This window comes from Neobacillus pocheonensis (assembly GCF_050477905.1).
In the GTDB taxonomy this organism is placed as follows: Bacteria; Bacillota; Bacilli; order Bacillales; family Cytobacillaceae; genus Neobacillus; species Neobacillus pocheonensis_A.
On sequence record NZ_JBCNAD010000060.1, the window covers coordinates 1 to 46,227 of the forward strand.

The window sequence follows — 46,227 nt, forward strand, 5'->3', positions numbered from 1 at the left end:
AACTTAAGGGGTTCACTTCACAAAAATGAATTTTGAAGGCGTTTTATAATGAAAGCGTAAACTCTTAGTGTCCAGGAAGAAGCCAGGAAGTTCTTGATTTAACTAATTTTCAAAAGGATTTGATACAAAAACTTCTACCATTCAATATCTTCCGGATACTCCACAATTGATTTTATATTGGTTATTGAACAATTGTATTTTCTTGCCGCCTCCAGTACAGCAGTTTTAACTTCTTGATAATCCCTGCCCTCTTCGGCAATGCGTTTAGCCATTATCGTAATGTTTTTCAGACGTTTCTCCTTGTCCATGGCGATGAAATCACAATTGAGTTCATCTAAATATTGGGTTGCATAATTGGCGCACCAAGTATAATCTTTGTTCATTAGTTTCATAGTCCGGCTAAAGGATGCTTCAGAAATGGTTTCTTTTATACACTTCGCAATAGCTGCTTGAAACAATCTAACTTGAGCTATAGCAGGATCCCAGATATTCCGATACTCCAAAACTGGATTGTAGCTATTCTTTGCCTGTTTTTTGGCATAAAGTCTAACAAAATCATTGAGTGCCATTGTGACAAAAAGGAGTTCCGGCCACAATACGTTGAAGGCAAAATATACATTTTGGTCATTTGTAACGATGGATAAATGCTTCATCATATCTTGATGCAATCCGTTTCCAACAAACTCTACCTCACGGTTACCCATTAGTGAATGCCGTAAGTCGTAACAGACTGCCAGTACTCTTAGGCGGGCTCCCTCATAAGAAGGCAAATCGCCCTCCTCTCCTACAATCGTATGAAGTGCTTCATACAGCTCATCAAAATCCATATTGTCACCGAAAAAGGTAACACCAGTATAATTCGGAGTGTTTTTTAAATAAATCATTTTTAACCTCTACATTATTGATTTTCTTTTAATCAAACATAAATAACTGGAGCAGGCATTGTCAAACAACTATACAATGAAATTTTAACGTTTTAATGCATCTAAAATAAATAATTTATTTGATTTTCCCTAATTCATCTATAAAGTCCGATCTATTTTTATATAAACCCATTCGTTTATCTCTCAATCTATTTGTTAATGATTACTAGCAATTTTTTATATTTTTTTAGATTATGACATATCCCTTGATAATCTCTTCTAATCTCTTCGATTGGATGAAATGCTTACTGCAGATTTTATATATTGTAAAAAGGTTTACTTCTCGATCCCCCACTTTTGCATTTTGCGCATTAAGGTTGCATGGCTGATGTGTAATCGGACAGATGCTTTCCGAATGCTCCCCTCCATTTCAAGCGCCTGTCTAATCAGCCGGCTTTCAAACTCTCCCACTTGGGATTCCAATGATCCAGCCAACTCAGGCTTCGGTTGAATATTTATGGGTAGGTTACAGGGCATAATATATTCAGAAGTGGTACTTACACAAAGCCTTTCTACCAAATTCCTCAATTCTAGGATATTCCCAGGAAAAGGATAATTTTTTAAAATTTCTAACGTCTCATTTTTGAACCATTTCTTTATATTGGATATATACAACTACTGAACCGATGGATAAGCTTTTCTCAATCACGCCGATGTTTCCTATATCGCCCCTTATGACGAAACTGAACTTTCCACAAAGAAATTACAGGCAGCATTCCTTTATCCGTCCGGTGAAGTTGGTCGAGTTTGCGGCACTTTATTCAGAACCGAGTACCACAATTATTCTACCGACGCTTTCAATCGATAAGAACAACTGGAAAAAAGACCTGAAGAAAATGCCTGAGCTGAGGTTAGCGGAGCGACTTTTTTACATCGGAAGCAACAGTCGCGCTGGATTTCTATGGATGATTTACTAGGAATTAGAATGGATGGAGGAGCATACAGTTCGTACTCCACTGGCTTTGTATGATAACCAAAAAAAAATCACAGCGCTTCTTCCCTGTGAGAATCCAAATGTCAAGGTGACACCTGAGTTACGAGAAAAGGGAGACCCTGTATATAATCTTCACATAAAAGTTCATGCTACTGTGACGCAGTTGAATGTTCAGATGACAACAAAACAACTTAAAGCAGAAGCTACGGCAAAAATCGAGGATGAGATTCGCTCAACGTTTGCGACAGGGATGGAAAATAATGTTGACGTGTATCACTTAGAAGAGAAAATGTTTCGTAGTCGCTATGCAGACTGGAAGCAGTTGACACGGAAAAATGCATTTCCACTTACGAACAAGTCTCTTGGAAACATCCAAATGGAGGTTGAGATTAGAGATTAAGGGAAATAAAATTTAACTTTATTAAGGACGTTATTGTCTAACAGTTAACTTTCCCTCTAATGATCGGATTAACTCGATTTATCCATTCTTCTTTGTTCAGTGTCAGTGTCTTTCTAGTTTTCTCTTTGATTTTCAGTCGAAAGTCATTAATTGAGTCTTTCTTTGGTGTAACTTGAAAAACTGGTTTGTTATCCTTCTTTCCTGTTTCCCAGTGATGAAAAGTAAACCCAAGACAGTCGAAGTCATCAGTTTTAAAATTAACTACTCTAGTTTTCTCTTTTGAAATTTCTAAACCTAATTCTCTCAACTTATCCTTAGTTAGCATCGGATATTCGGAAATAGATCAACGAAATGTTGAATCCCAAAAATATAAAGCCGTTGGCGATTAGTACAATTAACCGTCGTCTCAATTCCTTAAGAAGTTATTATTCATGGGCACTAAAAAATAACGAGTTACATCAAAATCCCATGTTGGATATCCAGGATCTAAAATCGGCTGATGAGGATTCCGAAAAGATCATGTGTCTAACAAAAGAGGAATTCGAAAATTTACTCTATATAATAAGGAAGAAACTCGTCAAAAGTCTAGGAGTGAATCCAGAGGAAAAGTATCGTCGTGATCAAGCCATTATCTACATATGACATATGCAGGATTACGATTAAATGAATTATCTAATTTAAAATTAACGGCTTTGACCTGGAGTTAAAACGAATTCGTGTAGTCGGTAAAGGAAGTAAAGTAAGAACGATCCCCATTTCTAATACGCTGCTTGCTGAAATCAAGGATTGATTAACCTTTCGAGCATAAATGGCTAATCAGAAACCAAATGTGACGGACTCTCCATATGTATTTTACAGCCAAAAATCTCCTAAAATCACTGTCCGTGAGATTCAAACAATGATTGAAAGCTATAGCTTACCAAAGAAAAAGCTAACACCACATATGTTCCGGCATACGTTTTGTAAATGGATGTTAAAGGATACGAATAATGATATTGAAAAGGTAAGAAGGCTAGCCGGCCACAGTAATATAGCTACTACAAGTAAGTATTTGAAGGATTCATATAATGATTTAGCAGATGCTGTTGATGCTTTATCAAATTTTTAAAAAATGAAGGTTAATAAAAAAGGTCCCTTACTACCGTAAAGGACCCTCCTTAGCTTTTTGTTGAAACGCACTTTTCTTTTATCGGTCATATACAAAATTACTCTTTTTAAAAGCCTTATTTTAATAAATGCTCAAAAAAAGGTGAGCTTTAAATGATTAGTTAATAGAATATTACTCGTTATTTCATTACTTTAGAGAACTTTTTATTATCTACTACTGCCAATAAATTGCTAATGAGGCTCTTAACAAATGATAAAGTCATTTCGTCAGTCAATTGACCATTTTCATCAATTGTTAAATGAACCTGTGGAATTAGAACCTCTGGCCGATTAATCGGATCCATATTAATTTTTAGTAGTATATCGCGTAAATGTGATTGAGCACGAACTGTCCCTAATCTTCCCATCGATGCTCCCATGATAGCGACAGGTTTATAAGCCGATGGATAACCAACAACTGGACGAGATAACCAATCTAGAGCATTTTTTAATGCTCCTGGAATCGAGGAATTAAATTCCGGCGTAGCAATTATAAACCCATCCCCTGATCTGACTAAATTGGCAAGCTGAATAACAGTTTCCGGAGGATTTACTTCCAAATCCTCGTTATAATTTGGTATTCCAGAGATATCAGCAAATGTATATTGTATTTCGCTTGGTATCATATTTACTGCATGATCTAGTAGTATTTTATTGTAGGATGCCTTTCTTAAACTTCCGCAGAATCCGACAATATGTGCTTTTTGGGTTGACATGATAAACCTCCATGAAATATTTATCTATTAATTACATCTTAGTGCGTGCGGACCAAAGCTCAGGAAAAAGACGAATTGTCGCGTTTTGTTCCAACCAACTCGATGCTGGCTCCTTATAATAAGCAAGTTTTTGCCCATGTGTTCGCCGAGTTAACATGAGATGGAGATGTTGCCAGGTTTCATATTCCTGTGCCAGATCCATCATTACTTCCGCCAGGTCTCGTAAATCGAGATAAGTTTCGCTTCCACTGTATACACGAACCCAGCTATCTTCAACTTCCGGAATTGATTCGTTGGTGAAGTGAAATGACGAGATAATTGAAGTATCCGGAATTGCAAACCCACGTCGATTTAAAAGAGATAATACATCGTCATACAAGCTTGGTGCATGGAGCATCTGTTGTAGCTCACTATAAATCTCCGGGGTGTTTGCTAGTGGTTCCAACGACTTTTCAGATTTTTTGCCTAGAAGAAACATTAATGCACGAAACATAAACGAGTGCACTGAAGATGAACGGCCTCGTCCTAAATTCTGCTTTATCGGGATCCATTCTTGCGGCTGCATACCTCTTGTAATCTCATAAGAAGCGTTCATTGCTTTGAAAATCGCAATTGCCCTTCGTAACGTATGAGTAGCTGTATAAACATCATCATGTTGAAGGTGATGCTGCGCAAGACGGACCTCATGGCAGACAGCTCCTACATACAATTCACCGACTTGACAGGTAATCAAGAACGCCATCTCATATGGACTCTCACTAATTAATTCCTGTTGGGATAAAAGGATCTGTGGGCGAACGTATTCATTATAGCCATTACCCCCTTGCAAGGATTTAAGGACTCCAATAAAAGGCCTTAGATCTTTATGATTCCTACCCATGTTTAATCACCTTACCCTTAGCTTTTTCACGCAAAAATAGTATACAAACTGTCCCAAGTAATCCACTTATAGAAAAAATATAGAAGTACCAAGAAAGATCTACATTCCAGCTTATTAGCATTCCCCCAAGCAGAGGACCACAAACTGCCCCTATTCTGCCAAATCCGTGAGCCCATCCCAATGCGGTAGCATGATTATCTGCAGGATAAAATGTTTGAATGTAAGAATTCATCAAAATTACACCACCGTAACTCCCAAAACCTGCAATACCAACTAGGATGAATAATAATACGATTGAGAATTTAATACTTAACAGTATTATGCTTATACTTGCAAGGAAAAAAGAAATACTTATAACACGTTTAGCTCCCCATCGATCTGCAATAACACCAGCAAGAACCGGGCCAATCGCCGCAAAGGCGTTAAGAGCTACTAAAAATGCCAGGCTTGCCCCCATCGGGTAGCCAGATTCACGCATGATTTTTGGAAGCCATGTATTCAGGCCATAAATCATCAAAAAACCCATGAAAAAAGTAATCCAAAAAAGTAGCGTTGATCGAATATTTTCGCGTTTAAATAGATTTGTAACGGACTGCAATTTTCTCTTTTCTTTAATTTTTGAATATTCAGAATATTTATTGTGCCCAAATTCCTCCGTAGAAAGACCATAGCGTGCAATAATCTCCTCTGCTGCCGTATGTCTATTTTTGGACCTAAGGAAAATAATTGACTCAGGTAAAAATTTAATAATAATTGGCACTACCAAAATCGGTAAAAAACCGATATAGAACAGGAAACGCCATCCATGTTCTTGTAATAAAAAAATAGCAAGAAATGCCCCTGCAACCCCACCTATAGAATACCCAGAGTACATCAACGCATAAATAAATGATTTTCGCTTAGCTGGGGAATATTCTATGGTAATAGCTGTTGCCGTTGGAACCACTCCCCCTAATCCTATTCCACCGATAAAACGATAAAACCCAAATAATTCAGGATTAGGAGCCATGGCACACAAAATCATTGTAATGCAAAATAACGATATGCATATGATCAAAGACCATTTACGTCCAATAAGGTCGGTCAATGTGCCAATTATTACTGCGCCGAGTATCATGCCCACAAGTACGTAACTTCCAATCGCGCCGGCCTGGATAGCAGTCATTGACCACTGCTTATCTTCCAGTAATGCAGGTAGTACAGCCCCATATATCCCCAAATCATAACCTTCAGTAAAAATACTAAACCAACAAATGGCGAAAATAAGCCAAGTTATTCCTTTATTACTAGATGTTTTTAAGTCCCTCAATTCTTGGGTAGGGGCATCAATACTAGATTCCATTGTTGAAATGTATACCTTGTTACTCAATTTTAACCCTCCTTTATAGTCGGTATTTACAAGCTTTAATAAATACTTTCAAACTATAGAACACATACATTTAAGTTAGCCATTTCTAAACATACATCAGCCAATGAAAAATCCTCTTTTCTCAAGAGTCTGTTTCAGCTCATTCCTTAAACTGGCCGCAGGTGAGATGGTTTCAGGTCGGTTGCAACGGCGTGCTGTGTGCTCGCACCATCCATATAAAATTTGATCATCATCCACCACATTGCCTAGTATGCTAATACGCCGACCATCATACGTTCGGCGTGAAGCCATCAGTTCGTCATACTCCAAAAGTCCCTTTTCAAGGTGTCCTGTTGAATAGCGCTCATGGTGAACTAAAACATTCTCGGGGAGTCGGGGTTTTATTCCCCTCCTTGCACCTTCTTGCTCATAACCTACTGCTAAACCCGCAACTGCAAAAACTCTTTCTGGAAGCCCTAATAGGTTTGAAAATTCTTCTACATTATTTCTTACAGCACCAACAGGAACAGTTGCTAGTCCCAATGATTCTGCAGCAATCGTTGCATTTTGTAAAGCCAATGCTGAATCAACAACTGCTGTTATAAACATTTCGAGATTATCTCCAAGAAATTCATAATTCTGCCGTTCAGTTACATACTTAACTCGGTATAGATCTGCGCAAAATGCTAGGAATACTGGGGCTTCTCGAATAAAATTTTGATTACCTGCAAGACTCGCCAGTTTATCCTTCTGCTCTTTATTTGTTACTATAATGATACTATAGGTGTGCAGGTTGGATGAAGTTGATGCACTGCGTGCAGAAGTTAATATTGCTTTTAAAGTTCCCTCAGGAAGCTTATCTACTTTAAATCTTCGAATTGACTCGTGAGAATTTAAAATTCCGAGAGTCTGGTTATTGATGTCGGAAGGCAATTTTATACCTTCTAAATCGAATCTGCTTTTAATTTTTTTAGACAACAAACTAAATACCCCCTGAACCAACTCAATGTAAATCGATACATTATACATCGTTTGACAATATCGAACATTATGACAGCGTATTGTAGAAATTTTAATTAATTATTTACATGGTACAAAAACAAGGCAAATCAATTCTTTTACTTGTTCTACGGAACGACTATAGACTTTAATACTATTCTTTTGTTTGATTCATTTACTAATAAATTAAAACACCACCAAATAACTTTTATTTTTTAGTTTCTATATGAAAATATCTGTTTTTAACCTATAACAAAACAACTCCCTTCGATGTTATTTTTTCTGAAAATTTATAAATTTATAATATTTTGTCCATTTGCATTTTTAAGTTTATAATACGATATGAGATAAGTAAAATTGATTTAATTGATTTTAAAATTAACTTTTTTTATAGTAATAATTTATAGGATATATTGTCTTAGTTCGACTTTATATAGTGAGGTTAATTTCTAGAATTTAAAGGAACATAGTAGTTGAATGAGGTGTATGATATGGATATTGATCATCTAAAAACATTTGTTAGTGTTGTTGAACTAAAAAGTTATTCAAAAACCGCACTTGTTCAACATATCTCACAACCAACTGTAAGTGCCCGAATCCAGTCTTTAGAAGACGAAATTGAACAAAAGTTATTATATAGACATGGGAAAGAAATACAACTTACTCCGGCTGGAAATTACTTTTACAATAGTGTACAAAAAATTATACAAACCAGCGATGAAATAAAGATGGGCCTTAAAGAATATGTTTCAGATTATGAATATTCTATAGGTACAACCCTATTTCTATGCAATTATTACTTATCAGAATTTATTCCGGAACTCCGAGAAATTCATAATGACATTTCATTAAACATTCGGACCGTTACCCAATCGCACCAATTAATCGAATTATTTACTAAAGGCATTATAGATGTTGCAATTCTATCAGCTCATAGCTTTCCAAATTACAGTAACCAAAAATCACAAAGCGTAGAATTGCTTTGGAAAGAAAAAATTGCCCTTGTTGTATCACCAAACCATCCACTTGTTGGAAGTGTACTTGATTCATGCCACTGCCTATCCAAATATCCTTTAGCATTACTTAGGACAGATGCTAATCATTACTGCCATCAATTAATTGAATTATGCATGGAAGAGAATGTTATTCTTAAACCTGAAGTTGCAACTGATAGCTTTGAAGTAGCAAAAAGATTGGCTAAAAGTGGAGAACTAATTTCATTCTTGCCATATGGTTGTGTCGAACATGAAATTAAAAATGGCCAATTGGTTGAAATTCCATACAATTTTTCTAGAGATTTATCAGCTAATATTTATCTTTTTTACCGTACAGATAAAAACAACAAAATTTTTAATTCCTTATATACATTATTACAGAAGAGAAAGTGATTCCAGTAAATTGCTGTAATGTAATGTCAGCAATTTTACCGATTTTTAAGTGCGTCTATGCAGGGAACAGGTGCATGAGCAGAAAGACAGTGATCTTATACCTAGGGAGGTCTGTAAGAACCGCCATGAACACATGGTAAGAGAAACTGTCAGGAACCGTTGAACATGTGAATCGGCAAAGGTTATAGTGCCTATTTAAAGAACGCTCAAACTGGAAAGGACTGACCGATATATCAGGGATGAATCAACCTCTTTCGTTTATATGTATAAAAAGCAGAATTCCGAAAGGGACTGCTCTAGGCGAAAAAAGATGAAGCCCTGGGGGACTACTAAAGTGGGAGGAGCCGACAGTTGTTAGTTATGTTTGAAGGAGCCCCATTTATTAGCCCCTTAGAACATGGGGTCTGTGTAGCAATGGAACCAAATCACGCAATAAGCATTAGCGAACATTAGGAATCCTATATTTTAGAGCACACATAGGATTCCTTTTTAATTTATTCTGTTAAGTTATCTGGTTCATAAATTAAAGTACGTAATTGTCCATCTCTGATTTCCTCAGGAAGTATAAACGAATAACGCCCAACTATGTTGATATGTTCATGTCCAAGTGGGGCCACAAAATGAAAGTAAAGTACAAAGACGGCAGCATATACCACGGTTTAGTTGATTTCCCTTATCAAGAAGGCGACTACGTAACGATTGTTGTCAGGTATTGGACGGTTAAGGAAGAAGCAGAAGATATTTATTATCATGGCCATATAACACAATTAGAAGACGAAAGGGTAGGTTTTTGGGCCGTTTTAGATGATGACCATGATCAGGAAGAATTTTTTCACTTTGGAGATATAGAGGCAGTATTTGATGGAGATAAAATCCACTTTCTTGGTTGATGGACCAAACGAAGAGAATAGTTGCAAACGTAGAACAACACGAAACAGAATAATTTCACACCTTTTAGTGAAAATTATGTGAATTGTCAAGAATAATCTTGTTCGGTGTTACAATCCATCCTTGATAGCTTCAAGGATGGATATTTATATGACTGTATTTAAACTCTAAACCGTTTCAATTATGTTATCTAAGTCATCAATATCGACCTTACCAGGTCTTTTTGTATCTAGAAATTGAACTTTTTCAACAGGTGTATTTGCTAATTTAAATAGAGCCACCTCGATTACGAAATCGTGAGCCACTCAATTTCAAAACTGCCCATCTTTTTTGTCCTAAGTAGTTACTAACAATGTCCCAAGAGAATGGTTCTCTCGGGACATTAATATTTTTGATCGTAACATAAAATCCACTTATTTTATTTTTTCAATGTAATAGTCTTTGCTTCAGTATAAAAATCAAAGCTGTGACGGCCACCTTCACGTCCGATTCCACTTGCTTTTGCGCCGCCAAATGGTGTCCTAAGGTCACGGACGTACCAGCAATTCACCCATAATAAACCTGAGTGAATTTGTGAGGTCACACGATGGCCGCGTCTTAAATCATTTGTCCAAACGACACCAGCAAGGCCATAGATGGAATCATTGGCAATTTGGATCGCTTCTTCTTCCGTTTTAAATGGAATAACTACCGGAACAGGTCCGAAGATTTCTTCCTGGGCAACTCTCATTTTATTATTTACATCATATAGAACGGTCGGCTCATAGAAGTTTCCATCAGACAGTTCTGTAATTCTTTTACCACCATAAGCAAGTTTAGCACCTTCTGCAAGGCCGATTTGCACATATTCATCTACAGATTGCAAATGTCCTTTTGACACAAGTGCACCCATATCGGTTGCTTCATCGGTTGGATCGCCAACTTTAATTTTCTTAACGGCTGCTACAAACTTATCTAAAAAATGATCGTAGACACTTTCTTGAACAAGAATTCGGGAACCGGCTAAACAAATTTCGCCTTGGTTGCGGAAAATCGCTTCAATCGAACCGGCAACTGCTTCATCCAAATCGGCATCTTCAAAAACGATATTAGCGGATTTCCCCCCCAACTCCAATGAAACAGGGATTAAATTTTCAGATGCATTCCGCATAACGGTTTTACCTGTATTGGATTCTCCAACGAAAGAGATTCTCCGAACGGATGGATGAGAAGCCATAACGGTACCAACTGTACCGCCAGGGCCGGTGATGATATTCAACACGCCAGGAGGCAGTCCCGCTTCATTGGCAATCTCTCCAAGCAACACAGCACTTAATGGTGTATAGGATGCCGGTTTAATGACGACAGTATTTCCCGCTGCCAATGCGGCAGAAGCTTTCCATGTCATTTGCATAAACGGCAGATTCCATGGGATGATCAAACTGGTCACACCCGCTGGCGCATATTGTACATAAGACATATGGCCGCTCATGTCAAAGTGCTCATGAACCATATATTTCGCCATTTCGGCAAAGAAACGGAAATTTGATGCAGCGCGCGGAATATCGAACCCGCGGCTTTCCTTAATCGGCTTTCCGACGTCTAATGTTTCGACTAAAGCTAATCTATCAACATTTTCCATGATTAAATCGGCCATTCTGCAAAGGATTTTCGATCTTTCCTCAACAGGCATATTGCTCCAAACCCCGCTCGCAAAAGTGCGCTGTGCCACTTCTATCGCAAGATTGGCATCCTCCACTCCGCCATTGGCAACTGAAGCATGCTTTCTATTTGTCGCCGGATTATAGGAATCAAATGTTTCCCCTGAAAGTGCGTATCGGTATTCTCCATCTATAAAAAGTTTAGCATCTTGAATAATGATATTTTCTGCAGTTAACCCTTTCGACACATTTACTCCTCCTCTATCTCAATAACCATTTCAATTTCTATAGCTGTATTGTTTGGCAATTGTGCCATGCCAACTGCTGAGCGGCCGTGCTTCCCTTTTTCGCCAAACACCTTCATGATCAGGTCAGATGCGCCGTTCATGACCTTCGGCTGGTCGGTAAATTCTTCCGTACTGTTGACCATTCCGAGTACCTTGACGAACTGCTTTACTTTGCTTAGTTCACCAATTTCATTTTTCACAACACTTAAAAGGTTTAACATTGACTGTTGTGCAGCTAAATAGCCTTCTTCTACCGTTAAATCCCGGCCCAATTTCCCGTGGTACTGGTCGACACCTTGACCTGCGGTAAAAATTAGATTTCCCGTTCTAACACAACCCACATAGTCTCCGTGTGCAGGCCGTAATGCCGGTAATTCCAGCCCTAATTCAGCCAGCTTTTCTTCTGGTGTACTCATGATTTAACCTCTTCCTTTACTTTTACATTTAAAAAGGCAAGTGCATTTTTTCCTAAAATCGCCTGTTTTTGTTCTTCTGATAGTTCAAGAGTATCATCCACTACTTTTCCAGGAGGAATCTCTCTTAGTAAAAATGGATAATCGGATCCCATGACAATTTTTTCATGGCCGAAACGTTCTACTAAATATTTAATGTTTAATGGATCGTAGTTTAGTGAGTCAAAGTAAAAGTTTTTCGCATAATGGCTTGGCGGCTTGCTGATAACGCGCAAGTGCGGCCATACCTTCCAGCCTTGATCAAGACGCGGAAGGATATATGGGAAAGACCCTCCACCATGGGCGAAACAAACTTTTAGTTTAGGGAATTTCTCCATTACACCGCCGCAGATTAAGCTAGCGGCAGCAAGAGCTGTTTCACTAGGCATGCCTACCGTGTACATAAAATTATGGCGCGGCATCCGTTCTCTGCCTAATGTTTCCCATGGGTGAACAAACAACGGTACCTCCCATTTTTCAGCCGCTTCGAAAAACTTCGTAAATGCCGGATCATCGAGATTTTTCCCGTTCACATTTGTTCCGATTTCAATTCCTTTTAAGCCAAGCTCATGAATGCACCGATCCATTTCACGAATGGAGGTTTCCACATCCTGCAGTGGCACTGTACCCAGACCAATGAAGCGGTCTGGATACATATTCACGGTTTCTGCAATAAAATCATTTTGGATTTTTGACATTTCTTCCGCAGCTTTCGGATCCGCGCAATAAGAGAATGTAACCGGAATAGGTGACAATACCTGAATATCTACCCCTTCTTCATCCATATCCTTGATTCTCTTATCAGGATCCCATACCTGGTCCGTTACTTCACGGAACACCTTACCATCTACCATAATATTGGCACCACAGGAGCAGGTCTTCTCAAGTGTCGGCCAGCGTTCGCCTCCAAATTTTTCCTTAAAGTTTGGAATATCTTCTGGGATGATGTGTGTATGAAAATCTACTCTCATTTCCACAAACCTACTTCTTCGGACATTACATGACCGCATTTTTCACAAGTGCGAAGATCTTTGCTGCAGTTGAATTCTTCAATGGCTCCTTTTACTTGTATTTCAATATCTGTTAATTGAACAGTATTACGGTGCATTTCTTGATCACAGTTATCACAGAACCAAACGAAATCCTCTAGTTCTCCTTCTTCGCGCTTGCGTTCAATAACAAGGCCGTAAGTGTCTGCAACACGGTGCGGAGAATGTGGCACGTTTGCAGGAAGCATAAATACTTCTCCTTCTTTAACAGTTACAACTTCACGCTTTCCGTTATTAATAACCTCAACATAGCAATCACCTTTAATTTGGTAGAAGAATTCATCGGAAGGATCCACATGGAAATCTCGGCGTCTGTTCGGTCCGCCAAGAATCATACAGATAAACTCGGAATCTTCCCAAAGAACTTTATTATTTACAGGCGGCTTCAACTGATCCTTATTTTCTTCAATCCATTTTAATAAATTAAACGCTTTCAACTCGGTCAAAGTCGCTTTTGCCATTTTATTATTCCTCCATTTTTTTATTCTATTTTTTATTAGTAAACTGCAAGATAGGAATCTTGGAATTTACTAATTTCTAATATAAATAATAGTGAATAAGTAGGTTTTAAAAAATCGAGTTTTTTCACCATGTGAAATTCGTTGAATTTTTTAAAGATTTTTTATTAATAATTAATAACCAATTTATCAGAACGATTTTTAACTGCAATCTTACCTTTATTGAGCGCATAAAAAAAAGAGCTTAAGCTCTTCAGATTGTCGAGAAAGGGGTATTTTTTCTCGGCAATTTTTTATTATTCCGGATCTAGGGCCCGAAATTAATAGCTTTCTTCTGAATAAAAAAGATTGCCTTCCACTTAACCCATCTTGGCTAAGTGTGTGGCAATCTTTTTCATGGTCTGGCAAGCCGCAGTAAGAGCTTTAAATCCCCAAATTGATTTTCATTGCGGCCATAGGATATTCTTTTAACATCTCTTTCTTCTGAAATACTCATTATAATCTACCCCTTTCAATACCTCTTATACAACAAGCGTACGTTTATTGCTATAGTTCTCATAATCCTTATTAAACACTATTTCCTCGAGGATCTCCACGAGTCGATACACTTCCTCATATAAAACATAGAGTGGTTTTTCCATTCAAATTTCTTTATCCATATCTAAAAATACTCTTCTAGCCTCTAACACAACCCTTTGCCCTTCCGGAGTTTGGATTAGCTGTTTTTCCCTCTCTGTTAAAATTCCACAGAGAATATAGACGATTGTATCCCCGATAAATCTGACTTCCGTATTTCTTGGGCCCTTGTCGCTGCATTTTTTACATAATTATTGATAAAGCTGAGAAACTCTGCTTCACATGCTTTTGAGTCTTTATATTTCATCAATCATAACACCTCTTAATTTTCCCCCATTAAAAAATACCTCTTAAATTTCAATATATCCCAGCTCTTTTGAAATAGATTGTGCGGTGCTTTTTAAACTGCGGATAATCATATCACGATTGCTGTCCTGCATATAGGACGGAGGGCCGACTAAATTAACCGCTGCTATAATTTCGCCTGAATAGGAGAAGATTGGTGCTGCCACTCCATACATGTCATCTGAATTTTCACTATTACTGATCGAATAGCCTTTTTTGCGGATCTCAGAAAGCTCCTTTTTCAATTGATTAATATCTGTAATAGTATTAGGCCCCTCATATGACAAGCCCCTGTTTATCGTCTCCTGCAAATAAACAGAATTGTAAGCCAACAGGATTTTTCCGGAGCTAGTCGCATAAGCCGGTTTCCTAGACCCAATATAGGTCTGAATCGGAGTAGATTCCTCTGATGATACCCTTAACACAAAAACAACCGTCCCTTTGTCGAACATGGCAATATGGACAGTTCCTTTAAATCTAAGAATCAACTCTTTTACTATAGGCATTGCCTTTTCATACACATCCTGCTGAAACATCACATGATTATTCCATTCAAGGACTCTCCAGCCAAGCCGATATTTTTTCTTATTATCTTTCATCAATACACCTTCATCACACAATGTCGTGACGATATGGTGTGCCGTACTAACATGCAGCCCTAATTTTTCAGCGATTGTGCCAATCCCTAATACAGGTTCTTCATTAGAAAAACAGCTGATAATTTGGCATGCCTTTTTCACGGACTCAATCATAGTAGATTCGCCCCTTCAAAGAAGATCTTAAAGTGATAGAACAAATAACAAAATAGCTAGAATTATATTAAACTTATTATAAGAAACTCTCTTTGCATAAGCAAGGTAACCTTTATGTATGGAAATCAATAATTTTCAAAATTAACTAAAAATAAGTTGACTTTACCTATTGTGTTTACTTTATAATAGAAATATCAATATTTGAGAATGGCATTCGATATTATCGAACAAAGGAATATTCCTCGATTCCTCTTTATGATATGGGGTGAAAAAATGCCAGTTATTCAGATGACACTTGTGCAAGGCCGAGATAATGAAGCGATAGAAACCTGTATCAAAAATGTAGCCAGAACTGTAGCAGAGAGCCTAAATGCACCGATTGAATCAGTACGGGTTATAGTAAATGAAGTTCCTGCAAACCGCTTTGCCGTTGGTACCCTACTAAAAAGTGAAAAATGAAAAGGAGAGAATACATGTGACTGTTCAATCTAGTAAAAAAACGGAAGAATTAGCTTTCCTCCTCCGTAATGCGGAAAAAAAAAGAGAAGGAATATCCCCGCTGTCAGCTGACACTACTGATTTAACCATTGATGAAGCTTATAAAATCCAACTGATCAACATCCGGGAAAAGCTGAATCAAGGGCAAGTCATTACAGGGAAAAAAATCGGTCTTACCTCAAAGGCCATGCAGGATTTGCTTGGGGTAGACCAGCCTGATTACGGCCACCTTCTAAATAGCATGGAATATGAAAACGGTTCCGTTATTCCTGCAAATATCCTTTGTCAGCCTAAAATTGAGGCAGAAATTGCCTTTAAGCTGAAAAAGGATTTAACAGGCCCTAATATCACGTCCTTTGATGTGCTCTTGGCAACAGAATATATTGTCCCTGCTTTTGAAATTGTCGATAGCCGCGTCCAAGACTGGAAGATTACCATTGAGGACACTGTTGCCGATAATGCCTCTTCCGGCCTATATGTCCTTGGAGAGCAAAAATTTGAAGTTTCAGAGGCAGACCTTGCCCAATTAGGTATGGGCTTATATAAAAATGGAAAATTGGTCAATACCGGTGTGGGTTCAGCAGCCCTTGGACATCCTGCCAATTGTGTGGCATGGCTCGCAACAAAACTAGCAGAATATGATATTCCATTAAAGGCTGGGGAAATCATCCTTTCAGGTGCCCTATCCGCAGCAGTCGCCATCAACCCTGGAGACCAATTTACTGCCCGATTCGCAGGGTTAGGAGAGGTATCAGTTAGCTTTAAGTAAGACGTGTTCGGATAATGAAAACTATTAATGAGGTGAAAACAGTGGAAGCAACAAAAATACATTCCCTTGCTGAATTTCTGCATCAAGCAGAGCTGGATAAAAGAGAGGTAACTAGAATTACTGCAGAAAATCCAGAGCTGACGGTAGAGGATGCATATAAAATTCAAGATGAAATCATCAAAATCAAACTGGAAGCAGGCCAAAGCATTTTCGGTCCAAAAATGGGTCTGACAAGTGAAGCTAAAATGACCCAAATGAATGTTAAAGAGCCAATCTTCGGGTATGTGTTTGATTATATGAAAGTTCAAAACGGCGGCAGCATCTCTATCAGCCAATTGATTCATCCGAAAGTAGAGGCAGAACTGGCCTTTGTTTTAAAGAAAGACTTAGAAGGAGAAAATCTATCGGTTGAAGACGTCTTAGATGCAACCGAATACATTTTCCCTGCCTTAGAAATCATCGACAGCCGGTATGAAAACTTTAAGTTCACTCTTCCTGACGTGATTGCAGACAATACGTCCGCTTCAAGAGTTGTTCTCGGGGACAGCTTACGAAAACCTCATGATTTCCAGTCGGATTTAGTCGGGGCAACTATATATATTAACGGGGAAGCAAAGGCATTTGGAACCAGCTGTGCCATTCTAGGACATCCGGCACTATCAATTTCTACGCTGGCAGCCATGCTCAGCCGAAAAGGCAAATCCTTAAAAGCCGGTGACATTATCCTTGCAGGCGCCCTCACCGAAGCCATCAGATTTAACAAAGGCGACTTCATTTCCGTCAAATTTGACGGTATGAACGATGTAACCTTCCATGCTGTAGAGTAGTTTCTTCCTATAGACAGTATAACCAGCGAAACTTTTAAAACTGGGTATACTGTCTTTATTTTATTTGGAGATTTTACTCACGGCGCAGGACTTACTAAGGTTTTGAGATATTAATTTGTGAATATAGCAACAGTAAAAAGGCACAGCTAAGATCAATTGCTGGCTGTGCCTTTTTACGCTCAAAACATCCAATTGTCAGCTTTAGGATTCTTCCCTCCTGCATTATTTCTCCTTTAAAGCATCATTTTTTGCCCTTATGTCCAGCCGAGAAGCGGGGCCGCTTGTTCCCGTTTGCCCTGTAAAATAAGTTCTCTAATTCTAGTGGAAGAAATCTTATCTCCATCCATGCTGCAAATCGGATTGATAGACTGGACCGGGAAATGTTCTTTTAATAAATGAACATCTCCCACACGTTTATGGCCGAAGCGAAAATCATCACCAACGAAAATTCTTACAGGATTCAATAACGATAACTCTTCAATAAAATCCTCGGCTGTTCGCTGCAGGTATTTTTCATTAAACTTTGCAAGAACGATATGTTCTACCCCTAAATCACTAATCAGTTGAATCTTTTTCTCAGGAGTTGTCAATACTTGCGCCCCTTGAAAATAAGAACGTGGGGGTGGATAAAATGTATACACGACATTCTGTACACCTTCTAAATGGCTGTTTTTTACCATTTCACGGAGTACAGCCTGATGACCCCGATGTACTCCATCGAAGGCACCAATAGCAACAACTGATCTAGGTAATTGAAGACTGTCAGTTTGATGGACTTCCAATGGATTACTCCTCATCATGGTGTTTTTTTACACATTTTGCACTTTGGTCTTATATTCCTCGGACATAAGCAGAGATTCTTCCAATGCCCGTTCTACGCGGGGATAGGAAGGATTGTTTTTCTTATGCACATTATAGAACATTCCCATTTTACGGACAGGGTCGCCCGAATAATAACGTTCATATTGTAATAACCTTTGCCCAAATGCCTCTCCGCATAAATCCCATGCTAATTTGAATAAACGAACTCGTTTTTCCGAAGATACACCTGAACGGCCGACATAATATTTCTCCATGTTCTCCATTATTTCTGGGTTGACAAAATCTGCACCAGTTGGTGACATTAAAAGTCCGCCTGCGGCAACAGTCTGCAGAATTTCAATGGCTCTTGGGTACATTTTTGGAAGCAATCCGCGAATAGTTTCAAGTGGTACAATATTTGGTAAAACCTCACCATGGTCTGTAATTGTATATTCATACTCAGCAATTCGCGCCAAAGCTCGGATGGTCTCTACACCCTGAATCAGTTCAGATAATTGATTTTGTACATTCAAGAATCCATCTACACCAATGGCATCTGCTACAGAACAGGCCACATCTGTTACAAAGGAAAGCTTGCACAATCCTCTAACGGCAGACTGATGGGATGGCTGAAGGTTTACACCTGTTTTAGGATAAAGTAAATTTGCAGCTTCTACATTTTGATTAATAAACACTCGTTCCCATGGTACGAGGACATCATTAAATACTAAAATGGCATCCATTTCCTCAAAACGCGATGCTAATGGATGGTCCCAAGTAGAACGTTTTCCATCTTGCATCTCTTCGCGGCAATAAATACACAATCCAGGAGTGTCAAGTGGAAGTGCAAACGAAATCGCATACTTGTCATCGCCCGGCTTAAATCCCGGATAAGAATAAACGATTACTTCATCTGTAATAGGTGCAAGAGTTGCTAACATTTTAGCACCGCGTACAATTAAACCATCTTCCGTTTCTTTTACTACCCCAAGGTGAGTAAACTCATCATTTTGCTCAAACGAAGCCTTACTGCGGTCATTCTGTGGATTTACGATAGCATGCGTCAAGAACAAGTCATTATCTCTAATATAGCGGTAATAGTTAATGATATTATCGCCGTACTGTTCTCCATACTGACGGTAAAACCAATCGTTTGTTGCCATGGAGGTCACAACAATACTAAGGAAATCTGGTGTTCTGCCCATCAAGCCAAAAGTAGATTCAGCCCATACTTCAAACAGCTGCCGGCGTGCTTTAAGATCCTCCCCATTTCTTGGAATAAGATACCCATTATTCACCCGTTCGCCAGTCTCATCGCAAATATGTGTAATTTTATCTTGGTATTCAGGGTCATGCTGTAAATCAAACAACCTAGCAATTTCTTTAATTGGCTGTTCGAATACTGGATGGTTCACCACATCTGTGATTCTTTCGCCGCGAAGCCAGATCTCCGGTGTACGTGATTTTAATCCGTTAATATATTGTTCTCCTGTTCTGATACCCATTCGTTATTCCCTCCAAATTTCATAAAATTTCGCTAAATTTATTCTTCCTGTTTCGAAGTATTTGCGTTATAAAATTTCCTTAGACAGTTGGATCTGTTTCCTTTGTCACGAAACGGACAGAAAGCGCATTCATAAGACCTAAAAATAAATATTAACGTTTACAAACCTGTTAATCTTTAAGTCCTTCAATCCTCCAATCTTTACTATCTGTTTATCACAATACTAAAAAAAACAATTTACTTCGATCACAGGATTTAAAATAGTGAAATTTTTATGAAAATTTAGGGAATTTTTAAAAATCCAAACTTAAATAGAATTATCTTTTGGCATATTTCTTATTGGCACTTTTTAACTCAATATAGCCTAGCTCTCGGGAAATGGCTTTAGCAGTATTCACAACACTTCGAATAATGTGGTCACGATGAAGCCCATTCATATAGCTTATGGGGCCAACTAAATTAACGGAAGCAATCGTTTCCCCTGAATAAGAGAAAATTGGAGCGGCGATGGCATACGTGCGTGTATCATTTTCATTATCGCTTATGGCGTAACCTTGTTCGCGAACAGACTTCAAATCCCTCTCAAGCAGCTTAACATCGGTAATGGTATTCGGCCCTTGTCTTGTTAATCCTTTTTCGATTGTTTTTTGAAGATAAGCGTTATTGTAAGCAAGTAATGCTTTCCCTGCACTTGTACAATAGGCTGGCCTTCTTGCCCCGAGATACGTTGGAACAGAGTCTAAATCTTCGGAATTGATTCTTAACACATGGACTACATCTCCCTCATCAAACATGGAAATATGCGCTGTCCCTTTAAATCTCACTATTAATTCCTTTACTAATGGCATCGCTTTATCATAAAAATCTTGCTGAAACATCACATGATTATTCCATTCAAGTATCTTCCAGCCTAGTCTATACTTTTTGTCTACATCTCTCATTAAAACCCCCTCTTTGCAAAGGGTTGTAATAAGGTGATGTGTGGTACTTGTGCTTAATCCCAGCTTTTCTGCAATCTCTGCATTTCCTAACACAGGTTCATCCTGCGTAAAACAACTTAAAATTTGACATGCTCTACTTACTGAATTAATCAATATTAACTCACTCTCCTTAATTCAAACCTTCTTAAATAAATAGTAGGGAATCAACATTTCGTAAAATTCAAAAAAATCGCATTATAATCATAAAATAGAATATCTCTCATTACAAATATTAATATAGTAGAAACTTACATTTCTTTTTCCTTATCAAAAAAATTTCATGAAATTTCATAATGTTGAACGTGGAGGCTTAAATTTTCAAATATTCTGTTTATGATAGTAAACATACGATCCATTTTAAAAGAAAAGGAGAATGAATACATGCAAAAAGAAACGAATCAAGATTTATTCAAACAAATTATGGGAAACTACCCCACAGGAGTAACAATCGTAACAACCAAAAAAGAAGATGGAACACCAGTGGGGCTTACAGTAAATTCATTTGCTTCTGTTTCGCTTGATCCACTATTGGTTTTATGGTCTATAGATCACAGATCTTCCTTACTTGAGGAATTTAAAGAAAGTGGGAAATTTGCTATTCATGTATTGGCAGAAGAACAGGTAGAACTTTGTAAAACTTTTGCAACTAAACACTCTGACCGTTTTAGTACATGCGATTGGAAACTTTCGAGCAATGGATTGCCTATTATTGACGGTGTTCTTGGGGTATTTGAATGTAAAACATTTAAAGCCATTGAAGCAGGGGATCATACAGTAATCATTGGAGAAGTGACAGACCTTCAGATCAATAAAGAGAAAGATCCAATGTTGTATCACCATAGAACTTTCGGCCCTATCCCTAAAGAGTTTTATCGTCCAAAACAGTCTGTGTAGAGGATCTTTATTTAAGATCGCCCCCATACATGTATAATAGAAAAAAGCCAACGACCTTCATATAGGTGGTTGGCTTCCCTTGTTATCCATATAACACTCTAGTGTTAAAAAGGTTCCATATTTCCCATATAAAAAAACGCTTGGCATACGTATGTTTTTGTAAAATCTGATTTTATTCTTCTATTTATTATAGTAGCGCTTCAGCCTTTACTTTAGCAATTTCTGCGGCTACATCAACAATCATATCTTCCTGACCGCCGACTACCTTGCGTTTGCCTAATTCTACTAAAATATCGCGTGAATCGATGCCGAACTTGGCTGCTGCCCGTTTCGCGTGGAGCGCGAAGCTTGAATAGACACCTGCATACCCAAGAACAAGACCATCCCTAGTAATCTCCTGTGGTGTTTTTAGAATTGGCGCAACAATTTCTTCTGCTAAGTCCATCATTTTATAAACATCGATTCCTGTTTGTATTCCCATCCGGTCAAGCACAGCAGTAAGTACTTCTGTTTGGGTATTACCTGCTCCCGCACCTAGACAACGAACACTACCATCGATACGCGTTGCTCCCTCTTCAATCGCAACTAATGAATTGGCCATGGCAAGAGACAAATTATTATGGCCATGGAAGCCAATATTGATTCCTACACTTTGTTTCAAGGCACGGATCCGCTCACGGACTTGTTCAGGAAGCAATGCTCCAGCAGAATCCACGACATACACCGTATCCGCGCCATAGCTTTCCATTAATTTTGCTTGTTCTACAAGTTTTTCTACGGGCGCCATATGGGACATCATCAAAAATCCCACGGTTTCCATCCCCAGCTCTTTTGCAGCCACGATATGCTGCGGAGCCACATCCGCTTCCGTCACATGTGTAGCAATCCGCGCCATTTTCGCTCCTAATTTTGCCGCTTCTTTTAATTCCTTCACTGTACCAATTCCCGGAATCAAAAGCACAGCTATTTTGGCCTGATCGGCTACAGATACAGCTGCTTCAATTAACTCCATTTCATTGGTTCGAGAAAGACCATATTGTAAAGAGGATCCGGATAAGCCATCACCATGGGCAACCTCGATATAAGGAACTCCAGCATCATTTAACGCTTTTGCTACTTTTAGAACCTGATCAACCGTAAATTGATGGGCAATTGCATGACTTCCATCACGCAATGCCACTTCTGTGATATAAATATCCCGCGCATTTTTCATTTTATGTAAGACTCCTTTCTATTTAACTAGTTCTTTTGCTAATTGATTTTTCGCAAATTCTTCTGCTACTTTTACGCCTGCTGCTGTCATAATATCAAGATTGCCGGAGTATTTCGGCAAATAGTCTCCAACTCCTTCTACCTCGATAAAAATGGTTACTTTATTCCCATCGAAAATAGGTTCTGTACGAATTCGGTAGCCAGGCACATAAGATTGAACTGCTTTTTCCATTTCTTTAATGGATTTAGTGATTTTCGCTTCGTCCATCGTTCCATCTTCCACGAGGGCATAAACCGTATCACGCATCAAAATCGGAGGTTCAGCCGGGTTTAAAATAATGATGGCTTTTCCTTTCTTTGCCCCGCCTACTTCTACAATTCCTCTTGATGTGGTTTCCGTAAATTCATCAATATTTGCCCGTGTTCCGGGACCGGCACTGCGGCTGGAAATCGTAGCCACAATTTCAGCATATTCTACCGGACTAACGCGATTTACCGCATGAACCATCGGAATGGTTGCCTGACCACCGCAGGTAATCAAGTTAATATTTTCTTCCTCGATATTCGAACCCATATTTACGGATGGCACAACGAATGGCCCCCGAGCCGCTGGTGTCATATCTATTGCTTTAATTCCAGCTTCTTTTAACATTTTGGCATGACGGGCATGGGCCTTTGCTGAGGTAGCATCAAACACGATATCCGCTAAATCTGAATGATCTTCAAGGAATCCCTTTAAACCTGTATCAACTGCTAAATATCCCAATTCTCTTGCACGGCGCAATCCATCCGATTCTGGATCAATCCCAATTACAGCGGTAAGCTCTAAAACATCAGAACGTCTAAGTTTAATCATGAGGTCGGTTCCAATATTTCCTGAACCTAAAATGGCGACTTTTACTTTTGACAAAATATTCTCCTCCTTTGTATGACCCACTATTTATTTGTATCCAAACCTACACATGTGGATTTGATTTTGTAACCCATGCGCTGAGAAATACTTGCAGCAGCCTGCTTAATTTGCTTAATGACTTCAGCAAGTCTTACTTCATCCATTCTCACTTTAGGAGCTGCGCAGCTAATCGCCCCTATCACCTGTCCGTGATGATCAAATATCGGCGCGGCCACACACTTAAGTCCTAATTCTATTTCCTCATCATCAATGGAGTAGCCCTGTTCCCGAATAATGTGTAAATGTGTTTTCATCTTTTTTTTATCTGTAATCGTGTACTCTGTATATGGTTCCAAATCAGAGTTTAAGAGAAGCCTTTCCATTTCCTCTTCCTCTTGAAAAGCTAGAATTGCCTTTCCTACCCCTGTACAATAAATCGGAGCACGCTTCCCAACATGAGAGTAAATTCTTAATGCCCGTGGACCGTCTAACTTTTCAATGTAAATAACTTCTCCCTGTTCAAAGACAACTAGGTGTACGGTTTCCTTTAGTTCATCGACAAGTTCCTTAATGGTGGGGCGTGCAATTTTTCCAAGATCAAATTGATGACTAACCCTGTTTCCAAGTTCAAATAGCTTCAGGCCAAGCCTGTATTTCAAATCATCTTTGTTTTGCTGCAAATATCCTCGATATTCAAGGGTCTTCATAATACCGTGAACGGTACTTTTTGATAAGCCAAGTTTATCGCTTATGTCCTTTACACTCAGTTCCTGATCAAAAGCCAAAAACAATTCGAGGATGTCTGCTGCTCGTTCTATAGATTGAATTAGGCGTTCTGCCATTTTCCACCTCCTGCATCCGGCATTACCGAATGTCATTCGTAAATATTTAAGTATAAATTAATAGTAAAGGATGTCATCACTAACTGTCAATAAAATTCTGAATTTTTAACCCTATTGCAAAAAAATGCTTGAAAAACGGCTGGATCTGCCCTGGATTACCCGTACCGCCTGCGAACAGCTCGCACCTGGAGCGGAAATCAACACACAAGTTTAACACCCAATATGGGTGTTTTTGCCCAACGCCTCGAAAAGGTGGAATAAGAAATTCCCCTCCTAATTGTTAAAAATTTCAGAGAGGGAATTTGGATAGGATTACTCTATTTCTGGTATAGCCTTTGATTGGTTCAATTCGTGAATGATTGCATCCATATCAACAGACTCCTGTTGTTTGTTAAACTCTGATAGTTCTTCCATTTGAACAAATTTTCCTTTTCCATACCAATTACACACCTTTTTTAGAGTAATAGTATCAGTATGTCTAAGATTTAGAGATTACTTGCAATTGTCCTGAAGTTTCTGCATCAGTACCGCAGGAACCGTCTCACTAGGCCTTGACCGGTAGTTAATATCGTGATAAAATGGATAACATATTCCACATTACGGGACATATAGATTACATAATGGAATATTAATCTCGTGTTTTAAGCGTTTGTCTTGTCAGAGAATTTCTGAGCAGAAAAAGAATTGGAGGTGGCGGCAATGAACTATATATAACACCATTCTTATAAAAAGACTTCTTATAAAAAGACTTCGTATAAAAGGAGGTTTCATGTATGATTGATGCTGAGGAATTTCGTAAAGCACTCAGATCATTCACCACAGGGGTTACAATTATTACTATTCCAGACGCCACAGACATGCACGGTATGACCGCCAGTTCCTTTGCTTCAGTTTCGGTCAATCCCCAGCTTGTACTGTTCAGTGTTGCCAAGACCGCGCGTGCACACGGTCTACTTCAGTATTCGGACAGATTTGGAGTTAATGTGCTTATGGAATCACAAGCTGCGTTAGCCAACTATTTCGCCGGGCGAAACGCTGAAAAGATTTTGCCGAGCTATGAATGGGTTGAAGGATGTCCCGTTTTAAACGAGTCATTAGGATTCTTTGCATGTCGTAAGTGGGCTGAATACGATGGAGGGGACCATACCATCTTTGTGGGAGAAGTTCTTCAAATTCGTCGTACCGATGAGAAGCCGTTGGTTTGTAGTCGTGGAAGGTTTCATCAGTTGGGTGAAAGGCTCGTGCCTCAACCCTAATATTCCGTTAACAAGTTGCTTATTATCTCGGAGGGATGGATGAAAATGAGAAGTGTCTTATCTGTTAATAATCTTGAATGGAAGCCCTTTCAAGTCGAGGGTTCGCAAGGGTTTGAATTTAAATTCGGGATTATTGGGAAAGAGTATACCGATGCTTATAGTGTGGATTTGGTACGTGTGGCTCCAGGAGGATTTTCCCCCGTTCATATCGATTATGATAACCATTCTTTCTACTTTATTGAAGGGGAAGGCGTAGTTACTATAATAGACAAACGGTGGGAAGTTGGTCCTGGTTCAGTCGTTAAGATTCCATTCGGAGTCATACATTCGATTGAAAACGTGGGGGACGTTGATTTGCTTTTTATTACTATTTATGATCCGCCACGAAATCGCTAGGTTTTCTATGCGAGCATAAAAAAATTATATTTAGGGAGATGTGACCTATGTCGTCTACGACTATTAAGATTTTAGATAAGGGTCCCCTTCATGTTATAGGTTCAATTGAACTTCTTGACGCAGAAGGAAACCGTTTTGAAACCCGCGGGCAGTTTACACTATGCCGCTGCAGCAAGTCCCAAAATGCCCCATTCTGTGACGGAATGCATCGGTTAGCCAGGTTTAATAGCTGTCCACGGGTAAATGGCTTAATCGAATCATCTCAGAATGAAAGCAGGATTTAGTGCATCGTTAAGGATTCGTTCAATGTACATCAGCGTGATAGCTCTTCCAAGTGAAACCATCAATTAAAGCTCTAATCGATGGGAGCGAAGGTGTATGCAATCAGTTACTTGTAGCTGCGTTGAAATGAATGTTCATAAATACGGATGTCCAATGTTGTATGTTATGATGCAAGCATCCAAAGACGAAAAAACCAATATCTCTAATGCTGAATGGATTGCTAAGTTGCTCCTTGTACTTTATCCTCCGGCCTTGTCTATATTGCAAAAGGCGAACGGATCGCGAAACAGCGTTAAGTCCACTTTGCTATTGCTTAATAGAAAAACGAGTGATAATGATGTTCAACAAGATTTTTACAGAAAAAGGGCTATATGTGCAGGATTAATGTGACGAATATCATAGGGAGGCGGGAAGCAATGATTACAAGAGATTTTGTAATAAAGAAAGTTTTCAGGCGCTATGTTTGGTTGGTGCTGATCGTTTATTTTTTCGCTGGGTTGGATCGGGCCAATATTGGTTTTGCTTCGCTATCTATGAATAAAGACCTTGGGCTTACCGCTCAGATGTATGGATTCGCAGCAGGACTTTATTTTTTAGGATATATTCTCTTTGAGATTCCGAATTTAACTTTATTAAATAAATTAGGTACGCGTCGGTGGCTAACTACCATCATGATTGTATGGGGAGTGGTTTCTACTTGTACGATGTTTGTTCAAAGCAGCTCAAGCTTGACCGTATTGCGATTTTTGCTCGGTGTTGCCGAAGCGGGTTTTACGCCCGGAGTCCTCATCTTTTTAACGCATTGGTTTCCGGAAACCCACCGCGCTAGAATTAACGGTATATTCTTCCTCGGGGCTCCGATTGTATCTACGCTCGGTTCGTTGTTATCTGGAGTGGTTCTCAAATTGGATGGAGTATTAGGGGTAGCTGGGTGGAAATGGCTCTTTTTATTAGAAGGAATCCCATCTGTTTTACTTGGCGTGGTTGTTTATTTTTATCTTTCTGATCGTCCATTCGATGCGAAATGGTTGACCCATGAAGAAAAAGAAATATTGCAAAATAATTTGGGGGAAAAATCAAAGGATTGTAAATCGGAGTACAAAATAGGTTTTTTGAAAGCGTTCACAAATCCAACGGTCTTGTTTTTTGGTTTGGCTTACTTCGGTATACAAACGCTGAGCACTGGAAACGCCTTTTGGATGCCGCAGATTATCAAAGGTCTTCATCTCGAAGACTCCATGGTTGCATTCGTCTCAGCTATACCCCCATTTATTGGTGCAATCGCCATGTATTTTTGGGGAAGACACTCGGATAAAACCTATGAGAGAATATGGCATGCGTTCATAGCGGCAGTGATTTGTTCGGTAGGTTGGTTTGTTGGAGCGATGCTTCAATCCCCCCTATTGTTAATTTGCGCACTTACAGTAGGTAGTATTGGCTTTTATTCTTTACTTGCGGTGTTTTGGACGATTCCCACCAAATTATTTTCAGGCATATCGGCTACTTCTGCTGTAGCAGCCATAAGCTTAATTGGAAATACGGGTTCATTTATTATGCCACAGGTTATAGGGAAAATCAGGGATGTGACGGGCGGTTTTACAGGCGCTTTTTTACTTATTAGCAGTTCGATTTTGTTAACAGGAATAATCATTTTAATTGTCGGAAATAGGAAGGCAAAAGTCACTAACAGTGTATCATCGGAAGAGGAAAGAATAAGTTTAGAAAGGTTCAGAGAGTTTGACAGTACGATGAAACGGTGATACAATCAACTCGTAATTCCGTAATACGGAATGAAGGAGTTGTATATTGGAATGCAGGAATCAAAAGTTCAATCGATTGATCGTGCCTTTATGCTGCTCGAACATCTTGTTAAGTTCAGATCAGCAGGTGTTTACGACCTTGCTCGCGAAACCGGTCTAGCTAACAGTACGGTTCACCGCTTATTACAGGCCATGCAAGCTTCGGGGGTAGTAGTCAAAGACCCTCAAACTAATCGTTATCAACCAGGAATCCGTCTCTTCGAATGGGGCCAGACGGCCGTCATTCAATTGCGGGTTAGAGAGTTAGCAAAGCCTTTTCTTCAGGAATTCGCCACGGAAAATGGAGAAACTGCGGCCATCGGCATCCTTGATGGGAGCGACGTGATTTACATTGATTGGATTCCATCCCGTCACTTGGTTCAATCCCGTGTTACTATCGGCGAGCGGGTCCCTGCATACTCGTCCTCTTTGGGCAAGTGTCTCATTGCTTGGTTACCTTCGGAAACTAGACTTCAATTATTTAAGGCAATGCCCATGTTCGTAACCGAGCACGGATCTGATGATAAAATCGCCGAAGCCGAAACTTGTCTGGCCGAAGTTCGTCAGCGGGGCTTCGCCATAGATAAAGAACAGCGTCAATCCGGTGCTTGCACTGTCGCAGCTCCATTAAAATCCAACGACGGTTCGGTCATTGCAGCCATTGGTCTTGGGGCTCCGTCTAGTCGGGTGACAGAGGAACGTATGGACTATTTTGGTAAACGCCTTGTAGAATTGGCTATAACCATCGAGAGTCATTTGGAAGAAATTAGATGAAGAAGGACCAAAAAGCTGCCATTGACAAAAGGCTTATTTATGATGTACCAGCCTTAAAATGGATTCGAGAAAACAAAAAACGTAGCAGACCGCTATCAGTCTACTGCGTTTTTTGGGTTCTGGTACAAGAAATCGTAATTCTATGTAATGATCCCAAAAACTATCGGAAGTAAAACGAATAGAAATTCTTCGTTTTCTTTATCATCATACTTCGAAACCTACATGTAGTGAGATGACGGAAACTCTTAACTTAAATAAGTCCAATCGTTCCTATCATCTCAAAATTTTGCAAGAAGCTGACCTTATTGACTTAACTCGGCAAGGTTAATATAAAAAAATCACCATAAAGGAGGATACTTTTAACGAATTTATCCCAGGTTTTTTGGACACATTATAAGTGCCAAAAAGCCTTTAAATATAATCAATAGTTTGAAAGTATTAAAACTATTTAATTGAGAGGTGTGGAAATTTGGAGTACGGTAACAAATAACTTAAAATGGTTAATTTATTCATTATGTTTTGTCGTTCTATTAGGAACGATGAATGCGGTCTTATTTAATGTAGCTCTTGAGGATATTGCAAAAGATTTATCAATTAGTCATTCAAAAGTAAGTTGGATTACAGTAGGTTATGCCTTAGTTACTGCTATTGGCTCTATGATTTATGGAAAACTAGCTGATCGTTTTCGTGTAAAAAAACTATTTATCATTTCAATCATATTGTTTATATTCGGTTCCATCATAGGTTTTAGCAATCAATCATTTGTTGTTGTTATCTTTGCAAGGCTTCTACAAGCTAGTGGAGGATCTGCTTTTGTTGCGCTCGCCATGGTTACTGTAGCAAGAATATATACTCCTGATGAAAAACCTCGAGCATTAGCAATGATCAGTTCTTCTATCGCTTTAGCTGTTGGTATGGGGTCACTAGTTGGTGGAGCAATTAATGATATACTTGGTTGGCCTTATCTATTCTTAATTATGGTCATTTCCATTGTTGGTATTGCATTACTGATGAAATTTATGCCAAAAGAAGAAACTCATTATTCAAATGACGTATTTCACTTTGATTTTCTTGGTGCTTTGTTGTTATTTGGATTGATCGCTACCTTTTTACTAGGGGTAAACATAAATAGCTGGCTTTTTGTATTCTCATTCGTTTTATTTTTCTTATTCAGGACACGAATGACCAAAGCAAAATATCCATTTATTGATATTGAATTATTTAAAAACAAAGTTTACCTTCGCTTAATAACTGTTGGATTTATTAATAATACTGCCGGAAAGATTTATGCAGATTCCTTTTCTTTTCCCATTCAATTCTTCAAAGTAATTGAAACCACAATAATGCATTCACTATTCACCCTAAGACCAACAGGATTCAAAAATGCCTTAATTAAAATACTTAAAGATATCCTTCACCTGGCCCTTAGAGGACAAATCTCCCTTTAGTGGAAGGAACATATAAATATAGGAAGGTCTTATTTTTAATGGAAAGAAGGCAAATGAATGCCAACCGGAATGCATCAAGTTGAGGTGGATTTACCGATTAATAAGGTTTGGGATTTTGTTAAGGTTATGGATAACTGGGCTCCTCTCATTCCTGGATATATTCAACATCGAAAATTTACGAACCGTCAGTCCACTTGGGAGTTTTATAGTAGCATTGGATTCATAAAGAAAAAGATTCGTCTGATGGTTACCATAAAAGAATGGATTGAACCGACAAAGGTTTCTTTTCATTTAAAGGGGGTAAATGAAGGACTTTCAGGCGAAGGATACTTCCTAGCGGAGGCGATTGATAAAAACAAAACGAAGATAACAGGCTTTCTTGAACTCACTGCAGGTGGCGCAATGGGGCCGGTGGTGAATGCGGTCGTAAAATCGAAGCTTCCAAAAGGTACGAAGGATATGGTCATTGCGATTTCCACTAAATTGGAGGAGCTTAATAACATTGGAACTAGTGTTTAACACCAAAAAAGAACAGTCCCCCCTTCCATTAAGCAATTAAGGATTGGGAGGGCTGTCCCAAATGGTATGTAAGGAAGGATATATCTCTTTAGTGAAGCCAGTAATACGTTCTTGATTCATGACTCTTCCCGCTTCTCTTCATCGACTTAAAAGAATCATATACTGCATTCGAACAAGATCTTTTAATACTTCTATTTTCTCTTAGTGTCGATTACTTCAAATGGAATAAAAACCTCATGTTTTTTCAAAGCAGAACTTCTCATTCCTTTGATATCAAATTATACCCCCATGTAATAGAGTCTATATCTAAACTCTCACAACTTTTCTTAAAAACCAAACTTCTAATTGTTTTATATTTCCTATAACTAAATAAGTCCACCCCCATGATAACTCAGAGCAAATTTTTTATCTATCAAATTGAGGGTAAAATTGTAGGGGTACCATGGCTGTTGTATTCCTACAATTTGGGGTGCATTTTCCTATACAAATTTTTATGTAATTTCCGCACAAATGGCTTTGGGAATATTCATGCCATGGGGACGGTTCTAGCGGCCGAATTTTCCTCATTTGAACCGCGAGAACCGTCCCTGTGGCGTTCTATGCCTTATAAATTAATACGTACTCACCCGGTCCAATTAGCGCCACTCCAAGGACTACAGCGATCAAAATAAAGTTATATTCAAAACCGCCCTCAGTCAGCCAAAAGCCATTCTTGCCATGGACGGTGAAGATGGCATCAATCATGACGATAATGATAAGGATTGCACCCAGCCAGGTGAGAAGTCCCGCTGAAAATAGAAGTCCGCCGGCCAATTCAAATAATCCTGCTAAAATCGCCCATGTCTTACCGCCAGTCTTTATTCCAATCGAGCCTAAAAATTCACCAAACTTGACCACTCCTGGACCGCCAAACCAGCCGAATAATTTTTGGCATCCATGCCCTACGAACGTCATTCCAACAGCCAATCGAATAATCAAGAGCCCTAAATTAACCATTCCTACCCCTTCTTTCAAAGACGATAGCCCAACATTATGAAGGCCGCGTAACAAAATATCCCATTTAACTTAATAGTAGTCTACTGTTGTTTTACCCGGGACCGTTTGATAAAGAACGAAAGAACTAATGCCACAAATGCGATACCGGTAGCAACAATAAAAGCATCATTAATCCCATCAATCGTAGCTTGCTGCATGGTTTGACCGTAAATTAAATACGTTGAAAGCTCTCTTCCTGTTGAAACCGGCAGGTTCGTGAAAACTGACAGACCCTGAGCAAGCTGCGATAAACTGCTGGCTATAAAAGAATTGGAACTTGAGATTGCATCCCCATACTCACTATAATGGAACCCTTGTCTTGTCGTCATGACTGTAACTAGGAAGGCGGTCCCTATACTTCCTGCTACCTGCCTTGCTGTATTGGAGGCAGCCGTCCCGTGAGAGCCAAGATGGCGTGGTAACTGATTCAGCCCTTCTGTCATGACGGTCATCATGATAAAGGACATTCCAAACATCCGCATCACGTATAGGAACATTATATGGCCATAACTGGTTGTCATACTCAGACTGGTAAATCCCCATGTGGTAAGTACGGTAATCGCTAAACCAGTGACGGCTAGCCATCTTGCGCCGATTTTATCAAAAAGAGCTCCTGAGATAGGGGACATAATGCCCATCACGATGGCACCAGGTAGCATCAACAGACCTGATTGTAATGCTGTATACCCTCGAATGTTTTGCAAATAAATCGGAAGTAAGATCATGGCGCCAAACATAGCCATGTTAACAATCATACTGATAATCGTTGTTAAGGCGAAAATATCATATTTAAAGACCCGTAAATCAAGCATTGGCTTTTCTGCCGTCAGTTCGCGCCAAACAAAACAGATTAAAGAAATAATTCCTATGATTAAGGAAATAACCACTGTTTTACTTGACCAGCCGTCATTGCCCGCTTCACTGAATCCGTATAACAAGAACCCGAAACCAAGGGTTGAAAATAAAAATCCTGAGAAATCAAATTTAGGATTCGTTACTTTAGTAACGTCCTTCATCCACATGAAGCTAAGAATTAAATCAAGAACTCCAATCGGGATAACAATATCGAACAATAATCTCCATGAAAAATGGCCAATGAGCCACCCGGATAAGGTTGGACCGATCGCAGGAGCGAATATCATGACAATCCCCATAATCCCCATGGCCTTGCCGCGCTTTTCCGGAGGGAATAATGCAAAAAATACAGTCATTAACAGGGGCATAATAATACCTGCACCGCAAGCCTGAATGACCCTTCCAATCATGAGCATACTAAAGTTTGCTGACACTGAACAAACTACCGAACCCAATGTAAATAAGAAAATGGCGCTAATGAACAGTTTTCTGGTTCCAAACTTCTCAATCAAAAAGGCCGTTATAGGAATCGCAATTCCGTTTACTAACATGTAACCTGTTGAGAGCCATTGTACGGTATTGGCTGAAATATCTAAATCATTCATAATATGCGGAATGGCTACATTCAATAAGGTTTGGTTCAGAATGGCAACAAACGCACCAAGCATTAATGCCACAAGAATTTTTCCGGTCCCCGATTCTTTTTCAGTGTCGGAATCCGATGGTTTTTTCTGCTTTTGCATGCTTTCTTTCGGCTGAACATCCTCCTGTGCATAATCCAATTCGGTTTCCCGCTTAGCGGACTCTTTCAACACTTCCTGCGAGGTAATCTCCTCAGCCTGGTTTTTAGGCAGAGGTAAATTTTGCTTATTCTCTTCATCCTTCATTTCAGAATGAGCAGCCTTTTCGATTACCTCTTCCTTCATCATTTTTGTTTGTGATTTGATCGACTTCTTTTTATTGATGACATTGAAATTTATTAAAAGCAGCAGCAAAAGGCCTAAAATAACATAAACAGTGATATAAATTAACATGTTATCACCTACTTATGAATCCGTACTGTTACGTTCATACCGGGAACGATGGCAACACCTTTATTATCATCAATAGAAATTTTTACCGGAATCACTTGAGTCACTTTGGTGTAGTTCCCTGTATTATTTGAACTTGGTAACAGAGAAAATGTTCCCGCCGTCGCTAAGCCGATTTGCTGTACTTTCCCTTTTAACGTGTTGTTTGGAAAAGCGTCCACATAGATATCGACATCCTGTCCGATTGTCACTTCGTCAATTTTGGTTTCCTCTATATTTGCTGTTACCCAAAGATTATTAAAATCATATTCTTTCGCTAGTGGTGTACCTGCTGCAACAAATGAATTTTGGACTCCACTATTTTGAACAATCGTGCCGTCAGTTGGCATTGTCACGTTCATTTCGATTGGTTTACCATCTGCATCTGTTGTTGTAATGGTTCCAACCTTAGAATCCTTTGAAAAATGATCACCGAGTTTGCCTTCCCAATCGGTCAATTTCCCATTGGCTGGAGCCGCTATGGTTACTTGTTGTCCTGCTATTTGGGCATTTTCTGTCGATAAATAATTGACTGCTCCATTATAGTAGGCATATCCTCCGACTCCCCCACCTACTAATATAAGCAGAATAATAATGTTCAATAAGAGCAATTTTTTCGTGCTCATTCATTTTTCCTCCCTTAATGGATGAATATAGTTTAAAGAGTGCGGTTTCGTGATCTCCAATTGATTATTTGTCCACCCATCACGCTCTCCCTTCTTTTGCTTTCCTTATTTAATAATGTATAAAATGCAGCACTTTCAGAAATAAATTATAAAAAATCTATGTCTTAGAGTCAATAATTAAAATGACATATTGTCATACGCAATATTGACAAATAAATATAGGAATATTATCATAATTGTAAGTTTCATTATGACATCCTATCACTTTGCAAAAGGAGTTCGTTGATGTGCCTAAGCAAACCTTTTTTAATTTGACAAAGGAAAAACAAGGATCATTAATAAATGCTGCTAAGAAGGAGTTTTCGAGGGTCCCTTTACATGAGGCATCCATCTCGAATATCATCAAGGATGCTGGCATACCCAGGGGAAGTTTCTATCAATATTTTGAAGACTTAGAAGATTTATTCTTCTTTTTATTACATGACCATTCGCAACGGAATTATGAGCGAATGATAGCCATCATCAAAATGAACAATGGAGATTTATTTGAGTCCATTGTCGATTGGTTCAAAGGCATTCTCGTTATGTTTGACGAACCAGAAAATCGACAATATTTTAAAAATGCCTTTTTAAATATGAATTATAAAATCGAAAAAACATTTACTCAGAATATGTATGAGGAAAGAAGAAAAAGCAAATTTTTTGAACTTATCAACTTAATTAACACCGATAATTTAAACATATCGAATGAGGAAGAACTCTACCACATCTTTAAAATCCTGATGGCCGTTTCGTTTCAAAATCTCGCACATGCTTTTGCGAAAGAGCTGCATATTAATGATGTTATGAAATCCTTTTTGCTGGAGATTGAATTACTTAAAAAAGGTTTTTATAAGGAGCCTAAATAAACTTGTGATAAATGTACAAGACTTAATATTAAAATTAGAGCAATATTCATAGAAACGTGCTAAAGCATAACATGGCAGAATGAACGAGAAAAACCCTAAGATTTTTTGGATTTAATGAAAACAATAGGATGGAGATAGATGCAAGCTAATAAGATAATGATCAACCCAGTGATAAAAGTGAAGGAAACTGACACGGTTCGTAATGTAATCGAAAAATTTATTGAAAATCGTATCAGCGGACTACCAGTAGTCAACGAAAGAAATGAAATTGTGGGCTATATTAGCGATGGGGATATCATGCGGTATATCGGCAAGCATCAGTATCGTTTTTTTGATCCCCTCCAATCCGTTTTCGTCATCAAGGGGGACCATGAAGATTTTGAGCAAAAAATACGAAACCTGCTAGAATTAAATGTGATGAGCATTGCCAAAAGAAAGGTTTATAAAGTGTCCTGGGATGAAGAAATAGAAACGATCGCTTCTATTTTAGGGAATAAACAAATAAAAAAACTTCCCGTTGAACGGAACGGAGTATTAGTTGGAATCATTAGCCGAGGCGATGTCATTAGACTGTCCTTCAGAACTTTCCTTTAAAATAATACAAAGTAAAGTTGTTTATTTGGAAATTTATATTAAAATTGATCGAGAAGTGTTTTCCTTTATGGAGGTGGCAATATGATTTGGGTATATATATTTACGCCTGTTATTATTTTGGCTGGAATAGCGATTTACTTTGATAAAAAATCTGGTGCATCTTCTCCAGAGGCAGGCCGTATTGCTGAGAAGCTAGAGGAAAATCCTGAAAAAGGCAATGGGATTGGTCCATTATAGCTTTACATTTGTTTTTACTTTCAATATTCTTTTAGAAACCAAGAAAAAGTGCTAAATTTTCTTATTTAGCACTTTTTTTGTTTAGGATCTGTTTAATTTGGCTGTTGATTTCCGCTCCATTCGCTCGCTTTCCGCGGGCGTGCCGGGAGCCTCCTCGGCGCATAAGCGCCTGTGGGGTCTCCCCTGCCCCGTACTCCCGCAGGAGTCGAGCGCCTTCCGCTCCAATCAACAGAGTATGAAAATATTAACAATATCGTTTAACAGAGCCTTTGTTTATAATCAGTTGCTACTCTGAAAAAATTTTTCCATTATTAGACTGGGCAAATTTATCCAAGATTTCTTAATTGAAATATTTTACTTTGGGGCGTATTCTATTAAAGTTGGTTTTTAATAACAGATAGTATAAGAGGCTCTTACGTCCGAGGTCTATGAGTCAGTCAGTTAGTTCAATTAAACTGAGGGAGAAGAGATCTGATGAATATAAAATGGTTTTTAATGATGGCAGGCTTAATTATTATTTGGGGTGTTTCTTGGCCAATTTATAAACTTGCATTAGTATATACACCTCCTTTGCTTTTTGCCGGAATGAGGTGTTTGTTGGGCGGAGTGCTCCTAGGTGCTGTCATTTGGAAAACACGTTCCCGAATACAATGGCGAAAGAATTGGAAAATATATCTCGTAACTGGCACTCTAAATATTGCTATGTTCTATGGGCTGCAAACCGAGGGACTTAAATTAGTACCATCAGGCTTATTTTCAGTCATTGTCTATTTTCAGCCTATTTTAGTAGGTCTGCTTGCATGGCTATGGTTAGGCGAATCGATGACCTTGCCTAAAGTATTGGGACTTATTCTTGGGTTTCTTGGAGTTATTTCTGTAAGTGCAGAAGGATTTTCCGGCCATGTTTCAATTTTAGGCATTATTTTCGGCATATTATCCGCGCTTTCCTGGGCATTAGGTACTGTTTACACCAAAAAAAATTCTCACTCGGTTGATTCGCTTTGGATGGTGGCATTCCAGTGTTTAATTGGGGGATGTGTTTTGATGATTGCCGGACTTTCGTCTGAAAAGTGGACTTGTATTGTTTGGAATGATACGTTTTTATTGGGTCTTTCATTTGGTTCGATTCTAGGGATTGCGCTATCATGGATTCTCTACGTTATACTTGTGAAAACAGGGGATGCGAGTGTTGTGGCAACATTTACATTCTTAGTTCCAATGCTCGCAGTTGTCATCGGGACTGTATTTTTGAATGAACCTTTTACAAAACTCTTAATTTTAGGAATTGTACTTATCGTGGCCAGTATCTATCTTGTAAATAAGAAGCAAAGGCAAGCTGCGGAACAGGTTGTAATTCAAGGAAAAATGGGCGTTTAATACTTCTGAAAGAAAAAACATAGAAGTGACCCTCGTTTTAATGGGTCACATATTAATTTCACGGCGAACGCACAGGAATTGCACACCTTCCCTTACCTAATAAGAATAATCAAAAGCCCTTTTCTTTAAATGGATTAGGGCTTTTTTGCATCTTGTTATGGTATTTTTTGTATACCTCCAGTTAAAGGTTATTTTAACACTTGCAGGGACGGTTCTCGTGGTCCAGTTCATTTCTTTGTGCCAAAAATGCCAGCAGAACCGTCTCCTATAGAGCTAAATAAAAATTTAATCAAGCACAAAAACCGACAAAGTTCGAACAAGACATTTTGTAAAATAGTAGTATGATTTACTACTATTTTCATATATAGGCAATATATGACACTAAGTCATTTGATTTAAGCCATAAGATGTTAATAGCTGGATTATCAGGTCTGGGGGGAATCTTTATGGAAAGCACGGTAAATATTCAAGAAATTGAGAAACAACGCGTAAATTCAGCTAAGTGGTATGCAAACTGGAGGTTTATTACAGCAAGTATCATCTTTATTATCGTGCTCTTCATTGTAGCAGGCAGCTACTATCAGGCAACCCACTTCAATTCAGAAATCAAGATTAATAATATCAAAGTCGGTGGAATGACGGCAGATCAGGCACTAAAAACATTAAAAACAACCGTATTAAAAAATGTAGTATATGTCAGGGATCAACAGATTTTAAATGGAAAAGACACCAAGATGGGATTTACGGAAAAGGATCTGACCGATGTCAAAAAATTATTAAAGAGCCAGAGGACTTTTTTTCCTTCTTCAAAAGCAAAAGATTATTCATTGATGCCCAGTAATCAGGATCAATATCGATACCAGACGTTGAAAAAACAAGTGGAAGAAAAGCTGTTAGCCATGAATAAGAGTTTAAAAGCACCACAAGATGCGGTGGTTCGTTTGGAACAAGGCAAAATTGTTGTCGCTAACAGCATTAGCGGAGAGCAGTTTGATGTCGCCAGTCTATTGAAGGTATACGAAAAGACTGAGTATATTAGTGAAATCCGTCTCAATCCAGTGTACATACAGCCAATTAAAGAAGACAGCGAGTTTATAAAAAATCAGCAGAAAAAGCTGGAAGAATTCCTTGCTCAGACCGTCGATTATAAGGTGCAGGATAAAGTTTTTACGTTAAAAGCGGGCGAATTAATTAAAAATGCCTCTATTTCAAAAGATTTGCAGATTAAGCTTGATGATGAGGGTGATATTAAGAAAAAAATTGCGGAGATCAACAATTCCCAATCCACATTAAATAAGAATTTCACCTTCAAGACCCATTCAGGTTCGGTGATATCGGTGAAAGGTAAAGACTACGGCTGGGCTATAGATGTTGAAAAAGAAGTACCTAGGATTAAAGCAGCTATTGAAAAAGGGGAGAAATCGGTTTCCGCCGCTAGTATTTACGGAAATGGCTGGAAAGGTGAAGGGTATGGATATGAAGCGATTACGAACAATGGTATTGGCGATTCGTATGCAGAGGTCTCCATTGCAGAGCAGCGAATTTGGATTTACAAAAATGGAAAATTAGTTGTCACAACGAATGTTGTTACTGGTACACACAGTACTCATCATGATACTTCACCAGGAGTGTGGTATATTCTCTATAAGCAGACACCTGCCGTGCTAACGGGCAGAGAAAACGGCAAAATCACTTATCAGGTAGATGTTAATTATTGGGCTCCTTTTACAAATGATGGCCAAGGGTTCCACGATGCCAGCTGGCGAGGCAATTGGGGAAGTAAAGCCTATCTTACAGCAGGATCGCACGGCTGTGTCAACACTCCGCCAAGCATTATGAAAAAAGTGTATGATAATCTCAGCGCCAATGAGCCGGTTGTGGTTTATTAAGAAATAGGAGACTATCCCAAAAGTATCAATAATTTCGGAGTTTTTCCAAGTGTCTAGTCCCGCAGTTGTCGTCTCGAAAAACAAAAATTATTCTCAAATTAGCTATAAAGAGCAACCATTTTTGAGGGTTGCTCTTTTGTTAGCTGCAGCTTTTTTGAAATGTAAAGATTGGATTTCCTTAAAACATACTCAACCTATAATTTTTTGATAAAAATTCCAAGAGTTTAAGTCCGGCAACACTGTTCCCCTTTTCATCCAAGGCAGGGCCGAAAATGCCAATTCCAAATTTACCAGGAACTGACCCCATGATTCCGCCTGATACACCGCTTTTAGCCGGAATCCCTATTTTGATGGCGAATTCGCCGGATGCATTATACATTCCACACGTGACCATAAACGTTTTGCAAATTCTTGCAACATCGTCAGGCATAATCCTTTTCCCATTAAGAGGATCCATTCCATCCATCGCGAAAATCATCCCGATTCTCGCTAAATCCAAACAATTCATTTCGATAGCACACTGTTTTGTGTACAAATCCAATAATATTTCTACATCCTCTTTGATGATGTTATGCTGCTTAAGAAAATAACATAAGGCTCTGTTTAAATCAGCAGCTTCCAATTCGGAACTTGCTATCCTTTCACAATAACCAATTGAAGGGTCATCGGCCAATTCCCGAATAAAGCCTAATAACCGATTAAACCGCTCCTCCACTGTATCCCCTTTTATCATATGTGTCACGACAAGTGCCCCAGCATTGATCATTGGATTTAATGGTTTGGCCGGCATTGTTTCCAACTTGGCAATCGAATTAAATGGGTCTCCAGTTGGCTCCATCCCAACTCGTTCAAATACATACCGATTACCTCTTTCCATTAAAACAAGAGCTAAGCTGATAACCTTTGAGATACTTTGCAGAGTAATCTTCTTATCAATATCTCCTGCTGAGATACATCTTCCGTCCGGATAATGAATCGCAATCGAAAGATCACCAGGATTTGCTTTACCCAGCTCGGGAATATAGTCTGCAACCTTGCCGAGTTTTGTATATTTTTTTGCCTCTTCCACTATTAGCTGTAAGTCGCCGTTTGTTTGACATGGCATTATGTATCACCCCTAGTAGTATGGGCGAACGAAGGTCCGGCCATTCACGAGTATACGGCAACATTATTATGAAAATACAAAAAATTCATTTACTTCGATTATCGAAATGTTAAGATAGACTTATAAAAAGCACATATGGAGGAATAGAACATGACGAAGCGTCCAATTACAGCTGAAGATTTATGTAATTTTAAGTTTGTCGGAGATCCTCAAGTTTCACCTAGCAAAGATAAAGCTGCTTATGTCTTGACTCATGTCGATAAAGAAAAAGATGGCTACTATTCTTATATTTACGTAACCGATTTAAAAAATGAAGGCAGACAGTTTACTTCTCATTATTCAAAAGAGAGCTTAGTAAAAGATACTTCTCCAAAATGGTCACCAGATGGCAGCATGCTTGCCTTCCTTTCAAACCGCACCGAAAAAAATCAAGTCTGGCTTTTACATACTAATGGTGGTGAAGCTGTTCAATTAACAGACGTAAAGCAAGGAATTGGTGAATTTGTCTGGTCTCCAGATGGAAAGCAACTTGCTCTTACCATTAACGGAGACTTAAAGCATACCTCTGATAAGGACGAAGATAAGAAGGAAGAAAAAAGTGATGTGAAGGTGATTACTAGACTTCGTTATAAAGGAGACGGAGTTGGTATTTATAATTACGACCGCAAGCATGTTTACCTATTTGACATGGAGACAAGATCTTATACAAAAGTTACTGAGGGAGAGCATGATTTTTCTCAGCCTCGTTTCTCTCCAGATGGAAAAAGCTTATTCTATGTTGGAACGAAGGCCGAAGATACAGAGTGGGGCTACCTCCCGGCTATTTGGAAATACGATCTGGTTTTAAAGAAAGAGACCCTTTTTTATCAAGGAAATGGATATATCAGTGCACCTTCCGTATCACCAGACGGTAAATGGCTGGCCTTTGCTGGTCATACCCGTGGTGAACGAAGCCAAGGCAATACAAATGTACTCCTGCTATCCGTGGAAACAGGTAATTTAACAAATTTAACGGAGGGCTTTGACTACACAATCGGAAACCTTGTAGGTGTTGATGCGAAGTATGACACAGCAGAATTTCGATTAATATGGGACTCTACTAGTTCTAGCATTTACTTTACTGCCACAGTTGGCGGCGATTGTCAGTTATTTAAGGTGACCCTGAATGGGGAGGTTTCGGCTGCACATTCCCCTTCAATCGCAACCGTTACTTCTTTTGATATCATAAGTGAAAATCAGGCGGTCCTTGTGCTCGCTACTCCTCATTCTACAGGAGATTTAGTCCTTCAAGATTTAAAAAATGTGAGTATCGTTCAAAAGCTAACGGATTGGAATCAAGAGCTATATGACCAGGTTCATTTAAGTACTCCTGAAAATTTCCAATACAAGAGCAGAGATGGCTGGGATATGGAAGGCTGGATCTTAAAGCCATTTGGGTTTGAGGAAGGGAAAACATATCCGATGATCGTTGAGATTCACGGCGGGCCGGCAACGGCATATGGAAATGGGTTTCACCATGAGATGCAAGTAATGGCTTCAAAAGGCTATGTAGTGCTTTACACGAATCCTAGGGGAAGCCATGGCTATGGTCATGACTTTGTCAATGCCGTTATCGGTGATTACGGTGGTATGGATTATGAGGATATTATGGCCGGTGTTGATTATACATTAGAAAACTATAACTTTATCGATCACAACCGGTTATTTGTTACGGGAGGCAGTTACGGTGGTTATATGACCAACGTCATCGTCACTCGAACAGACCGTTTTAAAGCAGCGGTTACGGAGCGTAGTATTTGTAATTGGCATAGCTTCTACGGAACGAGTGATATTGGTTTTTTCTTCACGGAATGGCAGCATGGACATGCTGATTTATGGGATGATGCCGAGAAGTTATTAAAGCTCTCCCCTCTTCACCATGCTCGTAATGTAAAAACACCGATATTAATCCTGCACAGTGAACAGGATTTACGTTGTCCAATGGAACAGGCAGAGCAATGGTATATTGCCCTTAAACGTTTAGGAGTAGAAACAAAGCTAGTCCGCTTCCCGGATGAAAACCATGACCTTTCACGCTCCGGCAAACCCAAGCACCGTTTAGAACGTCTAAAGCATTTAATTGGTTGGTTTGATGATCGGCTTGAGTAAGAATATTACTAACGTGCTCACTGATGCCAGTCGCAAGCAATATCGGTAGCGCCTTGGGTTCAACAGTAGGCGGAATGGTTTACCATCAAGGAAATTTGATAAGTGTGACATTGGTCGGCAGGTTGATTGCTATCTTTGCCGGTCTAACTTTACTAAGTCATCACTTGGACCAAAAACAAACAAAGCACTCTTAAGAGAGAATCAACGTACACTTTGGCATCTTCGTTTTGATTCAGATGGACAAAATCTTTCCATGGCATAATAAAAAAAGAAAGAAGTATCAAGAACGTTGAAGTGTTCTTTGATGCTTCTTTAAACTTCTAAAAATCATTCGGGCAATTGCAAAAAAACAAATCAGGATAATTTTTTTTGATTAATGAAAATATTAATCTAAGAATCAAATATATCTCTTTAAGAATGTATTATAAATCTCATTTAATTATGGTACGGTTCACCGTGATCAATCTGAATGAGGTTATTTCTAACTCCATTTGTCCTTATATTAAATTGATTGAAGGATCCATTACTAATTCTTAAATTACCGGTTTCATCGTTTCTTTTAGTACTAAAACAGAATGATTGAATTGTTTTTTTTCCTTATCATTGAGCTCAATTTCAACTATTTCTTGAATGCCGGCACGATTAATTTTTGCTGGAACTCCGATATATATATCATTTTGTCCATATTCTCCGTTTAGATAAGCAGATACTGTCAGGATACTGTTTTCATTATTAAGGATAGCTTTCGTAATCCGAACAAGCGACATTCCAATTCCATAATACGTTGCCCCTTTACGCTCAATAATCTGATAAGCAGCATCACGGACGTTAACGAAAATGTCATCTAGACATTCTTTTTTTAAATCTCCCTTCCGTTCAAAAACCGTATCGACATGCTCAATTCCAATCATGGCATGGCTCCAAACAGGAAGCTCTGTATCTCCATGTTCACCAATAATAGCTGCATGAACATTTCTTGTATCAACATTGAAGTACTTCCCAAGTGCAAATCTTAGCCGTGCAGAGTCTAATACCGTCCCTGAACCAATTACACGTTCTTTTGGTAGTCCTGATTCTTTCCAGGTTACATACGTTAAGATATCTACTGGATTTGTTGCCACTAAGAAGATTCCATTAAATCCACTTTCCATAATGCTTTTAACAATTTGTTTAAATATTTTCGTATTTTTTTCAACTAATTCCAATCGGGTTTCACCTGGCTTTTGTGCCAATCCCGCAGTGATTACAACTAAGTCCGCACTTCCACAATCTTGATAAGAACCGCTCCATACGTTTATTGGTGAAGGTGCAAACGGCATTCCGTGGTTAAGATCCATCGCTTCTCCTTCAGCTTTTGCTTCATTTACATCTATTAAGACTAATTCCTCAGCAACTCCCTGGTTAATCAATGAGTACGCATAACTGCAACCTACAGCGCCTGTTCCAACTAGTACAATGCGATTTACTTTTTCTTTATTCATGATCATAAATCTCCCTTCAAATGAAAAAATTTAAAATATTAACCAGCTAATTATTCCAATTACAACAAGTAAACCTAAGCTATATTTAATTGTCACTTTAAATAATTCACTTTCTTTTCCTGCTATTCCAACTGCTGCGGCTGCAACAGCGATAGATTGAGGTGAAATCATTTTAGCCATTGTCCCCCCCATTACATTGACAGCAACCATTGTTTCAGGTGCTATACCAATTTGTGAAGCAGTGACAGATTGAAGTGGCGCAAATAAGGAACCGCTGTTAACAACACTGCCTGTTAAAAATACTCCTAACCACCCTAGCACTGGCGAGAATAATGGAAATACTGCACCTGTTGAAGCAAATGCTAAACCGAGTGTTGATGACATACCAGAGTAAGTACAAATGTAAGCAAAAGCAAGTACACTACAAATCGTTAGCACTGGTGACAATAACTCTTTTGCCGTTTCTTTTGCAGTATCTATCAGCAGTTTGCTGCTGCAGCGAAAAAGAATGCTTGCAACAATGATCGTTATGACAATTGCTGTTGTAGTAGATGAAAATAAATCTAATTTAAATACTGCAGCATATGGTGTATCTTGCGGAACGATTGGTGCATGCTTGATGACTGTATTGTTTAATCCTGGAATGGGCAGCAATAAGACTAACTTTTCTAAAGGGCCGCCAGGTATAAATAAATTTTTGAAAAATGATAAATTAAACAAAGTAACACATAGGGTTAAAAATACAAATGGCAGCCAAGCATGAGCAATTTTTCCAAAAGAATACTTAACCTGCCTATCTATCGTCTTCTCTTTATTCACACGGAAAATCTCTTTCGGTTTCCACACTTGTAAAAATAGGGCTAGTGCTACCAAGCTCACAATTGCAGCAAAGATGTCTGCAAGTTCAGCACCTAAGAAAGTTAGAACCATTGCCTGTGTAAGTGCAAATGAAACACCGCTGACTAATACTGCTGGGAAGGTTTGCCTAATCCCTTTCAACCCATCAATGATAAAAATTAGTAAAAATGCTACTACTATACTTAAGATTGGAAGGACAAATGCCGTATATCTTCCAACAACAAGACCATCTAACCCTGTAAGCAGGGAAGGGACCGTTACTGGAATACCCATTGCTCCATATGCACCACCAGCAATGTTTGCAATCAAACAAAGACTTGCTGCATATATAGGACTAAATCCAAGTCCAACTAAAATAGCTGCTGTTATCGCAACAGGTGCTCCAAATCCTGCAGCTCCCTCCAAAAATGCTCCGAATGAAAAGGCTACTATAAGAACTTGCAATCTTTGGTCGGCTGTAATAAAAGATATACTATTTTCTATAATTGCAAATTTACCTGTTTTTACGGTTATTTTATAAAGGAAAATGGCAGCAAACACAATCGATGCAACCGGCCATATACCGGCTAAAGCTCCATATATAGCAGACATCAAAACTAATATAATAGGCATTTTATAAATGAAGACTGCAACAATTCCTGCTACAATGATGCTGTAGAGTCCTGCAATATATCCTTTTAACTTAAAAACTGTCAGCATTACAATAAAAAAAACGATAGGAATGGCAGCTACAATAGCTGACAACCAAATGTTACTCAATGGATTATATAATTGCTCCCAAACATTCATGCCGTTCAACTCCCAGTTAATAGTAAATCCTTTTTATTCTTACCAATTATTAAAAAACAATGATTCATACTGTGAATATTTCACAATTAAATCAAAAAATATTTTACTTTTTTCTATTAAAATTGGTTTTTACTATTGTTACGGTAACAACGTTAGTATAACACTATGTTTGTGAAACGTTTCACATTATTTATGGATAAACAATGAACTTTTAATTAACATCACGAATCTCGGCATCAACGTCAATAACGGGTATTGTATTGATTTTGCTGATAGAGTTATTTTAATAGATAAATCTTAGGAACTTCCGATAAGATTTCTTAAGAATTCCTTAACGTTTTTTATGGAGTGGCATCGAACAAATCGAGTAGAGGGAAAATA

Annotated in this window: 47 protein-coding genes and 2 pseudogenes; 23 read left to right on the forward strand and 26 right to left on the reverse strand. The window is 38.7% G+C overall.

What is annotated here, in order from left to right; translation table 11 throughout:
- Nucleotides 1–134: 134 nt before the first annotated feature.
- Both ABES02_RS26280 and ABES02_RS26285 read right to left on the reverse strand, forming a co-directional pair.
- Entirely contained in the window at nt 135–884 is a 750-nt protein-coding gene (locus ABES02_RS26280; RefSeq protein WP_430140717.1) for a DUF6904 family protein, read from the reverse strand.
- A 315-nt stretch (nt 885–1,199) separates the two neighbouring features.
- Nucleotides 1,200–1,400, reverse strand: a complete 201-nt coding sequence (locus ABES02_RS26285; protein WP_430140755.1) for a helix-turn-helix domain-containing protein — start codon at nt 1,398–1,400, stop codon at nt 1,200–1,202.
- Nucleotides 1,401–1,852: 452 nt separating this feature from the next.
- Between ABES02_RS26285 and ABES02_RS26290 the strand changes: the two genes are divergently transcribed.
- Together ABES02_RS26290 and ABES02_RS26295 are read left to right on the forward strand one after the other, a co-directional pair.
- A complete protein-coding gene (locus tag ABES02_RS26290; RefSeq protein WP_430140718.1) occupies nt 1,853–2,257 on the forward strand; it encodes a Ger(x)C family spore germination C-terminal domain-containing protein in 405 nt (134 codons plus the stop codon).
- Between the two features lie 342 nt (nt 2,258–2,599).
- A pseudogene (locus tag ABES02_RS26295) lies at nt 2,600–3,365 on the forward strand (tyrosine-type recombinase/integrase); the annotation flags it as partial.
- Nucleotides 3,366–3,543: 178 nt separating this feature from the next.
- Here ABES02_RS26295 and ABES02_RS26300 read toward each other — a convergent pair.
- The 4 genes from ABES02_RS26300 to ABES02_RS26315 all read right to left on the reverse strand — a co-directional run bounded on the left by ABES02_RS26300 (nt 3,544) and on the right by ABES02_RS26315 (nt 7,328).
- A complete protein-coding gene (locus tag ABES02_RS26300; RefSeq protein ID WP_430140719.1) occupies nt 3,544–4,119 on the reverse strand; it encodes an NADPH-dependent FMN reductase in 576 nt (191 codons plus the stop codon).
- 31 nt (nt 4,120–4,150) lie between these two features.
- Nucleotides 4,151–4,999 carry a tryptophan 2,3-dioxygenase family protein gene (locus ABES02_RS26305; protein ID WP_430140720.1) on the reverse strand — a complete coding sequence of 283 codons (849 nt, stop codon included), beginning with the start codon at nt 4,997–4,999 and terminating at the stop codon, nt 4,151–4,153.
- On the reverse strand, nt 4,992–6,341 hold the full coding sequence (locus tag ABES02_RS26310) for an MFS transporter (RefSeq protein WP_430140756.1): 1,350 nt from the start codon (nt 6,339–6,341) through the stop codon (nt 4,992–4,994). Before ABES02_RS26310 ends, ABES02_RS26305 begins: the two co-directional genes overlap by 8 nt.
- A 123-nt stretch (nt 6,342–6,464) precedes the next feature.
- Nucleotides 6,465–7,328 carry a nitroreductase family protein gene (locus ABES02_RS26315; protein WP_430140721.1) on the reverse strand — a complete coding sequence of 288 codons (864 nt, stop codon included), beginning with the start codon at nt 7,326–7,328 and terminating at the stop codon, nt 6,465–6,467.
- A 509-nt stretch (nt 7,329–7,837) separates the two neighbouring features.
- Between ABES02_RS26315 and ABES02_RS26320 the strand changes: the two genes are divergently transcribed.
- Entirely contained in the window at nt 7,838–8,734 is an 897-nt protein-coding gene (locus ABES02_RS26320) for a LysR family transcriptional regulator (RefSeq protein WP_430140722.1), read from the forward strand.
- Between the two features lie 620 nt (nt 8,735–9,354).
- Nucleotides 9,355–9,624, forward strand: coding sequence for a hypothetical protein (locus ABES02_RS26325; protein ID WP_430140723.1), 270 nt, complete (start codon nt 9,355–9,357; stop codon nt 9,622–9,624).
- A 165-nt stretch (nt 9,625–9,789) separates the two neighbouring features.
- On the opposite strand, the gene ABES02_RS26330 is transcribed toward ABES02_RS26325, so the two are convergent.
- The 8 genes from ABES02_RS26330 to ABES02_RS26365 all read right to left on the reverse strand — a co-directional run bounded on the left by ABES02_RS26330 (nt 9,790) and on the right by ABES02_RS26365 (nt 15,181).
- Nucleotides 9,790–9,927 carry a hypothetical protein gene (locus tag ABES02_RS26330; RefSeq protein ID WP_180247614.1) on the reverse strand — a complete coding sequence of 46 codons (138 nt, stop codon included), beginning with the start codon at nt 9,925–9,927 and terminating at the stop codon, nt 9,790–9,792.
- 113 nt (nt 9,928–10,040) lie between these two features.
- Nucleotides 10,041–11,510, reverse strand: coding sequence for an aldehyde dehydrogenase (locus ABES02_RS26335; RefSeq protein ID WP_430140724.1), 1,470 nt, complete (start codon nt 11,508–11,510; stop codon nt 10,041–10,043).
- Between the two features lie 2 nt (nt 11,511–11,512).
- Nucleotides 11,513–11,965, reverse strand: a complete 453-nt coding sequence (locus ABES02_RS26340; RefSeq protein ID WP_045515049.1) for a RidA family protein — start codon at nt 11,963–11,965, stop codon at nt 11,513–11,515.
- Nucleotides 11,962–12,972, reverse strand: a complete 1,011-nt coding sequence (locus ABES02_RS26345) for an amidohydrolase family protein (RefSeq protein WP_430140725.1) — start codon at nt 12,970–12,972, stop codon at nt 11,962–11,964. Before ABES02_RS26345 ends, ABES02_RS26340 begins: the two co-directional genes overlap by 4 nt.
- Nucleotides 12,969–13,511, reverse strand: a complete 543-nt coding sequence (locus ABES02_RS26350; protein WP_430140726.1) for a 3-hydroxyanthranilate 3,4-dioxygenase — start codon at nt 13,509–13,511, stop codon at nt 12,969–12,971. Before ABES02_RS26350 ends, ABES02_RS26345 begins: the two co-directional genes overlap by 4 nt.
- A 638-nt stretch (nt 13,512–14,149) precedes the next feature.
- The gene (locus ABES02_RS26355; protein WP_430140757.1) at nt 14,150–14,284 is read right to left on the reverse strand and encodes a Na-translocating system protein MpsC family protein; all 135 of its coding nucleotides are present in this window, start codon (nt 14,282–14,284) and stop codon (nt 14,150–14,152) included.
- On the reverse strand, nt 14,245–14,391 hold the full coding sequence (locus ABES02_RS26360) for a hypothetical protein (RefSeq protein ID WP_430140727.1): 147 nt from the start codon (nt 14,389–14,391) through the stop codon (nt 14,245–14,247). Before ABES02_RS26360 ends, ABES02_RS26355 begins: the two co-directional genes overlap by 40 nt.
- A gap of 43 nt (nt 14,392–14,434) precedes the next feature.
- The gene (locus ABES02_RS26365) at nt 14,435–15,181 is read right to left on the reverse strand and encodes an IclR family transcriptional regulator (protein WP_430140728.1); all 747 of its coding nucleotides are present in this window, start codon (nt 15,179–15,181) and stop codon (nt 14,435–14,437) included.
- 273 nt (nt 15,182–15,454) lie between these two features.
- Here ABES02_RS26365 and ABES02_RS26370 point away from each other — a divergent pair, with 273 nt between their 5' ends.
- From ABES02_RS26370 to ABES02_RS26380, 3 genes are read left to right on the forward strand one after another with little or no spacing between them, the layout of a single operon-like run.
- The gene (locus tag ABES02_RS26370; protein WP_430140729.1) at nt 15,455–15,640 is read left to right on the forward strand and encodes a tautomerase family protein; all 186 of its coding nucleotides are present in this window, start codon (nt 15,455–15,457) and stop codon (nt 15,638–15,640) included.
- Nucleotides 15,641–15,656: 16 nt separating this feature from the next.
- Nucleotides 15,657–16,448 carry a 2-keto-4-pentenoate hydratase gene (locus tag ABES02_RS26375; protein WP_430140730.1) on the forward strand — a complete coding sequence of 264 codons (792 nt, stop codon included), beginning with the start codon at nt 15,657–15,659 and terminating at the stop codon, nt 16,446–16,448.
- Between the two features lie 41 nt (nt 16,449–16,489).
- Nucleotides 16,490–17,275 (forward strand): 2-keto-4-pentenoate hydratase, encoded by a 786-nt coding sequence (locus ABES02_RS26380; RefSeq protein WP_430140758.1) that lies wholly within the window; start codon nt 16,490–16,492, stop codon nt 17,273–17,275.
- A 254-nt stretch (nt 17,276–17,529) separates the two neighbouring features.
- Here the strand turns inward: ABES02_RS26380 and ABES02_RS26385 are convergent, their stop codons facing one another.
- The 3 genes from ABES02_RS26385 to ABES02_RS26395 form a co-directional block, all read right to left on the reverse strand.
- A complete protein-coding gene (locus ABES02_RS26385) occupies nt 17,530–18,057 on the reverse strand; it encodes an FAD synthetase (protein ID WP_430140731.1) in 528 nt (175 codons plus the stop codon).
- 27 nt (nt 18,058–18,084) lie between these two features.
- Nucleotides 18,085–19,581, reverse strand: a complete 1,497-nt coding sequence (locus tag ABES02_RS26390; protein ID WP_430140732.1) for a 4-hydroxyphenylacetate 3-hydroxylase family protein — start codon at nt 19,579–19,581, stop codon at nt 18,085–18,087.
- A 316-nt stretch (nt 19,582–19,897) separates the two neighbouring features.
- Nucleotides 19,898–20,674: an IclR family transcriptional regulator gene (locus ABES02_RS26395; protein ID WP_430140733.1), complete on the reverse strand. Its 777-nt coding sequence runs from the start codon at nt 20,672–20,674 to the stop codon at nt 19,898–19,900.
- A gap of 267 nt (nt 20,675–20,941) precedes the next feature.
- Here ABES02_RS26395 and ABES02_RS26400 point away from each other — a divergent pair, with 267 nt between their 5' ends.
- Nucleotides 20,942–21,454 carry a flavin reductase family protein gene (locus ABES02_RS26400; RefSeq protein ID WP_430140734.1) on the forward strand — a complete coding sequence of 171 codons (513 nt, stop codon included), beginning with the start codon at nt 20,942–20,944 and terminating at the stop codon, nt 21,452–21,454.
- A gap of 187 nt (nt 21,455–21,641) precedes the next feature.
- On the opposite strand, the gene dmpG is transcribed toward ABES02_RS26400, so the two are convergent.
- From dmpG to ABES02_RS26415, 3 genes are read right to left on the reverse strand one after another with little or no spacing between them, the layout of a single operon-like run.
- Nucleotides 21,642–22,667 (reverse strand): 4-hydroxy-2-oxovalerate aldolase, encoded by a 1,026-nt coding sequence (dmpG, locus tag ABES02_RS26405; protein WP_430140735.1) that lies wholly within the window; start codon nt 22,665–22,667, stop codon nt 21,642–21,644.
- Between the two features lie 18 nt (nt 22,668–22,685).
- A complete protein-coding gene (locus ABES02_RS26410; RefSeq protein ID WP_430140736.1) occupies nt 22,686–23,576 on the reverse strand; it encodes an acetaldehyde dehydrogenase (acetylating) in 891 nt (296 codons plus the stop codon).
- A 26-nt stretch (nt 23,577–23,602) separates the two neighbouring features.
- Nucleotides 23,603–24,400 carry an IclR family transcriptional regulator gene (locus ABES02_RS26415; protein WP_430140737.1) on the reverse strand — a complete coding sequence of 266 codons (798 nt, stop codon included), beginning with the start codon at nt 24,398–24,400 and terminating at the stop codon, nt 23,603–23,605.
- 773 nt (nt 24,401–25,173) lie between these two features.
- Between ABES02_RS26415 and ABES02_RS26420 the strand changes: the two genes are divergently transcribed.
- The 9 genes and pseudogenes from ABES02_RS26420 to ABES02_RS26460 all read left to right on the forward strand — a co-directional run bounded on the left by ABES02_RS26420 (nt 25,174) and on the right by ABES02_RS26460 (nt 30,874).
- Nucleotides 25,174–25,656 (forward strand): flavin reductase family protein, encoded by a 483-nt coding sequence (locus ABES02_RS26420; RefSeq protein WP_430140738.1) that lies wholly within the window; start codon nt 25,174–25,176, stop codon nt 25,654–25,656.
- Between the two features lie 39 nt (nt 25,657–25,695).
- The gene (locus ABES02_RS26425) at nt 25,696–26,052 is read left to right on the forward strand and encodes a cupin domain-containing protein (RefSeq protein WP_430140739.1); all 357 of its coding nucleotides are present in this window, start codon (nt 25,696–25,698) and stop codon (nt 26,050–26,052) included.
- Nucleotides 26,053–26,099: 47 nt separating this feature from the next.
- Entirely contained in the window at nt 26,100–26,336 is a 237-nt protein-coding gene (locus tag ABES02_RS26430; RefSeq protein ID WP_430140740.1) for a CDGSH iron-sulfur domain-containing protein, read from the forward strand.
- 414 nt (nt 26,337–26,750) lie between these two features.
- Complete coding sequence (locus ABES02_RS26435; protein ID WP_430140741.1) at nt 26,751–28,094, forward strand: MFS transporter; 1,344 nt, start codon at nt 26,751–26,753, stop codon at nt 28,092–28,094.
- A gap of 51 nt (nt 28,095–28,145) precedes the next feature.
- Entirely contained in the window at nt 28,146–28,907 is a 762-nt protein-coding gene (locus ABES02_RS26440) for an IclR family transcriptional regulator (protein ID WP_218350276.1), read from the forward strand.
- Nucleotides 28,904–29,080, forward strand: coding sequence for a hypothetical protein (locus tag ABES02_RS26445; RefSeq protein WP_430140742.1), 177 nt, complete (start codon nt 28,904–28,906; stop codon nt 29,078–29,080). The genes ABES02_RS26440 and ABES02_RS26445 overlap by 4 nt, the downstream gene beginning before the upstream one ends.
- A gap of 11 nt (nt 29,081–29,091) precedes the next feature.
- The gene (locus ABES02_RS26450; RefSeq protein WP_430140759.1) at nt 29,092–29,235 is read left to right on the forward strand and encodes a helix-turn-helix domain-containing protein; all 144 of its coding nucleotides are present in this window, start codon (nt 29,092–29,094) and stop codon (nt 29,233–29,235) included.
- A gap of 139 nt (nt 29,236–29,374) precedes the next feature.
- Nucleotides 29,375–30,184, forward strand: a pseudogene (locus ABES02_RS26455) (MFS transporter); the annotation flags it as partial.
- A 228-nt stretch (nt 30,185–30,412) separates the two neighbouring features.
- A complete protein-coding gene (locus ABES02_RS26460) occupies nt 30,413–30,874 on the forward strand; it encodes a CoxG family protein (protein ID WP_430140743.1) in 462 nt (153 codons plus the stop codon).
- 597 nt (nt 30,875–31,471) lie between these two features.
- On the opposite strand, the gene ABES02_RS26465 is transcribed toward ABES02_RS26460, so the two are convergent.
- The 3 genes from ABES02_RS26465 to ABES02_RS26475 all read right to left on the reverse strand — a co-directional run bounded on the left by ABES02_RS26465 (nt 31,472) and on the right by ABES02_RS26475 (nt 34,460).
- Nucleotides 31,472–31,870, reverse strand: coding sequence for a DoxX family protein (locus ABES02_RS26465; protein WP_430140744.1), 399 nt, complete (start codon nt 31,868–31,870; stop codon nt 31,472–31,474).
- Nucleotides 31,871–31,950: 80 nt separating this feature from the next.
- Entirely contained in the window at nt 31,951–33,507 is a 1,557-nt protein-coding gene (locus tag ABES02_RS26470) for a DHA2 family efflux MFS transporter permease subunit (RefSeq protein WP_430140760.1), read from the reverse strand.
- A 299-nt stretch (nt 33,508–33,806) separates the two neighbouring features.
- Nucleotides 33,807–34,460: an HlyD family secretion protein gene (locus ABES02_RS26475; protein ID WP_430140745.1), complete on the reverse strand. Its 654-nt coding sequence runs from the start codon at nt 34,458–34,460 to the stop codon at nt 33,807–33,809.
- A gap of 287 nt (nt 34,461–34,747) precedes the next feature.
- On the opposite strand from ABES02_RS26475, the gene ABES02_RS26480 reads away from it, so the two are divergent.
- The 5 genes from ABES02_RS26480 (at nt 34,748) to ABES02_RS26500 (ending at nt 39,465) form a co-directional block, all read left to right on the forward strand.
- A complete protein-coding gene (locus ABES02_RS26480; protein ID WP_430140746.1) occupies nt 34,748–35,368 on the forward strand; it encodes a TetR/AcrR family transcriptional regulator in 621 nt (206 codons plus the stop codon).
- Between the two features lie 138 nt (nt 35,369–35,506).
- Nucleotides 35,507–35,962 (forward strand): CBS domain-containing protein, encoded by a 456-nt coding sequence (locus tag ABES02_RS26485; RefSeq protein ID WP_430140747.1) that lies wholly within the window; start codon nt 35,507–35,509, stop codon nt 35,960–35,962.
- An 81-nt stretch (nt 35,963–36,043) separates the two neighbouring features.
- A complete protein-coding gene (locus tag ABES02_RS26490) occupies nt 36,044–36,199 on the forward strand; it encodes a hypothetical protein (protein ID WP_430140748.1) in 156 nt (51 codons plus the stop codon).
- A gap of 474 nt (nt 36,200–36,673) precedes the next feature.
- Nucleotides 36,674–37,576 carry a DMT family transporter gene (locus ABES02_RS26495; protein ID WP_430140749.1) on the forward strand — a complete coding sequence of 301 codons (903 nt, stop codon included), beginning with the start codon at nt 36,674–36,676 and terminating at the stop codon, nt 37,574–37,576.
- A 446-nt stretch (nt 37,577–38,022) separates the two neighbouring features.
- Nucleotides 38,023–39,465, forward strand: coding sequence for a L,D-transpeptidase family protein (locus tag ABES02_RS26500; protein ID WP_430140750.1), 1,443 nt, complete (start codon nt 38,023–38,025; stop codon nt 39,463–39,465).
- A 178-nt stretch (nt 39,466–39,643) separates the two neighbouring features.
- Here the strand turns inward: ABES02_RS26500 and glsA are convergent, their stop codons facing one another.
- Nucleotides 39,644–40,570: a glutaminase A gene (gene glsA / locus ABES02_RS26505; RefSeq protein WP_430140751.1), complete on the reverse strand. Its 927-nt coding sequence runs from the start codon at nt 40,568–40,570 to the stop codon at nt 39,644–39,646.
- A gap of 150 nt (nt 40,571–40,720) precedes the next feature.
- Between glsA and ABES02_RS26510 the strand changes: the two genes are divergently transcribed.
- Nucleotides 40,721–42,718, forward strand: a complete 1,998-nt coding sequence (locus tag ABES02_RS26510) for a S9 family peptidase (protein ID WP_430140752.1) — start codon at nt 40,721–40,723, stop codon at nt 42,716–42,718.
- 533 nt (nt 42,719–43,251) lie between these two features.
- Here ABES02_RS26510 and ABES02_RS26515 read toward each other — a convergent pair.
- Entirely contained in the window at nt 43,252–44,199 is a 948-nt protein-coding gene (locus ABES02_RS26515) for an L-lactate dehydrogenase (protein WP_430140753.1), read from the reverse strand.
- A gap of 30 nt (nt 44,200–44,229) precedes the next feature.
- Entirely contained in the window at nt 44,230–45,846 is a 1,617-nt protein-coding gene (locus ABES02_RS26520) for a lactate permease LctP family transporter (RefSeq protein WP_430140754.1), read from the reverse strand.
- Nucleotides 45,847–46,227 lie beyond the last annotated feature (381 nt).

Bases quoted from the DNA above. Each gene is read 5' to 3' on its own strand.
- ABES02_RS26280 (WP_430140717.1), bottom strand. From the start codon at position 884: ATGATTTATTTAAAAAACACTCCGAATTATACTGGTGTTACCTTTTTC.
- ABES02_RS26285 (WP_430140755.1), bottom strand. From the start codon at position 1,400: ATGCCCTGTAACCTACCCATAAATATTCAACCGAAGCCTGAGTTGGCT.
- ABES02_RS26290 (WP_430140718.1), top strand. From the start codon at position 1,853: ATGGAGGAGCATACAGTTCGTACTCCACTGGCTTTGTATGATAACCAA.
- ABES02_RS26300 (WP_430140719.1), bottom strand. From the start codon at position 4,119: ATGTCAACCCAAAAAGCACATATTGTCGGATTCTGCGGAAGTTTAAGA.
- ABES02_RS26305 (WP_430140720.1), bottom strand. From the start codon at position 4,999: ATGGGTAGGAATCATAAAGATCTAAGGCCTTTTATTGGAGTCCTTAAA.
- ABES02_RS26310 (WP_430140756.1), bottom strand. From the start codon at position 6,341: ATGGAATCTAGTATTGATGCCCCTACCCAAGAATTGAGGGACTTAAAA.
- ABES02_RS26320 (WP_430140722.1), top strand. From the start codon at position 7,838: ATGGATATTGATCATCTAAAAACATTTGTTAGTGTTGTTGAACTAAAA.
- ABES02_RS26325 (WP_430140723.1), top strand. From the start codon at position 9,355: ATGAAAGTAAAGTACAAAGACGGCAGCATATACCACGGTTTAGTTGAT.
- ABES02_RS26340 (WP_045515049.1), bottom strand. From the start codon at position 11,965: ATGAGTACACCAGAAGAAAAGCTGGCTGAATTAGGGCTGGAATTACCG.
- ABES02_RS26345 (WP_430140725.1), bottom strand. From the start codon at position 12,972: ATGAGAGTAGATTTTCATACACACATCATCCCAGAAGATATTCCAAAC.
- ABES02_RS26350 (WP_430140726.1), bottom strand. From the start codon at position 13,511: ATGGCAAAAGCGACTTTGACCGAGTTGAAAGCGTTTAATTTATTAAAA.
- ABES02_RS26360 (WP_430140727.1), bottom strand. From the start codon at position 14,391: ATGAAATATAAAGACTCAAAAGCATGTGAAGCAGAGTTTCTCAGCTTT.
- ABES02_RS26365 (WP_430140728.1), bottom strand. From the start codon at position 15,181: ATGATTGAGTCCGTGAAAAAGGCATGCCAAATTATCAGCTGTTTTTCT.
- ABES02_RS26370 (WP_430140729.1), top strand. From the start codon at position 15,455: ATGCCAGTTATTCAGATGACACTTGTGCAAGGCCGAGATAATGAAGCG.
- ABES02_RS26390 (WP_430140732.1), bottom strand. From the start codon at position 19,581: ATGGGTATCAGAACAGGAGAACAATATATTAACGGATTAAAATCACGT.
- ABES02_RS26400 (WP_430140734.1), top strand. From the start codon at position 20,942: ATGCAAAAAGAAACGAATCAAGATTTATTCAAACAAATTATGGGAAAC.
- dmpG (WP_430140735.1), bottom strand. From the start codon at position 22,667: ATGAAAAATGCGCGGGATATTTATATCACAGAAGTGGCATTGCGTGAT.
- ABES02_RS26415 (WP_430140737.1), bottom strand. From the start codon at position 24,400: ATGGCAGAACGCCTAATTCAATCTATAGAACGAGCAGCAGACATCCTC.
- ABES02_RS26420 (WP_430140738.1), top strand. From the start codon at position 25,174: ATGATTGATGCTGAGGAATTTCGTAAAGCACTCAGATCATTCACCACA.
- ABES02_RS26425 (WP_430140739.1), top strand. From the start codon at position 25,696: ATGAAAATGAGAAGTGTCTTATCTGTTAATAATCTTGAATGGAAGCCC.
- ABES02_RS26430 (WP_430140740.1), top strand. From the start codon at position 26,100: ATGTCGTCTACGACTATTAAGATTTTAGATAAGGGTCCCCTTCATGTT.
- ABES02_RS26435 (WP_430140741.1), top strand. From the start codon at position 26,751: ATGATTACAAGAGATTTTGTAATAAAGAAAGTTTTCAGGCGCTATGTT.
- ABES02_RS26440 (WP_218350276.1), top strand. From the start codon at position 28,146: ATGCAGGAATCAAAAGTTCAATCGATTGATCGTGCCTTTATGCTGCTC.
- ABES02_RS26445 (WP_430140742.1), top strand. From the start codon at position 28,904: ATGAAGAAGGACCAAAAAGCTGCCATTGACAAAAGGCTTATTTATGAT.
- ABES02_RS26460 (WP_430140743.1), top strand. From the start codon at position 30,413: ATGCCAACCGGAATGCATCAAGTTGAGGTGGATTTACCGATTAATAAG.
- ABES02_RS26465 (WP_430140744.1), bottom strand. From the start codon at position 31,870: ATGGTTAATTTAGGGCTCTTGATTATTCGATTGGCTGTTGGAATGACG.
- ABES02_RS26470 (WP_430140760.1), bottom strand. From the start codon at position 33,507: ATGCAAAAGCAGAAAAAACCATCGGATTCCGACACTGAAAAAGAATCG.
- ABES02_RS26475 (WP_430140745.1), bottom strand. From the start codon at position 34,460: ATGAGCACGAAAAAATTGCTCTTATTGAACATTATTATTCTGCTTATA.
- ABES02_RS26485 (WP_430140747.1), top strand. From the start codon at position 35,507: ATGCAAGCTAATAAGATAATGATCAACCCAGTGATAAAAGTGAAGGAA.
- ABES02_RS26490 (WP_430140748.1), top strand. From the start codon at position 36,044: ATGATTTGGGTATATATATTTACGCCTGTTATTATTTTGGCTGGAATA.
- ABES02_RS26495 (WP_430140749.1), top strand. From the start codon at position 36,674: ATGAATATAAAATGGTTTTTAATGATGGCAGGCTTAATTATTATTTGG.
- ABES02_RS26500 (WP_430140750.1), top strand. From the start codon at position 38,023: ATGGAAAGCACGGTAAATATTCAAGAAATTGAGAAACAACGCGTAAAT.
- glsA (WP_430140751.1), bottom strand. From the start codon at position 40,570: ATGCCATGTCAAACAAACGGCGACTTACAGCTAATAGTGGAAGAGGCA.
- ABES02_RS26510 (WP_430140752.1), top strand. From the start codon at position 40,721: ATGACGAAGCGTCCAATTACAGCTGAAGATTTATGTAATTTTAAGTTT.
- ABES02_RS26515 (WP_430140753.1), bottom strand. From the start codon at position 44,199: ATGAATAAAGAAAAAGTAAATCGCATTGTACTAGTTGGAACAGGCGCT.
- ABES02_RS26520 (WP_430140754.1), bottom strand. From the start codon at position 45,846: ATGAATGTTTGGGAGCAATTATATAATCCATTGAGTAACATTTGGTTG.